Genomic DNA, 57,671 nt, shown 5'->3' with positions numbered 1-57,671 from the left:
CAAGAAGTCGGTATTTCTATGCCAAATGCTCAACGTCAGTTAATTAAAACTCCTGATGATACTTTAATAATGTTGAACCTAGAACGTATAGATTTACTTGATGCTGATGTTTTATTTGTAGCAGTAGATCCTGGTGCTAGAGAGTTATTCCAAAAATATCAAAATACTCGTCTTTGGCAGACGCTGAATGTAGCGCAGAATCAGAGAGTTTATAGTGTGGATTCTAGTTACTGGATTTTTGGTAGCATTCTATCGGCTAATGCCATAGTTGATGATTTATTTAAGTATCTTAAAGGGTGACAAGGCAACTCTAAGGGATGCAGGACAAAACTTTGAGAGGATGGTGAAGACAAAAAAATAGGGAGTACCGTTGTGACTCCCCTAGAAAAATATGTTTCCTGAATCTTACCAAAAAACCCTGCGTGGGCATCTGAATGAAAGGCAGTATATAACCATACAGCTTCTGTTATTATTGCTACAAGTTCATCGACAGGTCAAACTCTCCCCGAATGAATTTGGGGGAGTAGTCAACCTAAACTACTTGTCGTACTCCAGGAATACCGTTGTCAACTACAAATGAAGCTCGATTGCTAATTGTTCCAGATGGAGTCAAGACATTTGACATTACCAGATAGTCTGATCGCCAAGTAGTAGGAGTGACGGTACAACGCACATATCCCCGTTGCCCGTTGTAGAACTTAATGTGGGGATTATCCGGTAAGTATGCTTGTACTGTGGGAGTAATATCGGCACCATCACCACCGGAGCTAATGGAAGTACATACAAACTCACTACCCCATATGTCAGATTCTGGGTTATTGAAATCGGTTTTGAGATCCATTGCCCAGTGAGAATGCACATCACCTGCTAGCGATATAGGGTTAGAAGGTTGACGCTGTGCAATAAAAGTCATCAAGCGATCGCGGGAAGCCACATATCCATCCCATTTATCCATGCTGAAAGATTGTCCCTCTCCCGGTGTAAAGTCTCTCTGAGCAATGGGAACTTGCTGTGCTAACACATTCCACCTAGCAGTAGATTTATCTAGTCCGTCAAATAGCCAATCTTCTTGAGCTTTACCCGTAATAGTGGCATTAGTATTAAGCGCGTCTAAACAACCTGTCCTCGTACCATCGCCACAGGGTTGATCGGTGCGATACTGGCGAGTGTCTAAAACATTGAATGTGGCTAAGTTGCCAAAGTTTAACCGACGGTAAAGCTGCATATCAGAGCCGACTGGTCGGGAGAAGGGACGCAGAGGCATATGTTCATAATAAGCCTGATAAGCAACGGCTCGTCGTTGTGCAAAGATCGCTGGATCTTGGTCTGCTTCAGTATCAATTTCTGAGATCAAGTTGGCGTAGTTGTTTTCCACTTCATGGTCATCCCAAGTTGTAATCCAAGGGAAAGCTGCATGGGTGGCTTGCAAATTGACATCAGTTTTATATAGAGCGTGACGATTGCGATAATCTTCTAAGGTGAAAATTTCAGAACTATTGTGTTGTCTTGGTCGAGTCAGATTGATTCCACCTTCGTAAATGTAATCACCAACATGGACAACCAAATCCAGGTCATCCTCTGCCATATACTTATAAGCTGTGTAATAACCTTGCTCATAATGTTGGCAGGATGCTAACGCAAACTTCAATTGATTGGAGAAACTACCGGATGCGGGTGCAGTGCGAGTCCGGCCAATGGGACTAGCTTCGTTACCAACGTTAAAGCGATACCAATACCAAGTATGAGGTGAGAGTCCTTCTACTACTACTCGTACAGAGTGAGCTAGTTCAGGAGTTGCAAGTACAGTTCCCCTGGAGATAATGCGCTTCATGTTAGAGTCGGTGGCTACTTCCCAGCGAATCGGCACATTCACAGGTGGCATTCCACCGCCATTTAAAGGTTCGGGAGCTAAACGAGTCCAGATGACAACGCTAGTGTCGTAGGGTTCGCCTGATGCCACACCCAGTTTAAAGGGATAATCGGGAAATCTGCTTTTAGCGATCGCTCTTTGAGGAGAAAATTGGCTGGCAATAGCTAAACCAGTAAATGCTCCCGCACCAATGATTAAGTTGCGTCGCTTGATACGACTTTGCAGGAACTTCTGAACATTATGGTAATTTACCATTCTCTACTCCTGACTAACAAATAGTTTGTAGCATTGCGACAGCTAACACAAAAAATACGTTACTTGTCATACCAATTGATAATGTTAAATTCAGCGCGTCAGATTTTATAGTCGTATGCTGACTTGAATTAATAACTAAATTTCAGATAATTGGTATTAGTTACTATCCTAATAAAGGTTTTAGTTACTGTAACTTTTATTAATGTGTTATTTGTTGTATTTGCAAGTCAGAGCTTACTAGATAGAAATTAATTGTTGACTAAGATAAGGTTAATATAAAGATAAAAACTTTCTATAATTAATAATTAAATATCAGATTTATAAAAGGCTACTTAACAGTTCAAAATTAAAAAATGGAAAATGAATTATCAATAGCTCATTTTCCATTATCTACCAGAAGGTTTTATCAAACAGGATTCAGGAGTCATAAGCCAAAATTCAGTATGAATTCTGTGCGACTGGTGGATGAATAAATGGGTTTAAGCACGGAGCCAAATCTCTGATTTGGTGGTCTTCAATCAGTGGCAGGTCTGAATCCACCACTGATTGTATTCTGACGAATGTATTCTTCAAATAAAAATAGCCTTCACTAAAGAGATAATTAGCAAAACTGATGCTTTTATCTGACAATGAGTTTTTTCTTCTTCATAAAGGTAACAGTACCCACTAAAACAACACCTCCTAGCATGGCAGGTTCGGGAATTTGTGTGTAAGAAACTATACCTGATGTGACTTCAAAATTTGGGTCATTTAGAGAGTAAATCGTAAAATCTTCACCAGCGATTTCATATCTGATAAAACTATCAGGATTAGCAAGATTATCAAATTGATAATCTAGAGCGAAAGATATTTTACCTGTAGAAAACCTGTTGAGAAAAACAATAGGGAAATCTGGGTAGTTAGGATCATTTTGTTCGGTATAAATAGTAGATTCACCTGCAAATTGAAAAGAAAGAGACTGAACTCTCGTCTCACCATCAACCAAAATTGAGTTATCAAATCTGAATAGTCCACTACCTGTTTTTGTAGGACTATTAACCGTAAAAGTATAATTAACAATAGCCGCCGATACTGGCTTTATTTCCACACTCGCTAACCCCAAAACTAAGCTAGCAGCAGCAAGGACTAGTTGTGAACCGAATTTCATGTCTGTTTTCCTCAGTATAAACTTTTGATATGATGGACAGTGGAATTTTTGGTCTTACATTTTTAACTCTTTCTGGCTGACAAATAAGAGTTAATCACCGATAAAATCAGTGATGCCAATAGGTAATGATATTCTTTAGAAAATCTGGAAATAACTGCCCAATTATTTGCAACTAAACTATTTTGATGGCATGAGTTTAAGTAAAATTTAATGAAAGGTAAAAATAAAAGGTAATTGGTGAATAGTTAATAAATAATAATATCTTTGTTATGTCAAAAATCTTACTCCAGGGGTGAGGATGTAGAAAACCACTCTCTAAGCGAAAGCGCAGGGTGGGGCAGTTCATGCCTGCATTTCCATCTGTTCCTTTTTAGTATTAGCTAGAGATGCCATAGCTTGATTATTCGCTTGTTCAAAAGCTTGTAATACTTCCTGTGTAACTTAATTGGTTTTCACCTTCCCAGATTCCAGGTTGAAAATTAATTGTCCATCTTTCTGAGCGATCGCTAAATCCTTACTCCTGTTCTCTCACTTCCGGAAAACAATAATCGTAGCGAAACACTGTAACTTTTATCTAATCAAGCTTTGAGCATTTCTTTTCTAATAGAAACTAAAATCTGTAAGTAGAACGAGGTGAAAAAACCAAACTATGTAAAGATAAGTAAATACGTACAATGTGTCTACCAAGGTAACAGCGATATAGGCAATCGTTTAAGGGTATTTCTGACTAGAGAGCAAGATAAAACTCTGTTGAACCTGAGGCAAAAACGCTTGGAGCAAATTAACCGCAGGGGGCGAAGGTTAAGTATTATTGGGTTCCTTCAACCCCTAGTTAGTTTTGTATACGGTTTGGTGATTGGCGGCGTTTCACGCAAATCCTATATCCAAATGATGGAGCTTGAAGCAGCAGAAGCCAAACAATCAGGACGCATCAGAGTTATCGTGCAGGACAACGGCCCGATTCATTGGGTAACTGCGAGTAGTGCCAAAAGACAAGGCTGTTCATGTAGTGGTGGATTCGACAGGGGTAAAAGTGTACGGTGAAGGTGAATGGAAAGTCCGCACACATGGGGTTAGTAAGAGAAAGACTTGGCGGAAGTTGCATCTATTAGAAACTAAAAGTAGTACGGACTACTCCTACATATATATTAGGGTTTTCACTGTTACCTTCAGGACTAAAGATAGTGATTAATCCGGGGGTAATAGCAATATTGTCATTTAGCTTATATCTGTAGAAAGCTTCTAAATGATAGGAGGTGTCATTGTCTTGGCGGCGATTATTACCACTTACGAATTGATTATTAGCAACGTAAGGTGGCGCACCAAACACAATCCCACCAAAATTACCTTCTCTACCCAAATCAGGAAAGCCTAGCTGAACAGCCCAGTTCCAAATATCTGCATTACTCCTAGCAACGGCTGTATTCTCCGCTTGAGCATTAGTGTAGCCACCCCAAGCGGTGATAGTAAACTTAGGACTAAGTTTGTAATTTGCACTGAGGCTATAGTTATTTACAGAAGTTCGCGCACCGTTGAATGGGTTGTTGGCAAAGCCTGTACCAGTGCTGCCTGTAACTCCGCTACCTTCTGTGTAATAGGCATTGACATAAGTAAAAGCCAACCCTAATGTTGTGGTTGGTTGAAAGGTCAGTTGACCTAATGCAGAATAACTACCATTAAAAATGCCTCTCCCGTTACTAGGGTCATTACCAACACCCGATGGGACAACGTAGCCAGCAGTTAAGGTCAAAGCATCATTAAACTTGTGACTAATAATGATACCTGGCCCTTCTGCGGCTCGATAAATTGGGTTATAACGCCCAAAACGGGATACTGCGCCTGAACCACTAGAATCGAAATTGCTACTCAAAGCAGGTACTTCATCAATATATTCCAACCCTTCTGTTGCTATGTTGAAGATTGTAGACTCACCTATAGGGAAACGATAAAACAAAGCCGATACGCTGACATTGTTAGATTCATTACCATCAAATCCTAAACGAGTTTGGTTTGTTCCAGTTACAGAGGTATTGAATGAGGTAATATTTCTCCCCTGTAACCTAACTCTGAGGCGGTCTTTACCAGTGAAGCTAGTATCGAAGTTCAACCGGACGCGATCGCCAAAAATCACATTTTCCTCAAGATTCGGTCTGCTAGCACCACGATTTTGAGCATCGGTGTTGATTGCTCTATCAGAGCCAAATACACTAGCCAATGCAAAAATTGCTTCTCCCCGCAGTTTAGTAGTTGTGGAGAATTGTTGTGATTCTAAAGTGACAGTACGAGCTTCTAGAGCATCTACTTGGCCTCGAATAGTTTGCAACTCAGATACATACTCTTCTTGTAGCTTTTGCAGTGTTGCTAGGTCTTCTTTGTTGACCAGTTCAGATGTGCTAGTAGCTATAAGTTGATTGATCTGATCTAAACAAGCATTCAAACCAGCAGCGAACTCATAACGAGTCAAAGCACGATTACCGCGATAAGTTTCGTTAGGATAGCCTGCTATACAACCGTATCTTTCCACCAGGGATTGTAAAGCCTGAAAAGCCCAGTCTGTCGGTTTGACATCAGAAAGCTGTGAAACCGAAGTTACTTGTCCGATAGTCTCAGCACTACTAAAACTGGAAGGTTGATTTATGGTAGGTGCTTCAGTTACAGGTACTTCAGAACTCATAACTGGTGTTGCAACCATGAATAAGCCCACAATTGCTGGACTAAATAACAAAGTATTTACCCAAAATTTCTGCATGAATGTATCCTCACACCTGGTAGAAAATAGCGAAAATAATTTTTTCACATTGATTTTTTAATTCATTGCCATTCAAAGCTGTTAGGCAAATTGATTGACTAATTAAGCTATGAATTTAATATTTAATTACAAAAAATCAATGTTGGATGGTAAAAAAGTCAATCTTCTGGAAGAAATATTTTTAAAATCAACTTTAACAATATCAAAGCACAATTACTCACTACACACCAGAGATTGTCTTGAAATAAAAACAATTGTCATGTATTTACCTATTCTTAATTAAATGGAGCATTCATTATTAATGATTCTCTGTTTATCCCTAATTTAATCACTAATTAATGGCTGGTATCCGGTTAACAGTCTCTTGCTTTAGTCTTGCAGAGTAATAAAGCGTATTTACTTATGAACAACCCCTTCCGCCTTTATCAAAAATTAGTCTTTTTTTAATTTAAACTTAATTAAAATATGTATAGAAATCATGATATCAGAAAATTTTTATTATAAAGAGGTATATTTCTAATTACCTCTTTCATTGGAGTGATAAGTAAATAATTAACCTATAATTTAGTATTTTCTTAATTTTTTATTAACCGATTAATAGTATTAATTTTTGACAGAGACATATAAATGTCAAAAAAATGGCAACTACAGTGGCTATAGAAGTTAGTAATCTCTCGAAAAGTTTCAAAGGTAAGACAGCGATTAAAAATGTATACTGCTCTATCAATGAGGGAGAAATGGTTGCCCTGATAGGTGCATCTGGCTCAGGCAAATCTACCCTTTTGCGGCACATCAACGGCCTGCATATTGGAGATGCTGGAACAGTTTATATTTTTGGTACAGTCTTACAAAGTAAAGGAAAAGTACACTCTAAAATTACGTCTTTACGAAGCCAGATAGGCTGTATCTTCCAACAGTTTAATTTAGTCAATCGGTTAACAGTCATCGAAAATGTTCTTGTTGGTAAACTAGCAAGATTGTCTATTTTGCGCTCAATCTTACGTTTATTTTCTAAAGAAGAAAAAGCCCAAGCTCTGTCTGCGTTAGAGAGAGTAGGTATTATTGAACACGCTTACAAACGAGCATCTAAGCTGTCTGGAGGACAACAGCAACGGGTGGCGATCGCGCGTTGTTTGGTGCAAGGAGCGAAAATCATCCTCGCTGATGAACCCATTGCGTCTTTAGATCCTGAGTCAGCGCGTAAAGTCATGGAGTTACTTGTGCAGTTAAATCGCCAAAGCGGAATTACTGTAGTTGCTTCCCTACATCAGATTCAGATGGTGCGTAGTTACTTTGATCGGGCGATCGCTCTCAGAGATGGAGAAGTGATGTTTGATGGTGCAACTGTAGAACTAGATGACAAAAAACTCAATGAAATTTACGGTACAGCAGCAGAAGAATTGGTGATGCGAGGACATGGTGAACTGCTCGTATAATACCAATTCAAAATTCAAAAACCAGATGTTGTCTAGATTTTAAGGTTTTATAGCCTAATTTTGCCAAATAAATCTCTAGTTAATGTAGTAATTAATTATGAAAAGAAGATTATTTATTGAACGCTCTGCTTTATTTGGTGCATCTTTAATAGGGACTAAAACTATTTCCACTATTGCCGATAACTGGATAAAACCAGCACAGGCTGCGCCTATTAAAGAACTTAATTTTGGGATTATATCTACAGAATCCCAATCTAATCAAAGACCTTTGTGGGAACCTTTTATTGCTGCTTTATCAAAGTCTCTGGGTATTCCTGTTAGAGCCTTCTATGCTACTCAATACTCAGGCGTAATTGAAGCCATGCGTTTTGGTCAAGTACACATAGCTTGGTATGGTGGTAAATCCTATATTGAAGCCGCCAGAATTGCTAATGCAGAAGCCTTTGCTCAGACCGTTGCTACTGATGGCAAGAAAGGCTACTACTCTCACTTAATTGCTAATAAAAATAATCCAATCACAGCAGCAGCTAAAAGACAAGGAGGAGACAAGTATGTGCTTCAAAATGCGGCAAAGCTGACTTTTGCTTTCAATGAACCTAACTCAACTTCTGGATTTTTAGTCCCAAGTTATTATGTCTTCGCTAAAAACAAAGTTGATCCCAAAAAAGTATTTAAGCGGTTGATTTTCTCCGGTAGTCACGAAGCAACAGCCTTAGCGGTTGCTAATAATCAGGTAGATGTAGCTACAAACAACAATGAGTCATTAGAGAGATTAGAAAAAACTAATCCCTCAGCACGTAAGAAGATTGAAATCATCTGGACATCCCCCATTATTCCTAGTGATCCGATTGCTTATCGCAAGGACTTACCAGAAGATGTCAAGAAAAAGTTACGTAACTTCTTCTACAACTTTAAAGATAGAAAAATTCTCGAACCTTTACAGTGGTCAGCATTAGTTCCGGCTAATGATAAAACCTGGAATCCTATTCGTGAATTAGATATTGCTAAACAGGTTTTAGAATTGCAATCCAAAACTGGTTTGAGCGATGCAGATAAGAAGAAGTTGAACAATCTTAATAGTCAACTACGCGCGCTTCAAGGACGTTAATTATTTTTTGTGTTGACTGTTGACTGTTGACGGTTAACTGTTGACAGTTAACAAACCTCTTTACCTCACAACTAGGTTTATGAACAGAAGGTTATTTATTCAGCAGGCTTCTTTATTTACCCTAACTTTGGCAAGTTCCAAGATACTTTCAGCCTGTAATTCCAACGCTAATGATAGTAGCGCAGCACTTAAAGAAATTAACTTTGGTGTTCTGTCTACAGAATCTCAAGATAATCAAAAACCAATTTGGGAACCTTTTGCTGCTGCTATGTCTCAGGAAGTTGGCATCCCCATTAAACCATTCTATGTTACACAGTATGCCGCAGTTATAGAAGCTATGCGCTTTGGTAAAGTTCAAGCAGCTTGGTTAGGTGGTAAATCTTATATTGAAGCAGCGAGAGTTGCTAATGCAGAAGCTTTTGCTCAGGTTGTCAGTGCAGATGGAACTAGAGGCTACTATTCTCATTTAATTGCTAATAAAGATAATCCTATTACGGCGGAAGCTAAAGCAGTCGGTGGTGATAAATATGTGATTCAGAATGCTGCTAAACTTACCTTTGCTTTTAATGAACCCAATTCTACATCTGGGTTTTTAGTTCCTAGTTACTATATTTTTACAAAAAATAATATTGAACCTAAAAAAGCTTTTAAACGCTTGATTTTTGCAGGTAATCATGAAGCTTGCGCTCTGGCTGTAGCAAATAAACAGGTAGATGTAGCTACTGTCAGCAATGAAGCATTAAGTCGTTTGGAAAGAACCAATCCTACAGCTCGACAGAAGATTGAAATTATTTGGCAATCACCGCTAATTCCTAGTGATCCGATTGTTTATCGTCAGGACTTACCAGCAGATATTAAAAACAGGTTGCAAAAGTTTTTCTATAACTATAAAGATGCAAAAGTTTTAACACCATTTGAAATTTCTGGTTTTGTGCAGGCTGAAGACAAAAATTGGCATACAATTCGAGAATTAGAAATTGCTAAAAAAATTCAAGAGACTCAAGCTAAAGAAAATCTGAGCGCGCAAGAAAAACAGCAAAAAATAGCAGAACTGAATCAGCAACTCAAAGAGATTCAATAAATTTACATTTATAGGTATAAAAAAGTGCAATCGCAACATCAGCTAATTAGTAACTTGTCACCTAGCGTAGTAGCAATGTTAGAGCAAGAAGCAAAACTTGTGAATACCAAAAAAGTTTTGTTTCTTTTAGTGATTGCTGCTATATTGATTTTTGCCTATAACCAAAGCGAGTTAAATTTCCCTGTACTGCTGCAACGGGGAGACAACATGGCGGAATATATGCGTTCATATTTCCCGCCAGACTTTAGCGATTGGAGATATTATTTTTCAGAAACGCTAATCACTATATCGATGGGAATTTGGGGAACTTTAATGGCGGCGATCGCAGCTGTCCCTCTATCTATCTTAGCATCTAATAATATGTGTCCAGTATGGGTTGTACAACCAACACGCCGCCTCTTGGATGCTATGCGTGCTATTAATGAAATCGTTTTTGCATTAATATTTGTAGTTGCTGTAGGGTTAGGGCCGTTTGCTGGCGTATTAGCTTTATTTGTTCATACCACAGGCATTTTGGGTAAGCTATTCTCTGAAGCGGTAGAATCAATTGAATCAGGCCCAGTAGAAGGAATTAGAGCCACTGGTGCAAGTCATATTCAAGAAGTTATTTATGGCGTAATTCCCCAAGTAATGCCTTTGTGGACTTCTTTCACTCTCTATCGATTTGAATCAAATGTGCGTTCTGCTTCTGTATTAGGAATAGTCGGGGCTGGTGGTATCGGAGTTTCCTTATATCAGAGTTTTGGGTCATTTGAATACCAAAAAGTCTGTGCAATTCTCATTATTTTGGTTGTGACTACTGGTGTTATTGATTTACTTTCGGCGAAGGTTAGAGAGTGGTTTATTTAGTGTGATGGTTGACGGTTGATAGTTGACTGTTGACTGTTGACAGGTGACTGTTAAATATTATCTGACTTTTTTTTGCGGGAGTTAAGATAAGCGTTTAATTTAGGTGATAATTCATTAATCATTGGTTTAATCTTATCTATTTGTTCTTGAGTCAAAAGTTTTCGTTTATATAGCGTTTCCTAACCTGCTGAAGTACTGAGTAATCTCCGCGTCCCTCTGCGTTTTCCTTTGCGCCCCTCTGCGTTTAAAAAAATTAGTTATGTACCTCACTTAACTAGGAATTGCTATAAGCAAGTCTTAACCAATGTCTTCTTTCGTTTAAAGAACCTCTAGCAATTTTTATAAATCTTTGATTATCCTGTAAATTATAACGACCATAGTTATCAGTCACCAGTCACCAGTCATCAGTCATCAATCATCAAATAAATTATTTTCAAAAAATAACTCCATACGATCGCCTCGCAGTCGAGTTACGCCATATTCAATCACATTACCTGCTTGATCAACGTTGACTGATTCTGCTAACAAGATGGGTTGATTGAGTGGTATTTGTAGCCATTTTGCATCTTGAGGTTGGACTAGACGAGCCGAAACGCAGGTACTACGGCGGATATGATCACATCCATATACCTGCTGTAAAAACTGAGAAATTGATTGCTGTTCTTGCAAAATCTTGATATTTTCCGGTTCTAAAAAATCAGGGAATCGCTTGAGGGGAAAATATCCACTACCCACACTAATGGGTTCTTCATCTGCTAAACCTAAACGTTCAATTAACGCTACTGGCTCACCAAAAGAAATCTCTAATCCTTTCGCAACAGCATCATCAGCAGGTACTTCTAAAACCCGTAGCAGTTGAAACCTTGCTTGTAACCCTTGCGCTTTCAGGGTTTGGTTATAACGCACACGCTTACCAATAGCATAGCGGATGGTTTTGGCTGCGACAAAAGTCCCCCGTCCTCGGTCAACTCGTAACAATCCTTCAGTTTTCAGGAGAGCGATCGCTTGTCTGAGGGTATGGCGATTGACTGCAAACTGTTCTGCTAACTTGGTTTCCGTTGGTAGTTGTTCCCCTAGTTGATAAATCCCTTGATGAATCTTTTGTCGTAGTTTGTCAGCAATCTGGGCATAAATTGGCATTATTTCGTTCATGTATCGATTATCAATAAATAGGGTTGACTGATGACGGGATCTGGAAAACCCCTCTCCAAACCTCTCCCCTACAAGGAGAGAGGCTTTAACTTTTCCCCCTTCCCTACTAGGGAAGGGGGTTAGGGGGTTAGGTCTCGCGTTAACTTTTCCACATAACGTGAAAAGTCAGGATGACTGTTGACTGATGACTGTTAACTGTGAACGGTTAACTGTTAACGTGAAATCCCCTTTTTAAGAGTGAGATGATCTGATCAATATTAGATTGTCAACTTGTGAGAATTGCGTTATTCTACTTTCATCTAGATGTCTAGACAAGTTAAGAATAGTTTAAAACAAAATACCGCAAACTGACTTATGCCTACTGTGATGCAGCGACAAGCATGGATGGCAACATTAGCTAAAGCTGAGTTAGAGCTATTAGAAAAACTAGTAAACAAATTAGGTACTTTGCCCAAATATAGCTTTTTGCGCTGTCCAGAGATTGGTCTAGCAATGGTGCGAGGACTTGCTGGGGGTACAGGAGAAGCATTTAATTTAGGAGAAATTACCATGACTCGCTGTGTCGTGCAGTTAGAGAGTCAAGGAGAAGACGCATTAGCTGGATTTGGGTATGTCGCAGGGCGATCGCACCGTCATGCAGAACTAGCGGCTGTTTGTGATGCGTTACTACAAACCCCAAATTGGTATGACCAGATTCAGACTGAAGTAATTCAACCCTTGCAAGCAGAATATCAACAGCAGCAAGAACTTAAGCAGCGTCAAGCAGCAGCTACTCAGGTTAATTTCTTCACGATGGTGAGGGGGGAATAGGAAATATCTGATGACTGATGACTGTTGACTGATGACTGTTGACTGATGACTAATGACTAATGACTAATGACTAAAGTGACTTTTTTACCTGGCTTACAAGATCCGATTCATGATGCTCAGAGGACGTTTCGAGGGTTGCTGGATGCTCATGCTCGACCTGGAACACCTTATCAGATGAGTGCTGAGATGTCTGTACCTACGGGTTTAACGCCTGCTTGTGGGGCAGCTTGTTTGACGTTGCTGGATTTGGATGTTGTGGTCTGGCTACAGCCGAGTTTTCATGCTCAAGTCAGAGATTGGCTGTTGTTCCATTCTGGCTGTCGTTTTACTGAGTACCCAGAGGAAGCGAATTTTGCTTTAATTCAAGATTTGGCTATGTTGTCAGAATTATCTATTTTTAACTGGGGGACAGCAGAAAAACCGGAAGCCTCAACAACATTGTTAGTACAGGTGGAAAGTTTTGAGATGGGACAACCTGTGATGTTGACAGGGCCAGGAATTTTAGATAAACGTGCGATCGCCCCTAAGCTTCCCAGCCATTTTTGGGACTTCTGGATGCAGAATCACCAAGCCTATCCACAAGGCGTAGATGTATTTTTATTTACAGAAAATGCAGTCATGGGATTACCCCGCACCGCTAAACCAGAGGTGTACTATGGCTCTTGAGATTCGCATTGCTACTCATGAGGATTGGTCTGTATTAAATCAGCTCTATGCTGACATGGATGGTGAGCCACCTTTACCCAACGATGATTTAGAAAAAATCTTCGCAGAAATCGCACAAGTTCCCAATTACCACACATATATTGCCTATTTAAATCAGCAACCTGTAGGCACTTTTAGTCTCCTCTATGCACCAACAATGATGCACCGGGGATATCACAAATTTGCAGTCCTAGATTCAGTAACAGTAATTTCTTCAATGCGAGGAGAGGGTATTGGTAGCCAAATGGTAAAAGCTGCGCTCAAACTCAGTGCTGATGCTGGGTGCTATAAAGTCATGCTCTCTTCCAATTTAAAACGTAGCCGCGCCCATCAATTCTATCAATCACTAGGCTTCGAGCAGCACGGCTGGAGTTTTAAATGCGTACTCCAACCAACCCAAAATTTTGGATAATCCCCAGTCAGCCGTCAACCATCAACAAAAAATATATGCCATACGTTGCAGTCAAAGGTGGTGAACAGGCAATTCAAAATGCAGAAGCACTCTTGCAAAGCCGACGCAGAGGTGATCCTGCAATTCCCGAATTGACCTTAGACCAGATTGAACAACAACTTACCCTAGCAGTAGAACGGGTAATGTGTGAGGGTAGTTTATATGATAGAGAGTTAGCAGCCCTAGCTATTAAACAATCTTGGGGTGATTTAGTCGAAGCAATTTTCTTATTACGCGCCTATCGTACAACACTGCCCCGTTTTTACTACAGCCAGCCTCTAGACACCAGTAAAATGCAGATTCAGCGCCGCATTTCTGCCATTTTTAAAGATGTGCCAGGAGGACAAAGGTTAGGGACTACCTTCGACTACATCCACCGCCTACTAGACTTTAAGTTAATAGCAGAAGGACAAGTTCCGACAGCACCAGAAGCAGAAGCAATTACAGAACCAGTTCCCCGTGTAATTGACACTTTAGATCGGGAAGGATTGATGCAGGCAGAGGGGTATGGGGGTGTAGGGGTGCAGGGGTGTAGGGGTGCAGGGGAAGAATTTTGCAATAATTCCCAGTCAACCATCAACAGTCAACAGTCAACAGTCAACCATCAACAACCCTTTGACATCACTCGCCAACCGTTGACCTTTCCGGCGGGACGGGATGCGAGACTGCAAAATCTAGCGCGTGCAGATGAGGGTTTTTTACTGTCTCTGGCTTATTCTACACAGCGAGGCTATGGCAGAAACCATCCTTTTGCGGGTGAGATTCGCATGGGGGAAGTAGAGGTGGTGATTTGTCCAGAAGAATTGGGATTTGAAATAGCGATCGCAGATATTACTGTTACCGAGGTGCAAATGGTCAATCAGTTTAAAGGTAGTAAAGAATTACCTGCTCAATTTACACGTGGCTATGGTTTGACCTTTGGTTACAACGAACGTAAAGCCATGTCAATGGCGTTAGTAGATAGAGCGATGCGTGCTGAGGAATTAGGGGAAACAATTCAAGGCCCAGCCCAAAGTGTCGAGTTTGTCCTTTCCCACTCTGACAACGTAGAAGCACAAGGTTTTGTCCAACACCTCAAGCTTCCACACTACATTGACTTTCAATCCGAATTAAATCTAGTGCGGAAGATTAGACAACAACAAGTAAATAATCAATCGCCAGATTCAAATATTACGTTGAAAGAATCTCAGCCTTTAGGAAATCAAAATTTAAATAAAGAAAATTCTCCCGTTGGTAAGGTGTAAGTATTTTCAACCCCTACACCCCTAAACCCTTATACCCCTAAACCCTCTTTCAGAATGATTACAGGAATCAACCACATTACTTTATCTGTCTCCGACTTGGAGAAATCTTTGAAATTTTATACAGAAATTATAGGTTGTCAAGCGATCGCTCAATGGCAAAGAGGTGCTTATCTATTAGCAGGTGACTTGTGGTTGTGCCTATCTTTAGATGCCAACACACGCACAAATCAGATGGACGAATACACTCATATTGCTTTTAGCATCCCTGAAGAGAAGTTTTTAGAATATAGCGATCGCCTCAAAGTTTTAGGAGTAAAACAGTGGAAACAAAATACAAGTGAAGGTGATTCTATATATATTCTTGACCCCGATCACCACAAGCTAGAACTCCATGTGGGTGATTTATCTTCTAGAATTGCCGCTACTAAAAAAGCCCCCTATGAAGAGATGAAATTTTTTAGTGAATCAGTCAACAATCAACAATCAAAAGTCAAAAGTCAACAATCAAAAGTCAAAAGTCAACAATCAACAGTCAAAAGTCAACAATCAACAGTTAACAATCAAAATAATACAAAAATTGCTATTCAAGGAGTAAATGTATTAACTCTTGATGGTTGGCTTAATGATGCCACAGTTTTAATTGAAGATGGAAAATTTATCACTATTGATCAAGCAATTACTCCTGATGGATATCAATTGATCAATGCTCAAGGTCTCCAAATGTTGCCAGGAATTATTGACCTGCATGGCGATGCTTTTGAAAGGATGATTTGTCCACGCCCTGGGGTTAACTTTCCTCTACCAATAGCGATCGCCGATAATGACCGCAACCTCTTAGCATCGGGTATTACCACTTTTTACTGCTCAATCACCGACTCTTACGAACCAGGATTACGCAGCCGAGATTCTGCTCGTGCTTTAATTGACTTCATCTTAGGGACAGGTAAACAAGTTTTAAATAGCAATCATCGGATTCATATTAGACATGAAGAGGCAAATATAGCAGAACATCAAGAGTTATGTGATTGGATGGTATCCGGTCACGTGCATCTTTTGTCTATCAACGATCACCTACCACCACCAGGAAATTACAAGAGATTGAGCCGTTATCTCAACAGTGTGAAGCAAAGATCATCCATGTCCATAGAAGAGATTGAAGAATTAATCACCCAAGTCACAGCAAGGCGACATGAAGGAGATGGACAAATACAAGAACTGGTGGATTTAGCTCATACATATAATATCCCCCTCGCGTCCCATGATGATGATAGCCCAGAGAAGGTAAAACTCAGTCAACAACGCCGAGTAGCGATCGCCGAATTTCCCGCAACTGTAGATTTAGCTGCTCAATCTCGTGAATATGGTGCAGCCGTCCTCATGGGTGCGCCTAACTTAGTGCGCGGTGGCTCGCACTTGGGCTTAATGAGTGTAGCTGAAGCTGTGAAACATAACGTCATCGATTGTCTCTGCTCAGATTATCATTACCCTTCCTTGTTTTACGCCCCCTTCAAGCTCCAAGAATTAGGCTTAATGTCCTTTGAACAAGCATGGTCATTAGTTTCCAGCCGACCAGCAGAAGCGGCGGGAATAAGCGATCGCAAAGGTAAAATCGCCCCAGGTTTAGACGCTGATTTCCTATTGATATCTCCTAATAATTCCTTACCTTCTGCAATTACGGCGATAGCATCCGTATATGTAGCAGGAAAAGAAGTTGCAAGATATCAAACCCAGTAACAATTAAAAATTCAAAATTCAAAATTCAAAATTCAAAAATAAATACCCCAGTCAACCGTCAACCGTCAACTGTCAACTGTCAACTGTCAACCGCCATTTATGAAACCCACCATCGAAAACATTATCAACCTATTCACCGAAAAAGGTTCTCAATTATACGGCGCGGAAGCTATTAGTCAACTAGAACACGCCTTACAATGCGCTAGCCTCGCCGAAGCATCAGGCCAAACCCATGAATTGATTACCGCTTGTCTACTTCATGATTTAGGGCATTTAATCCATGACTTAGGTGATAATCCAGCCAGCCAAGGCATAGATGACCATCATGAACATCGCGCCATACCTTTACTAAGTCAGATGTTCAGTCCAGCAGTCACAGAACCGATTAGGCTTCATGTCGTCGCCAAACGCTATCTTTGCTCAGTTATTCCCGAATATTGGGAAAACCTCTCAGCCGCATCCAAACGCAGCCTAGAACTGCAAGGAGGCATATTTTCCCCAGAACAAGCAGAGCAATTTATTCAACAACCATACGCCGAAGATGCTGTACAGTTAAGGATTTTTGACGACAAAGCCAAAATCACAAATCTCCACACACCCGATTTAAATCACTTCACCCAATTTATAACCGCCTCCTTAAATAAGCTGTCACACATCTAACTTGTCATAGGCTGTCAACAGTCATCAGTCAACAGTCAACAGCCATCAGTCATCAGTCATCAGTCAACAGCCATCAGTCAACCGTCATCAGTCAAATGAATACTTCTCCCTCATCCCCAGAAACAGGCTTTAACTTCGCCTACTTAGATGAACAAACAAAGCGTTCCATTCGCCGCGCCTTGCTGAAAGCCGTAGCTATTCCAGGACATCAAATTCCTTTTTCTTCCAGAGAAATGCCCATGTCTTACGGCTGGGGTACTGGTGGAATCCAGGTTACGGCTGCTGTAATTGGTCAAACTGATGTCTTGAAAGTAATTGACCAAGGTGCAGACGACACCACAAACGCCGTTAATATTCGCCGCTTTTTCCAAAAAGTCTGTGGCGTAAAAACAACAGAAAGTACACAAGCAGCAACTTTACTTCAGACTCGCCACCGCATACCCGAAACACCACTCAACGACGGGCAGATTTTAGTTTACCAAGTACCAATCCCTGAACCCTTGCGCTGGCTAGAACCCTCATCTGTGGAGACAGGCAAAATGCACGCTCTAGAAGAATACGGGGCTATGTACGTAAAACTTTACGAAGACATCACCACACATGGACACATTGCCACATCCTACGACTACCCGGTCATGGTGCATCACCGTTATTTGATGAGTCCCAGCCCCATCCCTCGCTTTGATAATCCCAAAATGAATATGAGTCCAGCATTGCAATTATTTGGTGCAGGCAGAGAAAAACGCATATATGCAATTCCACCATACACCAAAGTCAAAAGCCTGGATTTTGAAGACCATCCCTTCACTGTAGAAAAATGGGATAAAGCCTGTGAGTTATGCGGTTCTACAGAAAGCTATTTGGATGAAGTGGTGATTGATGACCAAGGCGGGCGAATGTGGATTTGTTCAGATACGGATTTTTGTACTGGGAGGAGAGAAGGGGTGACTGATGACGGTTGACTGATGACTGATGACTGATGACTGGTGACGGTTGACGGTTGACTGATGACTGATGACTGATGACTGGTGACGGTTGACTAATGACCAATGACCAATGACCAATGACTAATGACCAATGACCAATGACCAATGACCAATGACTAATGACCAATGACCAATGACTAATGACCAATGACTAATGACTAATGACCAATGACTAATGACTAATGACTAATGACTAAACCTCTTTTACAAGTTCACGAATTGAGTAAATCTTACGGTGGGATTAAGGCTTGCGATCGCATTTCTTTTGACCTCTATCCTGGGCAAGTTCTCGGTATTGTCGGCGAATCTGGTTCTGGTAAGTCTACTTTGCTGGGTGCAATAGCCGATCACATTGCAGTTGATCACGGTAATGTTACTTATATTAGCCGTAGCGGTGAAGACTTAGAAATATTTCAACTTGCGGAAGCTAAACGGCGTTTATTGATGCGAACGGAGTGGGGTTTTGTCCAGCAAAATCCCCGTGATGGTTTGCGAATGCGGGTGAGTGCGGGGGCGAATATAGGGGAACGCTTGCTAGATATTGGGGTGCGCCACTATGGCAATATTCGGGATGAGGCTGCCCACTGGTTACGAGAAGTTGAAATTGACCCGACACGGATAGATGATTTGCCAGCCCAATTTTCGGGAGGAATGCAGCAAAGATTACAACTTGCACGTGTGTTGGTAACGCGTCCTCGATTGATTTTGATGGACGAACCGACGGGAGGTTTAGATGTGTCAGTGCAAGCGCGGTTATTGGATTTGTTGCGATCGCTTGTCCGCAATTTTCACCTGAGTGTGATTATAGTCACCCACGATATCGGCGTAGTCAGGCTACTGGCGCACAGATTACTAGTCATGCAGCAAGGACAAGTAGTGGAATCAGGTTTAACTGACCAAGTACTTGATGATCCACAACATCCATACACTCAACTATTAGTCAGTGCTGCACTAACGCCCTAATTAGTTGACTGTTGACTGATGACTGTTGACTGATGACTGTTAACCGTTAACCGTCAACCGTTAACACCCCCATGAACTGATTCTTCGTCATCTGTGTCCTATTGCTATTGATACTTCTTAACCATGCAATCATTAACTCTTAATCATCATTCAGTAAGCTTTCCTCGCCAAGCACTTTTACAAGTCGAGAATTTGCGAAAAAGTTTTATTTTGCATCAGCAAGGAGGTATGAATTTATCAGTACTAGAAGATGTATCTTTGAGCGTTAATGCTGGGGAATGTGTCGCTCTTTCTGGCGCTTCCGGTAGTGGTAAATCTACATTTATGCGCTGCTTATACGCTAATTATCGCGTTGATAGTGGTTCTGTGTGGGTTAGGCATGAGGAATCTTGGCTTGATTTGTGTCAACTTGCACCCCACGAAATTTTAGCAGTACGACAGAAAACTATTGGATATGTCAGCCAATTTTTAAGAGTAATTCCTAGAGTACCAGCCTTAGAAGTTGCCGCAGAACCATTGTTGGAATTAGGAATAAATATAGATGTTGCATATAACAAAGTTAAAGACTTATTTCGTCGCCTTAACCTCTCAGAACGACTATGGCATCTTTCCCCCACGACTTTTTCTGGAGGCGAAAAGCAACGGGTAAATATTACTCGTGCTTTAGCCGTTGACTATCCAATTTTGCTGCTAGATGAACCAACTTCAGCCCTAGACACAACCAATCGCCAAGTAGTAATCGAACTGCTACAAGAGAAAAAAGCTCAAGGTTGTGCGTTAATTGGCATTTTTCACGACGAAGAAGTAAAAGCGCAACTTTGTAACCGGGAATTAATTTTTAAGAGTTGATGGTTAACTGTTAACTGTTGACGGTTGACGGTTGACGGTTAACTGTTGATTGTTCTTCAAATGATCCAACAAAGTGTCACCAGTCATCAGTCACCAGTCATCAGTCAACAGCCATCAGTCATCAGTCAACAGTCATCAGTCAACAGTCATCAATCCCCAGTCCCCAGTATTTATGAATGAGCAAATATACACTAACTACCGTCTACAACTACCAGATCAAGAACTGCTGGGTACTTTGGTAGTCCGAGATGGATTAATTGCTGATATTCAGCCAGGAATTCTTACTCATGGTCAAAATGGTGAAGGAGATTATCTTTTACCAGGATTGATTGAATTACACACCGATAATCTTGAACGCTGTATGTCTCCGCGTCCTGGTATTCGCTGGCCTTTAGAAGCCGCAGCCGTTTATCATGACCGAGATTTAGCCAGTGCGGGAGTAACAACAGTATGTGATGCGATCGCTATCGGTGATGTAGCGGTTGGTTCTCCTCGCTTAACTAACTATGCACCGATGATTGATGTTATCTCCCAAGGACAAGCCGCCGGACGCTTTTGTGTGGAACATCGGATTCATCTACGCTGTGAACTGGCTTATGAGGAGGTGTATGAGATTACAGCAGAGTATACAAATCATCCTCTGTTATCCATGATTTCACTGATGGATCATACCCCTGGACAACGCCAGTTTATTCACTTAGATAAATTTAAAGAATATTACATGGGTAAACATGGTGTGACTCCTGACCAAATGGACGAGTTTATTTTGATTCGTCAGCAAAAACAAGCAATATATGCAGAAAAAAACCGTATAGCTTTAGTAGAACTGGCAAAAACTCAAGGTATTTCCTTAGCGAGTCATGATGATGCTACAGTCGAACACGTCCAAGAAGCGGTGGAAGATGGCGTAGTGTTAGCTGAGTTCCCCACGACCTTAGAAGCCGCCAAAGCAGCGCACAGCTTAGGACTACAAGTTTTGATGGGTGCGCCGAATTTAGTGCTTGGTGGTTCTCACTCTGGGAATGTTTCCGCAATGGAACTTGTCTTACACAATTTAGTGGATGTGATTTCTTCTGATTACGTGCCTCAAAGCTTATTGCAATCGATTTTTATTATTGCCCATAAGACAGACAAGCCTATTTACCAAGCAATGCAATTATTTACCAGCAACCCAGCCAAAGCCATTAATTTATTTGGCGATCGCGGTAGTCTAGAGGTAGGCAAAAGAGCCGATTTCATCACCGTTCATGATGATGGTATCGTTCCCCGATTGAAAACAACTATTTGCCGAGGCGATCGCGTTTCTTAATTAAACCTTGGCTTGATGTACTCCTTGAAAGTAAGGTTTTTACCCAAGTTCAAGGTCTTTCCCGTGATGAACAATATCAAAAATTACTGAAGCAAACAGACCCTAATTCTGATTTTGAGCGAGTGGTGTTACAGGAGATTTACCAGACTAAATATAAACTACCAGATGCTATACAGGAATTGACTCCAGAGGCTAACTGTAAACCAGATTTTATTTACAAGAAGGAGGTGATCCTCAGATCTTGCACCTGGAAATATAAATGGATTTTTGCTAGCGTTCTATCCGCTAATGCCATAATCGATGATTTATGTAAGTATCTATTGCAGGTGACGTGAATCAAATTTATCATCTCAACTGGCTATACTCTGTATCATAGTCGGGGAGAATCTCTTCTAAATTCCGCAGCACAGGTATAGAAAAGCCTAACCAACCGACCAGTAACATACACAGCGCACAAATTACATATAACAGCGCGATTCCTGCACCAGTACCAGTCCCAAATAATCCGCCGAGAATGCCAACTAGAACACCGCCTGATTGCAAAGCAGGTGTAAAAACTTGATCTGCCAAAGGCCCTGCTATTAAATAGCCTACAGCAGAAGCGATCTGTAAAAGTAGCGATCGCGCTGCAAAAACTCTTCCTTGCACATCGGGGGGTACTTTCGCTAACCAAATAGCACTATCCGCACTGCCATTCAAAGGGAAATTGAAAGAAGAACAAAATTGTGCTGGAATCCAAACCCAAGGTGTTCTCCCCAAACCAAACACAATTTTACTAATACCAGCACCCATCATCCCCCATAAAACACCTTTAATTTTTCGTCTGAAACCGCCCCAAGTGCTAACAACTATCGCCCCTGTGACACCACCAAAACCAGCCGCAGCAGCCAAGCTACCTAGCACTAAAGTATTATTATTAGTGCGCGATAAAATCATGGGCGAGTAAAGGGAATCTCCAATGTCATGGGGTAGCCAAAATAATACATTAACTATTAACAGTGCCAGCAAACTTTTGTGAGTAGTAATATAACGCCAACCCAACCCCAAATCTTGCCAAATGTTGGCTATATTTTCGTTTTTTGTGGTTGGTGGTATTGGTTGAGGAATACTCACAAATAATAAGCTTCCAATTGCTATAAGAAACGTCGAAATATCAATCAACCAAATTCCTAAAAAACCGATAACTGTGTAAAGATAACCCGCCAAAGCAGGTGCAATAATATTACTACCATAACCAGATAAAAATTCTAAACTACTAGCACGGGTATAGTGCTGCTTAGGAATCATCAGTGATACTGATGCTGAATACGCCAAAGATTGAAATTGATTGAAAGTTCCGACAATCGCGCCTGTTAAATAAAAGTGCCAGATTTGTAGATTATTTGTGAGATGCAACAACAAAATTACAATTGTGCTGAGAACTGCAACTGTATCACCCACCATCATTAAAAATTTGCGGTTAAATCTGTCTACAATTACACCACTAATCGGGGTAATAATAATACTTGGTAGCAAACTAAAAAAACTTACCAGCGTCAGAGTTGTAGCTTTACCCGTAATTTCCCATGCCCAAATTTCAATCGCAAACCCGGTCATATTACTACCAATGGTAGACACTAATTGACCAAGCCAAACAATAAGAAAATTACGCATACTAGCTGGATTTGGTTGTTGTAGCATAAAAATTTTCTTACTCTCTGCGCCTCTGCGAAATAAAAATCACTCATAAGTATGCAACACCAAAAAATATACTTTCACTCGGATTCTTTCATATATTCTCTTATTTGAGAAATTCGTTCCTGTGGTTTTAATAGAGGACAGTTTGTACACTTTTCATCAAATGGAGGAATAAAAGCATATAAACAACAGGTAAGACGGACTGTGGTTGTAGCTGGTAAACCGGGTTCGTTGAGTTGTTCAGTGCGTACTAAGTTGTAAAGGGAATTGCGTCCCGGCATAACTGAACTGTATGGTTGTTCATACAAGACGGAATAATCTGTTTGTATTGCTTCTAAATTTGTACATTTATTAATTTCAGCAAACAGTCCTTCTGAGGCGTTCACCGCATTACCCCACATAGTTTTTTTGGAGAGTTTGGTTAAGCGATGAACATGGTCTATCATTGGGGCTACATTACGCTGGAATAAGCCTGTAAATACAGCTTGATGTAAGCCTTCTAGACTATTTACTATTTTTCCAGGGTAGTCTTGAGGAATGGGGATAGGTAATCTCTGAGGATAAATTACAGTACCACTCAAATCATTAAACCATAAAGCTTTGGGTTCACCGTCTTCTAATACAAAACTCACATTATCTAACCCAGCATCTAAACCGACACCAGCCCAAGTCATCAAGGCTAAAACACCCGGTAATGTTGTCCAGCTATAAACTTTGTTCCAGATAGATGCAGCAATGCGAATATCTTGAGTTTTTTGGTATATATCGCTGGCTTGCCATTGAGATAAAAGTCTATCTGGTTGTAAATAATTATTTAATGAAATTACCTCAACACCATCAGGTGGCTGAGGTAAAATTATGCAGTCCGTATAGAAACTATCTAAAGTATTTTGAGCAAGAGTAAATACTTCCTGTAAGAAATTTTGTACACTATTGTTAGTTATTTGTTGCAACATTATTTTCCTACTAAGTATTTAAATAGGTCATCTAAAATGGCATTAGCTGATAGAATATTGCCAAATATCCAGTAACCAGAATCAACCGCATACACGCGCTGATTTTTCACGACATCTAGCTTTTGCCATAAAGGAGTGTTTTGATATTTTTGAAATGACTCTTCTGCACCAGGGTCTAAAGCTACAAATAAAACATCTGCATCTAATAACTCTAAACGCTCTAAACTAACTGAAACTAAAGGCTGATTTTCATTAGTAGTCAGTTGATTTTGCATCTCTGGTACAGGTATTCTCACTTCTGTAAGTAAACTTCCAGGAAATGAATATTTAGTACGAAACTCTGGAACTTGATTACCAGCATAAAAGCGACTCACCGAAACAGTTTTTTCTTTGAGATTATAATTTATAAAGGTGCGTAATTCTTTAACTCTTTGCTGATATTGCTCAAGTAATATTTTTGCTTGTTCACTTTTATCTATGATTTCAGCAATACGTGATAAAGCATCTTTCCAAGCAAATTGAATATAATCAAGTGTAACTGTCGGTGCTATTTGGGAAAATAATTTGTATTGTTCTGCGCTCACAGAAAAACCCAAAATTAAATCTGGATTTAATTGCACCATTTTTTCTATATTTGGCTGACCATCTTTCCCTAAAGAAACTATACCTTCAGCTTTTTTACCCAACTTTTGTATTATGCTACCTGCAATATTAGGCTGTGCTGTAGCTATTGGTTTTAAGTCCAGTGCTAACAATGCTTCCATAGAGGTTTCATCTAAAGCAATAACGCGCTGAGGTTTTACAGGAACGCAGCTTTCACCTAAAGGATGTTTGATTAGTCTACACTCAGATGTTTTTATTCTTGTCGTTATCAAGCCGGAATTTTCAGGATAATTAATATAACAACTATTAACCAAAACTAAAGTTAGGGGTATGAGAATAAATAACTTGATATAACGATGTAAAAACTGTTTCATTATTAGATATTAAATTAATTATTCCACTAAATATTTAACGATGTCATCTAAAATAGCATTAGCTGACAAAATATTTCCAAAAATCCAGTAACCAGAATCAACGGTATATACATGGTTATTTTTTACTACATTTAGTGTTTGCCATAGAGGACTATTCTGATATGTTTGAAAATTTTCTTCTGCACCTGGATCTAATGCGATAAACATCGCGTCTGATTCTAGTAAATCTACACGTTCTAAACTAACATTGTTATAACTGACATTTGCACCTCTACTAACTTGCCGTTGTGCCAGAGGGATAGATAATTTCAATTCCTCTAAAATGCTGACAGGAAACGATAACTCATTCAAAAATTGTGTAAATTGAATAGTTGTATAAAATCGCATTACAGAAATTTTTGTGTTTTTATTTTTTTGAGTAAATTTTAATTTTAAATCTTCAATTCTGTGTTGATATTCTTCTAATAATTTTTCCGCCTTTTTTGTTTTATTAACTACTTCTGCAACTTCTAGTAAAGTTTTTTTCCAGTCTGTTTCTGTATAATTAAAATAAGCTGTAGGAGCTATTTGTGAAAGTAATTTATAATCTTGAGAACTGTATGAAAAACCTAGAATTAAATCTGGGTTTAGCTGGATAATCCTTTCAAGATTTATTTGGCTTTCTTTTCCTAAATTAATAATCCCATCAACTTTATCCTTATCTAATATGTTGACTTTATTACCTACTGCATTTGCTCTTGCTGATGCTATTGGCTTTATACCTAATGCTAATAATATCTCTAAATTTTCTGGGTCAGTCACAATAATGCGTTGCGGATTAAGAGGAATACAAATTTCGCCTAATTTATGTTTAATTATTCGACATTCTGTTGATTTTACATATTCATTTGATGAATATATATTTTGTGTTAAAAAGCTATGACACCCTTTAAAAAATACTATGGTTAAAGTAATTACTAAGAGTAGTTTTATATACTTGTATCGATATTTAGGTTTCATTTTCTGCTGTCATAAGAAGTTTGGATATGAAACAGCCCTAATTTAATTTAAGGGCTGTGTATGTTTCATGAACTAGATCAAAACTCAAAAGAAATTGTTCCTAATACAGTCAACGGTGCAGCCGGCACTAAATAAAAACTCTGAGACTCATAATATTCTGTATCGAACAAATTTTTGATATTTATGGCTGCTCGCCAGTTATCTCGGCGGTAAAAAATACTAGCGTCAGTTCTGACATAAGAGGGGATTTTGATCGTATTTGGCAGAGTAGCTTCCCGTTCGTCTACATAAACAAGCCCTAAACCAAATCCTAACCCTGCCAAACTACCTTTTTGAAATTCATAAGTTGTCCACAAACTAGCACTATTAAATGGTACTCCGGATAACCGATCATTTAACCGTTCTAAATCATTGTCTTTGCTGACAGAAGAATCTATATAAGCATAGGTAGCGATGATTTTCCATCCTGGTAAAATTTCACCTGCAATATCTAATTCCAAACCACGGCTTTTTTGCTCACCAATTTGAACACTGAAATTATTGTCTACAGGATCAGGAGTGAGTACATTGTTTTTAGTGATGTCAAAATATGCCAAAGTGGCTGATAGTCGCTTGTCAAAAAATTCTTGTTTGATGCCAACCTCAAATTGTTCCGATGTTTCTGGCTTAAACGACTCACCTGTACGGCTACGTCCAAAAAATTGCGGGTTAAAAGAATTTGTCCAACTCGCATAGAGTGAAGTGGAGTTAGTAGGTTGGTAGACAATACCTACTCGCGGCGAAAAATTGGATTCTGAAACTTCATTATTCACAGTATTGCTTACTGGATCTCTGTCAAAAGAATCTATCCAATCAAAGCGTCCACCAGCCAATAATTTTAGATTAGGTGTAAATTCAATCAAATTCTGGAAATACACTGCCAAATTATCACCGCCATATTCTCCAGCAAAAGACCTATCAAATGTTCCTGGTTGCGCGCCATACACTGGATTAAATATGTCTATACTGGCAATTGGTGCGCTGAAAAAATCGTAAGTAAATTTGTATTTTGCTAGTTCTACTCCTAACAAAACATTATGACGGATAGAACCTGTATTAAACTTACCGCTAACTTCGGTTTGCAGCGAAATGTTTTCCTGTTCTTCATCTGATGTCTCAGATGTACGTGGAAGTGTCTGTCCATCGTCTTCTAAAAAAGGTTCAGAAAAATTGGTGTTACGTGCTATGCGAGTATTACCACGGATACTAGTGACATTAAATCCTTGACGGAATTTCCAATCATCGCTGAATTGGTGTTCTAAATTGTAGGTAAATACATTGGATATAAACTCAGCGTTATTGAAACCAGGTTCACCTAAAAATCTGCTGATAGGAATTTGGAAAAACGTGTTTCCAGGTAACAAGCCCCTATCAAATGTATAGTTATACTTTTGATATTCGTACTCAAAAGTCATGCTGGTTTTTGGACTAATATTGACTGTAACTACAGGAGATATAAAGAAACTTTCGTTTTCAATAAAATCTCGAAAGCTACCAGAGTTTTCATAGGCAACATTCAGGCGGTATAATACCGATTTATCGTCTGTTAAGGGCCCAGTAAAATCAATTGTGGGGCGATAAAAGTCATAACTGCCAATAGTCATACCTACCCTGTAAGAAGGGTCTGGTAAAGGTTTCTTGGTGATTGTATTCACGACACCACCAGGGTTATTAGCACTGCCATACAGGACTGATGCAGGGCCTTTGAGAAACTCAACTCGTTCAATGTTAGCGACATCACGAGGACTGGTAAAACCAAAATCTTTAAATCCGTTACGCAGCCCTTCAAAACCTGACTCAAAACCGCGAATAAAGTAACCTGAAGACGATAGTCCACCGTAACCCGATTGCTGTTGTACGCCACTGACGTTATTAGCTAACTCATTCAGCCTCACCACTTGGCGATCTTGGATAATTTCTTTGGGAATTACCTGAACAGATGCGGGAATGTCACGTAGGGGAGCATCAATTTTAGTTGCAGTTGATGACTCTTCTACACGATACTGGTCTTGGTTTCCTGTAACAACCAATTCAATAGGTTCATTATTTTCTGCTGTTGGTTGTGCTGGTGGTGTTTCACTTGTCGGCTGTTCTGGTTGTTCTGGTGCTGGTATCGTTGAAGCTATAGGAGCAAGTGCAAAGATTAAACCTTCTTCACTATCAAATAATTCTGCTGTTGGTAAACCCGTCTCACCTGTTACCGTTACCCGTACAGTATTAGCATCAGCTTGAGTAACAATCACAGATACAATCCCGCTTACTGGATTAGCAATGCTAAATTCTTTACCTTCCGGTAGTGCTAAGACTGCATTAGGGACATCTGCAATATAATTATTCTCTGCACTTTTAATCACAGGTCGCAGTGCTTCTGGTTTAGAACTTTCTAAAGTCACTTCGATACCTTTATCTGTATTAGTGACTTTTACGCCTGTCACTTGCACAGATGAAACATCACTTTGTTGTGCCAGTAGTAACTTCGCCGTACTGATAGAATGATGTGATTTGGTTTCCGCAACAGCTGGTTGTAAAAGCAATGATACAAGTGCCAAGACAATCCCGGCTGAAATAATTTCTTTCGATGGTCGAGACTCCATACCCCTCACTCCACAAAGTCAAACTCAATACTGCAAGTAATTTGCAACTTTCTGTGGAAAGAGTTTATGTAATTTACGAAGCGTAAGTCTACATAGTAGACGGAGAGTTTTGAACCATAGACGGAGAGTGTGATTAATTTTTGACATAACCCTGCAAGTAAGTAGCAAATATCTGGCAATAGGTTGTAATTCCAAGATATTAGGGGCGGGTTAAATAGTAATGGACTAGGCCCAGCCTTGGGCGCGTTAACTTTTCGCATCTACTAAATAATTAAATAAATCATCAATGACTTTGTGAGCAGCAAGAATATTTGAACCTCGCCAAAAGTGACGATTAACAACATATACTTGGTTCTGTTCTACGGCTTTGAGTTTGCGCCAAAGAGGGTTATTTTGATTTCTTTTCAAAGCTTTTGCACCATCTTCATCCATCCAATGGCTAGTAAAAATTACATCTCCGTCTGCATCCATTGGCATGGTTTCTAAACCAAATGTAATGTATCCACCTTTAGTCACAACTTCTTGAGCAGAAGGATGCTGTAAACCTGCATCTGCTAGAATCGTCCCTGCAAAGGAATTTTTCACATCACACCAGATATAACCTACCAATATATCGATGTAGGAAATTTGAAGATTTTTCAGGCGATCGCCCATTTTTATTTTAAATTCTTCCAGCCGTTGGTGGTAATTTCGCATTAAGGATTTGGCTTGATCTGTTTTATTTAAAACCTGGGCAACATCTTCTAAATGCTGTTTCCAAGAAGGTGTGCCGTTCCATTCCAAGAGTACCGTTGGAGCAATCTGTGATAATGTATTATATTGTGTGCGATGGTACTCTTTGCCAAGAATCAGATCGGGTTTAAGCAGCAAAATTTTTTCAACATCAGGTTCCCATCCCTCACCAACTACTTGAATATCCCTGGCTTGTTGGAGATAGGTAGGTAAATCAGCACCTAGTATACCAATTGGTTTCACACCTAAAGCTAGAACATTTGCCAAAGTAGTTTGAGCTAAAACAACAATACGTTGAGGATTCTGGGGAACACAGGTTTCTCCCATTTTGTGCTTCACTACGTAACAGGGTGTGAAATGTGATTTAACAGTCTTTACTTTGCCATTCTCATCCTTGCTTACGTTATAGCTGCAAGCTGAAATTATGATGGCGGTAAAAATAGATATTAATAACCATCTAAAAGCAGACTTTCTCCAAATTAAAGCCCAAATCTTCTTTTTTTTCATCAACCTTGAATTTTATTTTGCTGCGAAGATATACATAATTATACAGTGAGCAAATAATGTGTACCTTCACAGCAATTGGTGATAATTAACTGCTAGGGACTTCCAGAGAAAAATATTACAAATATAGGGTGCATCAGTGCGAGGAATCCCAACAAGTATATCAAGAAATTATTTATACTGATACACCCTACTAAACTGTCAATTTGGAATATTTTTTTGGTTTTCTCTGCTTACCAACTCCAACGATAATTTAAGGTGAAAGTTCGCCCTCTTGAAGCGACAGCATAGGAATCGTCATAACCTCCATTAATTTGGCTAACGACATTTAAGTATTGGTTATTCAACAAATTCCTGACACCCAAACTCAGCGTCCCATTACCAAGTTTCAAACTACTAATTAAATCCATGACCAAATAACTGTCTATACCAATTGGGTCAATTCCTGCATCAAAAGCACGGTCTCTATTACCAATATATAATGCTTGCAGTCGGTTATTCCAACCAGGTAAAGTTTCATTTTCCAAATATGCTGTGAGTTTCAGAGGTGAAATTTCATAGCCAGTAATTGCTACAAATTCACCTGTTTCTGAGTCCTCCCTTTCCCCTTCGCTCCAAGTTAATGTACTTCCCAACTTCCATTTATCACTCGGTTGCCAATCTACTGCTAATTCAATACCATAATTGCGTTGAGGAGCGCGTAAAATTCTAAAATCGCTACCAAAATCTTCAAATTGTACTGTAGTTCCTAAACTGGAATAACTATAAAATCCAGCTAGAGAAGCTTGAAAATTTCTCCACTGTCCGCGAATTCCTAATTCGTAGCTATCAACTTTTTGTGGTGCGGATAGTTCCACATCTTCCGCAAAATTGAAACCTGGTTGGGGACGCTGTACTATCCGGGAAATATTAGGAAGTGAAAAGCCTTGAGCAAAATTAGCAAATAGACTAATTGTTGGTGTAGCTTTGTAAACTACTCCAGCATTAAATACCACATCATCTAAAGTTTTCTCCCCACCTCGATAAGATAATGCAGTTTGTCCATCCACCCAATTATCAATCACAGACACATTGATATTTTCATAGCGTACTCCACCACTCAGGGATACATTTTCACTGGCTTCCCATTTTACTTGCGAAAATAAACCCAAGTTTTGAATAGTAAAAGGAGCGATACGAATTGATGAACCGATTTTTCGTGCTATTCTTCTACCACTATTGTCAAATTCGTCAACATCGAATAAATCGTAATCTCCTTTGCTATCTTCACTTGAATAATCTGCACCCCACAGTAAGTTCAAGTTACTGGATAAAGGTGTATCCAACTGCAAACGTCCCCCAAATCTTTCTGAGGTAACTACCGAACGACCAATATCTAAAATGCTATCTGGATCAAATATGCGGTTATCAAACAGGGTTGCGGCTGTTTTAGTTTGACGATAATAAGCCTGGGCTTGTAGTTGACTATTCAGGATATTATTGTGGGTGTAATCAAGTTGAATTACTGTTCCTCGGTTAAAAGGATTTGTAGAATTGATAAATTCAACTGGTTGATCTAAAGCTCGTGCTTTTTGTATTCCTGGTATTTGTCCTACAGTTAAATCATAATCTACATCATTACTTTGATCATCATTAAAGTAATTGGCTGTAATTTGCAATCTCTGTTCCGAACCCAATTGAAAACCCAATTTTCCTAAAACGTTAATTGAAGCACTATTTGCTTCTGCGTCACCAAATAATGGAATGCGATCGCCTTCTGCATCAAAGGGTGTTCCAAAGCTATCGCGGGTAAAGGATGCGATAAAATCTACCCCTCCTTGCTGACCAGAAATACCGTAATTAACAAAGTTACCAAAACTACCAGATTTGAAGTTACCAACGGAACGTATACCAATCTCTGCGTTGGAAACTACTCTGTCTTGGTCAGGTCTTCGGGTAATAATATTAATCACCCCACCCGCAGCACCATCACCATAAACAGCACTCGGCCCTCTCACCACTTCGATCCGTTCAATCGCCCCAACATCAATCCGACGTAAGTTAGCAACCGATGTATCATTATCGATATTGGAACTAATGGGTACTCCATCCACTAAGATCAAAGGTGGTCTTCCCCGCAAAGTCTGAGCAAAACTTTGTTGTGATTCCGCACTAGCACCCAAACCAGGAACTGTATTACCAAGTATCGAGGTTAAATCACGATTAACAGTAGTTTGCTGTTCGAGTTGCTCACGGGTAATCACCGTCACCGATCGCGGTACATTTTGTATATCCTCCTCCCTTCTTGTCGCTGTCACCACCAACTCGATCGGGTCATCACTATCTGCTGTTGGCTGTTCCGATGGGGTTTCACTCGTTGGGGGTGTGGGAGTAGGAGAGATGTTTGTTCGCGTAGAGTCTGGGAGAAACACAGCAAAAATTAGACTCTCATCATTATCAAATAATTCCACCTTGGGTAAACTCGTCTCACCCGTTACCGTCACCCGGATAGTATTTGCATCAATATTGGTGACTGTCACCAAACTAATACCACTACCGGGATTTTCTTGCCGAAATTCCCTACCAGATGGCAAATTTAACTGAGCATTAGGAATATCAGCAATAAAACTATTCCCTTCACTCCGATTCACAGTTTCTAACTTATCTGCATTTTTTGTTTGTAAAATTATTTCTAGTTCTTGATTTGTTAAATTGAGTTCGACTCCAGTGATAACTCCCGTTGCTGGTGTTTGTGCTAACTTATTCGACTGAACTATACTACTGTGGGTGACTTTTTGCTGATCCTCTGCCCTTGCCGATTGATGTGCTATTAAGATGGATAATACAGCACCTAAACATAAACAACTTAATAATTCGTTGCCAGTCCTCATCCTACCCCACACTCCATGCTTTCAGACGCAAAACAATCTGCAACACTAACCAAGACTAAATCTATCCAGCAGTGCCGCACACTATTATTAATAATAATTGTCAAATATCTTACAGTAATTACATAGACGGCGAAAGCTAGGAGTGTGTCCCAAACGGAACTTTTTGTTGCTCAGACGGAACTTCTGGGAATGTAAGCACTAGGGCTAACACCAAACTGTTTAGAAAAAGCCCTAACAAATGAACTACGTGATTCGTAACCTACAGCTTGAGCAACTTGGTTAACATTCATTTGATATTCCCGCAATAGTTCTTTTGCTCTTTCCATACGGTATTTGTGCAAATAGCCAAAAGCTGTAGTTCCAAATATCTCTTGAAATCCTTTTTTTAAAATACAGTCGTTCAAGCCGACTTGACGAGCTAAAGATAATAAAGAGGGTGGTTGATTAATGTTACTAATTAAAATACCTCTAGCTTGATAAATACTATCTACTTGATAGGGTTTAAGTTGTTTAGCTGCTCGTTGCTGGGATTTTTCCGTGAAATTTTCTAACCGCAACGCTAGTAATTCTAATATTTTCCCTTCTAAATATAATTGCTTAGTTAAACCTTGATAGGGGCAGTGTAAAACTTCACGTATAATACCCTGCATTTTTGGTGTTGTCATATCTATATGTAGATAATCTAACTCATCATCTTCTATTTTTATGACATCTTTTAATGGTGAAGGTAATAAATCAATTTGATTGGTAATGAGGTTTTTAAATATAGACCATTCAATATGAATATCAAATTTTAAAATTCTATTTTGATTTTTCCATTCAATCAAATATTCCTGACCCGAATCTGTATAGCAAGATAAAAAATTTTGCCCAGAACACACTCTTTCATTATAATTATTACCTAAAAGACTAAAACTCAGTTCTAAATATTTCATTGGTTGAGTAGAAGATGTCTTGATCACCAAGTCATCATGCAGAGTATAGTCATCTACCAAAAGAGAAATTCCCGGACGCAGATGATACCAACGTCTATAGCCATGACTCATTCCCTTGGGGTCATTTATCGGAAATTCGTAAGTTTTTGGTTGAAAAGAGGTGCAATTGTTCACCAGATTTGTAGACCATAAATGATGACAATCTGCTGATTCTTGTAAAACAAAGGTCATGAAACTTGGGATTTTGGATTTGTTTATTAAATAGATAGATGAGAAATAATATCATTAATTTAACTATAAAATGAGTATCAAGAGTCACAAATTTCGTTCTTAACCGCTTCATTAGTAGATGAACTCACAAGACGCCCCTAGTGATAAAAACCAATAAGCCAAAGGACAAGGTATTGCAAACATAGTTACTACCTTCTTTGGGGGTATGGCCGGGTGTGGCATGATGGGTCAGCAAAATAAAGTCAATAGCAGAGAGCATATCTGATATGGGTGGACTACCAAAAGGTGCGCTATTTACGGCAGCATAGAAAAGTGTGCCGTCTGGCTTAACTAAGAAAAACCCAGGTTCACAAAATAAAGGAGATTCTTTTTCAAATGCACCTTTGGCAATATAAAGTCCCCAACTACGAAATAAGTCTTTGATTAACTAATTCAGGTTGATTTGTTTATTTTCATCATCGTTTGTGGACTCTAAAACTTCATCTTCTAAAGCCTTGCGAGCAACTTTAGTCACATAAATTGTCACAGCAACCGTAGCGATAAAGCCGATAATCCGAATTGCCCACTGTACGCCAGGATTCCCAGGTTGAGATTCAGTACCAATAGTGGCAATACTACCAGCTAAAGAACCGATATAAACATACATAATTGTACCGGGAATCATGCCAATGGAAGCAAGAACATAATCTTTGAGGGAAACTCCTGTTACGCCATAGGCATAGTTCAACAAATTGAAAGGGAATATAGGAGAAAGTCGCGTTAATAGTACAATTTTCAGCCCTTCTCTACCTACCGCTTCATCAATCGCCCGAAATTTCTGATTCCCGACAATCTTCTTAGCAACCCATCCCCTAGCCAAATAACGTCCGACCAAGAAAGCGGCGGTAGCACCTATAGTTGCACCAATGAAGACATAAAGCGAACCCCAAACCACGCCAAAGACCACACCTGCACCGAGAGTAAGGATTGATCCTGGTAAAAAGGCAACAGTGGCAATGATATAAAGGAGGATAAATGCTAATGCTCCCACAGCACCAAGACCATCAATCCACTGCAAAGCATTTTTTAACCATGCTTGGGGATTAAACCCTGGAGCGTTTTGAGCCGATTCTTGTCCAAAAGCTGGTTCTGTAGCCAATATTAAGGTAACACCAAATGCCAGCAGCATCAGGAAAACAAGCCTAATCAACTTTTGCCAGTTCCTGGTTGGCATATCTGCGATAGTTCTCTTGTGACTTTGGAGAATTATCAAATTAATACTTGTAGGTTGTAACATGGGTGATTTCTCCCGATTAAACAGTTGTGTTTAAAGCTTTCTGAGTCACACCAAAGGCGTAATTTAACAGCTTGAAGGGCAAGACAGGAGGACAATTTTGAATCCTTCCTGTGCTACTGCTTTATCAATCGCTTTGAACTTAACATTACCCTGAATCATCCTGCAAATTACATCCCGATACAAGTAAAGTCCAATGAGAAAAGCCCAAGTTGCTCCCAAATTTGCGGCGATCGCTACATAGATTGACCCCCAAACTACGCCGAACAGCACACCTCCACTCATTGTCAATTCAAAACTCAAAATACCCTACGGGAAGCTAAAGCTACAAAATTAAGAATCTAGACGGGATAAGGCTATAGACATTTATCCACCTGTCTTAGAGCGCAGATTGAATCATTTCGGTGTACTGTTTCTTAGGTTTCAAGCCTGCAATTTGTGCCAATGTTTGCTGGTGTTTAAGTAATACTACTGTTGGTGCGCTTCTGACACCAAAGTTAATCGCTAATTCAGGTTCTTCGCTCATGTCAAGTTCAACCAAATGCAATTTACCTGTGTTTTCCTCAGCTATTTGATGTAGGACAGGTTTAAGCGTTTCGCAGGAAGGACAGTAGGGAGCTACAAATTTGACAATGATTAGCTGATCGGATTCCTGCATCAACCAGTCAAAAGCTTCTTTTCCTGTGAAGAAAGTTTGATCAATAGTAAAAGTTTTCTGCATATTTATCTCCTTGTAATTGTGATAAAAAATACTATTTACGCAGCGAAAGAAACAAGGGTTGGTGTTCCGTCCGCCGGAGACAATTGCCTTTCTGACAACCACCTCTCAGCCTCCAGCGCTGCCATGCAACCCGTACCAGCTGCGGTAATTGCTTGACGATAAACGTGATCTTGAACATCTCCAGCCGCCCAAATGCCCGGAATATTAGTAGCTGTACTCTTACCCTGAGTTTTGATGTAGCCGGCTTCATCCAGTTCTAATTGATCCTGAAACAGTTGCGTATTGGGAGTGTGACCAATGGCGTAGAATAATCCACTCACGGTTAAATCGGCAACTCCACCTGTTTGTGTATCTCGAATTTGGACACTACGTAGTACCTCATCTCCATCTACACTGATGGGTAAGCTATGCCAGTGAATATGAAATTGGCTGTGATTAAATATACGCTCCTGCATCGTCTTAGAAGCCCGCAGGCGATCGCTCCTTACCAATAAATGAACCTTACTGGCATATTTAGTTAGATAAAGTGCTTCTTCCACAGCCGAATCTCCGCCACCAACCACAGCAATGTCTGCATTCGCAAACAAAGGATTTGCCCCATCGCAGATTGCACAGGCAGAAATGCCGTTATTCCAAAACTTCTCCTCACCCGGCAAATGTAATCTTTTAGCAGTTGCTCCCGTGCAAATAATCACAGCCCGCGCTTTCACTTCTAATAAATCCGCAGAAGCTATCAGGAATGGGTATTGGGTAAAATCCACAGCAATTACATCATCAGTAATCAACCTAGCACCCCAGCGTAATGCTTGTTGGCGCATTTGCTGCATTAACTTTGGCCCTTGAACTCCTTCAGCAAAACCAGGATAATTCTCTACCTCAGTGGTGGTCATCAATTGGCCGCCGGGGATTCCCCCAGCACTGAACCCTTCAAATACCACAGGTTTGAGTTGAGCGCGTCCTGCATAGATGGCGGCGGTATAACCAGCCGGGCCAGAACCAATAATCACCAGATCCTCGACCATGATTAACCTCCCACAAACCATTGAGTACCAGTAAATAGGTAATATGCCCCAGTTAGAATCAGTGCCACACTACCAAAGCGAATAATTCCCTCGGAATGTTTCAACAACTTGTTACTTTGTTTCGCCATTCCCGTAAACAAACTCGCCAGGAAAATCAGGAGAGTATAACCCAGAGCATAGCTAACCATCGTCAGCGTCCCCAAAACTTGCGAACCTGTAGCCGCAGCAGCCGCCAGCACCGCAAACAGCACCGGACTAGCACAGGGGGAACTCACCAGAGCAAAAGTCAAACCCACTCCATAAGGGCCAGCCTGGGGGAGATTCACATTCATCTGCGGTAGGGGTATTTTTACCACCCCCATCAACCACAAACCCATTACAGCCATAATTAATCCGACAACTATATTGATATAGCCTCGATACTCCACCATCACTGCGCCAGCAAAGGATGAGACTAAACCAAACAGACTTAAAATTGTTACTGCTCCCAAGACAAACAAGCCAGCCTTACTAAAAGCATCCCAACGGGATTTAATTTTTAGTGTGCCGATGTAACTCAGGTTGACTGGTAAAAGTGCCAAAATACAGGGAGATACACTAGCAAGTAACCCACCAACAAACGCCAAAGGTAACAACACCAAAGGATTTGCTGTGTCCTGTTGATTAAACCACTGCTGATAACGGTTTTCCACAATGGAAATTACCCGTTCAATGGGATGACTGATTACAGGCCCCAAAGTCAAAACTATAACGAGGGAGAGCAATCCCAATCCACCGTAAACTAGCCATTTCTTGGAGATTTTAGAATGGCGGGAGGGGGGTTGCTCAGTTGACAACTGAGATATTGGTTTCATGAAATTAGCCTTAAGCTATGAAGAGATGCAGACTAACTTTTTGCTAGAGCAGTATCGAGTATTTTGGTGTAGTCATCCTTGTTAGGATTATTTTTGAAGATTGTTAAAATATTGCCAGTAGCCGGATCAACGATCGCCACAGTACTTGTTTGACTTTTATTAGCTTCTAGGAATTTCCCCAAGCCCAATTTTTCGGCTTGCGCTTGTGTCTCTTGGAGTTTGGCTTTATCTGTTACATCCAAAACCACAAAATTCACCTTACCAGAATATTCTTGTTTTAATTGGGACAGAGTAGGAGCAATATTCTTGCAGCCAGCGCACCAAGTAGCAAACACATCTACCAATACAGGTTTACCTTGAAGTTCTTGAGCTAGAGGGTTTCCTACAGAGGTTAATTTAGCAGCATCTTTACCAGCACCAGGATCTGTTTGAGCAACCTTTGCAGTTGATGGAGCTTGATTTTGAGCAATATTATCTGATTTTGGTGGGCTGCATGATACAGTCAGAAGCAGGCCACTCAAACACAGTAGGCTCAGAAAAAATTTGTTTTTGTACATTGGGTATTCTCCTCACGCTTTAATTGTGTAATCCTGCCACAATCAGTCTTGGCGTTCATTTTTCACCTGTTTTCTGGAGATGAGAAATTGGAACTGTACATTGTGGAGCATCTATTGATAAGACGATTGAGCATCAAAGTTGGATTTACTGAAAATAAAAAGCTAGCTTTGCCCCTAAAGATGAGGCAAAGGCATAATTGAACTACTTTTTCGCCAAAGCGGTTTCGAGGATTTTGGTGTAGTCAGCTTTATTAGAATTGTTTTGGTACAGGGCTAAAATGTCACCAGTAGCAGGATCAACGATCGCAACTGTGCTGGTTTTACTTTTATTAGCTGCTAGGAATTTACCCAAACCTAATCTTTGCGCCATTGCTTCTGTCTGTTTGAGTTTGGCTCTATCAGTGACATCCAAAACCACGAAATTCACCTTACCAGAATATTGCTGTTTCAACTGTGACAAAGTAGGAGCAATATTCTTACAGCCAGCACACCAAGTAGCAAACACGTCTACTACAACTGGTTTTCCTTGAAGTTCTTTAGCTAACGGCCCGCCTACAGAGTTGCTAGTAGCAGTAGATGGATTTACCTGAGCAACTTTTGTAATTGATGATTTAGCTTCGGTTGCAGAAATACTGGCTGTGGTTGTTGCTAATATTGATGCAGTAAAAACCAGGCTGCTCAAACAAATTTTGAGCAAGAAGTTTGCGCGTTTGTGCATAAAATTCTTCCTATTCTCAGACTAAAACTGTTTAATTTGCAATATGCTGCCACAATGCTGACCTGAGATGGGTACTGGAGTGGTCAATTGTGACGCATCTGTTTACTAAGACGACTGATGATCGAGATTGGATTTAATTAAATTCAAACTTTTTTCTTCGTGTTAAAGTTTTGATATTTAAGTATCTTTCGGGAACTCCTCATTCAAGGTCAGGAGACTTATTTTCAAACATTGATATCGGTATCTGGAGAGTCATTGAGTTACAATAGCGATCGCTGTTCTTGAATTAGCAAAAAAACGTTGACGAATTCCCAACATCCCAATTAATTATTAAGTTTATAGGACTTACGCAACTGGCATATTTTTCACGTAGGGTGTGTGACGCTGCAAAAGTATTTGAACGTAGTCATGAGATTTATAGCGTCACGCACCAAATATCGATTGTGACACTTGCGTAAGTCCTGGTTTATTTAAAATCAAATATCCCCATCTAAAATACGGAATAGTTCTTTTGAATAACCCTGTATGAAGATTTATATGGAATATTTTCCGTATAAACCACTTAAAAAGGTTGTTTATAAGGAAAGATTCGGTATAATACTGGAATTTAGGGTATTATACAGAACAGTTCAGTATAAACACTTATGGAAGGGGATTAGATGGAACATTGGGTATAATAAGTAGTTAGCCGAGCCTTAATTTAAGCATCATTGTTCATTGACAAAGGCAGTATTGAGGAAAGAATGTCATACAAAAACGGAAATTACTGTGCTTTCTACGTTGCTGAACCATTTAATGAAAGTGCTTTAGGCGCATACGCAACCAAGGACTTTGTTTACTACAATTTGCTGAGAACTTGGAAAGGAAGTGACTCATCCTTTCCCTTCAACGACTCTCATAGTAAAACTTACAGCGTTCGAGATGGCAGTGACTGGGAGTTAACCTTGAAGCCAAGGCTCCGAGAACGTCTTAGAAACTCAAAGAACGTGATCCTATTCCTCAGCGAAAGGACAGTAAATTCTCGCGCCCTAAAAGAGGAAATAGATTACGGAATAAATTCACTTGGACTTCCGGTAATTGTGATCTACCCCGACTACGATACCAAGGAAAGCCTCTTGCATAACGGCTCTTTAAAAGACGAGATTAAGAATTTATGGAATAAGCTACCGATACTAAGGGAATCAATGAATAAAGTTCCAACTTTACATGTCCCGATGAATAAATATCTTATTACTGAGTCGCTGAAAAATAATGACTTCATGACAAACACGAAAACAACACCAGATGTGTATCTTTATCGATAACAATGTCTTAACCGTTGGTATGACAGCCTTTGGTAAAAAACAAGAAAATTGAAGTTTAGGAGGAGGCTTTGGTCAAAGTTAATTTGCTTGATAATAGAATTATCAAACAATTCCTAGAATTTACATCATGGATAAGTGTAGGGCTTTCTCTTCTACTGATATTTGTTGAGATACCTAAAGAGGTAAAACTAACACTTGGCATCATTTTTGCAGCAATACTACTTATTATATATGCTTTTCTGTGGCTTAAATCCAATTACTTAGAAGAAGTCAATCTAGATGTTGAGGGAAGCATTGTATCCGTAAAGAAAGGTAACATTTTTAAGCAGCCTGGATTCAAAGTCATTGCATTTAATGAGTATTTTGATACTCAGGTCGATGACAAGATAATTTCTCAACAGTCGCTCAATGGAATTTTCATTGCCAAGCATCTTGACATTCCTGTATCCGAATTAGACAAATACATAGAGAACTATTCGTTCGATGATGATGAAACTTTAGATGAAAATACAGCTAGAAGATTTGGTAAGAAGAAACGATATAGTATTGGCACTGTCTGTGTTTACAACGAATATCTTTTGACTGCATTCTCAAAGTTTGATGAGCAAAATAGAGCTTGGTTGACAATGCCAGATTATCTCGGTTTTTTAATTAGATTTTGGGATAAGGTTAATAGGGTGTACGCACAAAAGAGCGTCTCAGTTCCTATATTTGGTTCAGGAATAACACGCATCAAAGAACACAAAAACATCAGTGATGAAGACTTGTTGAAGATAATGCTTTGGACGTTTAGAATTAGTGAGATGCGGTTTAAATATCCAGCAAAATTGCACATTATTATACATGAAAGCAAGATAGACAGAATTAACCTGTTGGATATTAAATCGGCTAAGAATGGTTTGTAAGTTGTAGCAAAGATTATGAAACACCGTCCTAACTTTTGTGAAGTCCCCTAATGGAATAGTGAATGTAATTAGAGGATTCATTGTTTTGTATGAAGAAGTTGCAATTAAGTGCGAAGGAGTATTTTTAATGGAAATCGATCAATCTCAGAAGCATAGCAATAATGACTCAGCGTGGGCTAACAAAACAGTGGAGCGGATAGTATAGAGTCATCGTCTTCGTTTCGGTCACATCTACTGCCGCTCACTTTAGCCGTTAGCTGGAAATTTATGTTCACGTGATGAGGAGTAATGCAATAGATGAATTGGTATGAGAACCCTACGATTGCTGCAATTATTGGTGGAGTTGTTGGAGCAGCAATAACAGCAGCAGCGTCCATATTCATCTGGCAAAAAACAAGCCGAGTTAGACGAATTGATTGTGTCATCAATGACGCATCTTCGCTGTTAACATTTTCAGATACGATTCGGAGTAAATTAGAAGTGAAATATGCAGGAGAACAAACAACATCTGTTTTTCTGTTCAATCTCGAAGTTTTCAATTCTGGAAACCAAGCAGTTGGAAATCAACCAGTTTTGGTACGACTTGATAATAATGCCAAGATCGTTGGCTACAGCATAAAGACTGAACCTGAAGTCGGCTTTGGAAAAATTAGTGAGTTACAGCGTCAGAATAGCGAACTTGATTTGAGCATTGAGCTATTGAATCCAGGTGACCGTGTTTACCTTGAGCTAATTTCTGTAAATAATACATCCGATCTAATTGAGGTGTATATGAAAAATGCGAATGTTATCTGTCGCTCATATACTCGTAAAGCCGCCGAAAGTGCAATTTTAGGAGTTCTTAGCAAGTCTGTTGATCCAACGCTTGTCTCGTTAGCTATGATGCGTTCAATTCCATTCTTTGGAGGATTTATGGAGCCATTTATGACTGTTGTCTTAGCAGAGCGATTTGAAAGGGCTTTGCGTCAAAGAAAGTAGCTTAAAACTACGGTAAAAAGCCAGTTAACCAATACGTGAATTGAGGTAGGTTGTCCATAAGGTTAAGATGTAAAAAGAATAATTGTGCTTACTTCGCATTCCCATTCCATGCAAATCATTCTTAACCTTGACGAGTCTCTGCTTAACGAAGCCAGCCAACTGACCAACCTTGCCAGCCAAGAGGAACTGGTGAACTTTGCTCTGCAAGAACTCGTGCGATCGCGCCGCAAAAAAAATCTCCTCGACCTCGCGGGGCAAATTCAGTTCGCTCCTGACTTTGACCATAAAGCCCTGCGTGAAACTCGTCATGCTGCTGATTGATACATCGGTCTGGATTGGCGTGTTTCGCGATCGCAGTGATCAAGTTCGCCAACAACTTGAAACTCTGATCGCCGAGCGTGAAGTTTTACTCACCCGATTCACTCAGCTTGAATTACTTCAAGGCAGCCTAAACGAGCAAGAATGGACTCTCCTTTCTACTTACCTCGAAACACAAAATTACGTTGAACTCACAGTTCAGTCTTGGCAAGCAGCAGCCCGCATCTATTTTGACTTGCGCCGCCAAGGGCTTATCGTTCGTAGTCCAATCGATTGCTGTATTGCTCAAGTAGCACTGGAAAATAATTTGCTTTTGATCCATAATGATCGTGACTTTGAAACCATTGCTCAGGTGCGCGCTCTTCAACACCTTCGTTTTCAGCCTTGAATCCTCTAATCGTACTTGAAGGCTATCTGTGGGGTAAGCCAGCTAACAATACGTTGGTGCGGACGGTACAAAGTTTGTCGGTTGGTGTTCGAGTTTATCTGCTGCCGCACAACTTTGTCGTTAAACATCTTTGAGAAAAGCGATCGCTCCCACCGGACGTAACCTTGATAAATAAAAGTGTGTGTGATGAAAGGCGATCGCTTATGATGATGACATGGAATTTGAGTGGGATGAGTCAAAAGCAGCTACTAACCTCAAGAAGCACAGTGTCAGCTTTGAAGAAGCCAAGACTGTCTTCGATAATGTGCTAGCAGTGATTTTTGATGATGAAGCTCACTCAGTGGGTGAGAAGCGAGAGATTATTATTGGGCATTCTCAAAACAATCGCTTGCTAATAATTTCGTTCACAGAACGCCCTAACGCCATTCGTATTATCAGCGCCCGTTTAGCCACTCGAAGAGAGCGTGAAGACTATGAGCAAAACGCCTTTTGAAGAGTCACAAAATGCAAATGATGAGCTTCTAGGTGAGTACCACTTTGATTATAAAAAGGCAAAGCCAAATCGTTTTGCAACTCATGGTGGAAAGCAACTATTAAAAGTTGTGGTTTTAGATGAAGATGTTGCTGAAGTTTTTACAACGCCAGAATCTGTTAATAAGGTACTCAGGGCATTAATTAAGTCGATGCCAAAATCTGCAAATGGTGACGACACCGCCTGACGAATTATAACCTACATCCCCCTCCCCATCCAAATATCCCCATCTAACACTAAATCCGATCGCCTCCCTCAGTCGTCATATTATATAGACGGCTTTTTTAAGCAAACATATCTCTATGTACGTTGTGGAGCGAGGTGATGACAGAAAAAGTATGCAAAACTGGCGACTGTATTAGTTTAGATATGGGTTAAAAATCGCATGGAGCCTAAACAATCCCAGTCGACTTTAACAGGGCTTACCGATGTGACGGATGAAGCTTTATTTGTGGGACTCAAAAATGGCGATTCGGCGGCATTAAGTGTTTTATTCAATCGTCATGGTCGCTTAGTTTATGGATTGGCTTTGAAAATTCTGGCTGATTCCCAAGAAGCAGAAGACTTAACCCAGGAAATTTTTCTCACACTGTGGCGCAAAGCATCCAGTAATCCTGATTGTCGCTTTTTTGTGCGCTATTTGGTGACAATAACGCGATCGCGTGCCATCGACAAAATTCGCGCTCGCACTAGACAACTCAAACTTGTGGAAAAGTGGGGACAAACCATGACAAATGAAGCCGCACCAGAGCCAACACCTGTTGAACAGGCGAGTTTTGCCGAGCGATCGGGGCGCATTCACAACGCTTTAGCCCAACTACCCGAAAAACAACGCCAAGTAATCGAACTAGCTTATCACCAAGGATTAAGTCAGTCAGAAATTGCCAAACAAATTGATATCCCTCTAGGTACAGTCAAAACCTCTACCCGCCAAGGATTACTCAAACTTAAGCGCATCTTACTAGATTCTGATTTGTCAATCTATGAATAAATCTTTTGATCCCGAACATATCAAAAACTTAGCTGCGGGGTTTGTCGTCGATGATCTCACCCCTGAAGAAGCCCAAGAATTTCGGCTGTTACTTGATGAACATCCAGAACTGATTGCCGAAGTTGATGATTTGCAGGAAGTTCTGCGACAAGTGCTAGATGGCTTCACTGAGGTAGAAGCACCAGCCCATTTACTCCCCAAAATTCTAGAACAAGCTGAAAACTCAACTACACGGGCTACTGTAGTTAAGCAAATGCCACTGCGATGGAGAAGAATTGCTGGTAGTATTGCTGCACTATTTGTGTTACTTTTGGGGGTCGATTACTATCGGCTACGACAAAATCTAAGTATTGTCACAGCAGAAAACCAGCGTTTACAGCAGGATTTTGCCCAAGCCCAAGCGGTTAAAAGCCTACTCCAGAATTCCCAAACGCGATTGTATACCTTTGAATCAGTCAGCTCTACCAGTAACAGTTCAGGAAGTATAGTAATCAATCCTGAACAACAAAAAGCGGTAATGGTGTTCCAAAATCTTCCCGCCCCACCTCCTGGTTATGTCTACTTTTTATGGACAATAGTGAAGAATGAGAAGTTACCCTGTGGTGAAGTCAAGCCCTATTCTTGGGGAAATGCTTCCCTTGAATTACCATTCACTCCTCAAATGTACCAAGAGTTTTCTCACCCACAATTTTCTGGGTTAATTGTCACACTGGAGGCCAACCCCAATGTCTCTCGTCCCACTGGAACTGTAGTCATGCAAAGTTCGCAGATTTAAGTTGCAACAACTAGCGCTCTGATTGCGAATTGCATTGGCGTTAGCCTACTCTGCGAGTTCTCCGCAGGAGTAGCCGCAGGCTATTGCAAATTGGTTTAATAATTGCTATATGAAAGTGCATTTCAAGCAGGCTCTCTGGCAACCAATCCATTGCGGGTATCTATACCTGATTTATGCCCCAAATAACTCTGAATTGTTCGGGTATCAATCCCTCGTCGATTCGCCAGATAATAACCTGTTCCATGCCGCAGCATCTGGGCATGGACTTGAGAAAGTGAATCGACACCAAAAAACGACTACCTAATAAATCTGTGGTACAAAGAACTGTTCATTTAGAGGTGGTCTGACATAGCTATCGGCAGACTTCCGGGGAGACAGTTCCAGGGGTTGTGGAGTCATATCCACATAGGGAATCTTGCTGAGGATGTGGTGAACACAATTCAGGCGAGCGCGTTTTTTGTCGTCTGCTTCGACGGTGAACCAGGGTGCTTCGGGAATATTGGTATGGGCAAACATGAGATCCTTGGCTTTAGAGTATTCCACCCAGCGATCGCGCGATTCGAGATCCATCGGACTGAGTTTCCACCGCCGAGCTGGATCAGTGGTTCTCGATTGAAAGCGCCGTTCTTGCTCATCATCGCTAACAGAAAACCAATACTTCAATAAAATGATGCCCTCACGCACCAACATCCGTTCAAATTCTGGACAATCTTGCATGAAATGCTTGTACTGTTCTTCTGTGCAAAAGCCCATCACATTTTCTACCCCAGCACGATTATACCAACTGCGGTCAAACAAAACAATTTCACCCGCAGCTGGCAGATGGGTTACATAGCGTTGGAAGTACCATTGGGTCTTTTCACGATCGCTGGGCGTGCCTAAAGCGACGATACGGCAGCCACGCGGATTTAACGGCTCGGCAATGCGTTTAATCGTACCCCCCTTACCTGCGGCATCCCGTCCTTCAAAAATAATGACGATGCGCGCACCTGTAAACTTTACCCAATATTGCATTTTGACCAGTTCTAATTGCAGTTTGGCTATTTCTTTTTCGTAGAACCGATTGGATATTTTAGAACTTCCTTCACCTTCAGTCGTGTGTTTTTTTAGCTTGAGTTTTTTGATCTTTTTCGCGCTCTTTTTCTTAGTTTTTAGTTTTATGAGCGGGGATTCTATAGCTTCTTTAATCGGATTTCCATTGTCTTGCTCAGTGTTCATAAACTTTTTTGGAGTTAATCTTTAGAGAAGATGAGGCAATAGTGGATTTACCACAAGTGTTTAAAATGGGTGCGACCGCATAGCAGCATTGCGAGGTTGGGGTTCTAAATATTTTACGCTTGCACCCAAACAGATACTGAACCGCCTAGACAACGAAATTCACCCCAGCCCCATTCATTGGTATATACAGCTTCTTTGATATGTTCAGTTAAGTCAATAAACTTAGTATTGGGTTTACCAACTTCCATCCATTTAATACCTTCTGAACCATCACTCATAATCACAGCCATTCCTTGAGGATGATCTGCATCACCTAAGCGTGTCCAACCAATAGTATTCCAATGGTCTAAATAATTGTATTGTGGCCCATAAGCATAATGTTTACGTGCATAAAGTAACTTATCAATTATCCAACGGTGGGACGGCATAAAAATATTGTAACGATTGCCATCTTTCCCCCAGTCTTCATACTCTGCACCGTAGTAGTCAGCATGAAAGACACAAGGATAGCCTTCTTGTCGTAACAAAATAATGGCGTAAGCTAAGGGTTTAAACCAAGGTTCAACGACAGATTCCAAAGCTTGCAAAGGCTGAGAATCATGATTTTCGACAAATGTCACAGCATGGGTAGGACGTTGTTGCATCATTGTGCCATCCAAAATCCGGCGCATATCATAATTGCCTCCAGATTTGCTGGCTTGATGGAAGTTGTAATGTAGTGGTACGTCAAAAACTGACATTTTGCCACGAACAGCATCAACATACCAAAGCAGAGTATTAATATCGTTATACCAATACTCTCCTACCATAAATAAATCTTTACCAGCATGGCGTTCTAGTGCATCTATCCATTCAGGAAAGAACCATGTGGAAATATGTTTAATAGCATCGATGCGGAAACCATCTACTTTTGTAGTGTCAAGACACCACTTACCCCAGTAAGTAACTTCACCGCGCACCCACTCATTTTGAAAATCCAGATCACAACCCATCAAATAGGCAAAGTTGCCTTTTTCTAAGGCTACGTAGTCGTCAAAGTTTTTACCTTCTAATAAGTAAACTGTGCTGCGATCGCCACTGTTATATTCGTTATAATCAACAGCATCAAAATGCCACCAATGCCACTCAAAGTTAGAATATTTGCCTTGCCGTCCAGGGAAATTATAATGAGTGTAGGTCTTAATATCTTGTAACCCACCTTTAGGATTCAGGCGATCGTCTTGAGGAAAAGGAGTGGCTTTTGGTGTTTCTACTGCATCACCACCCATCTTATGATTTAGTACCGCATCAGCATAAACTTGTAGACCATGGGTTTGCAGAGATTTAACCGCATCAAGATACTGCTGACGTGTACCATATTTCGTCCGCACCGAGCCTTTTTGATCAAACTCACCTAAATCAAATAAGTCGTAAACACCATATCCCACATCAAACGACCCAGCAAAGCCCTTGTAGGCTGGTGGTAGCCACATGGCTGTAAAACCTGCATCTGCTAATTCTGGTGCTGAAGCCTCAACTTTACTCCACAAGTTCCCATCGTTAGGGATGTACCAGTGGAAGTATTGCATCATTGTGCCATTCATCTGTGCCATGTCTCTTTGTGTCTGTAAATATCACCTTTGACGAGAGATACAGTCGAGATTGGTGGTAATTCGGAATTTTTCATGCGATTTAATTTTGAAACTCTCGAAGAAATACTTAAGAAAACGTGAATTCGACGGAACCTAACCCCAACCCCTTCCCTACAAGGGAAGGGGCTGAAAATCTATCAGTGAGTACCAAATAATCAGGGTTTTAAGCCTCTCCCCGCGTCGGGGAGAGGTTTGGAGAGGGGGTTCTTCCAAATTTATCGAACTCACGTTAAGAAAATGGGGAGCAGGGAGCAAGGGAGAAAACTGAGACAGAGCTTGTACTCAGCCCCAGTAAAAACGCCCGCTTATGGGCGGGGCCTACGAGACGCTACGCGTAGCTTGCTTCCACGAAGTGGTACGCTCCGCGCAGAGGAGAAGGGCTTGTTCCCCCTGCTCCCTGCCCCCTTCCCCTCTGCCTCTTCGGTGATTTTTCCTTAACCACTTTTCAAACAACCTCTAACACTTTTCTAAAAATCGACCTAACCGACAATCTTGGGGAGTAATACCAAACTTACGCTTAAATGCGGCGGCGAAGTGGCTTTGATTGGCATAACCAACTGTGTTGACTACAGTCCTCACATTCTGCTTTTGTTCTTGTAGCAACTTTCGCGCTATGTCTAGGCGATAGTCACGCAAATATCCAAATACTGTAGTTCCGAATACTTCACGAAAACCGTACTTTAGTTTGTTGTCATTAATACCAACTTTTTTCGCTAAGTCAATTAATGAGGGAGGATGATCATAGTTTTTGGTTAAAATATCCTTGGCATGATAAATTTTCTCAACATCACCCGTTTTGAGATTAATGAGGGGTTGTTTATCTCCCTCGGTTTCTATCAGTTGAGCAAACTGCAAAGCTAGCAATTCTAATACCTTGCCTTCAAGATACATTTTTTGTATCATCCCTTGATAGGGTACATTGAGCATTTGCTGTAATGCTGTCTGCATAGGTAGGGTAATCTTACCGACTGGAAGGTGAAATAGCGATGGAAAGTCACTTTCTAAAAAAGGCTGTAACAGTTTTGGTAGATGCTCTAGTCCATCGATGAAGGATTTAAAGAAATCTATGTCTATACAAATTTTAATTAGATAGATGCGATCGCCTGCAAAATATTGTTCTATTTCTTCAATATCAGGTAAGTAGAATAGGTAATTATTCCCTACTGTTTCTTGATAATTTTCTGTAACTCCTGGAATCCCTGGACAAATTACATGATGATTACCTGATAAATAAAATTTAGCTGTTAGTACGTAACCACCATAGTGATCAACTTTACTACTAACTTGCTGGTAGTAATAATCATCAAAAATTTCTAGAATTAATCCTGGACGGAATTCAACTACTTGGCAACAAGTATCACATAAGCTGTTGCGGACTCTCTGAATTTGGTCAAAACCTTTAGTATTATAAGATACCTCTAAATTTTCTAAAGTTTCCTGTTCAATTTGATTGATTTGCTCTTCCGTCAGGATATTTGTCATGCTTTAACGGCAATTTTAGTAAGAAATTGCGAGTTATTCTTAACTATGAAAGTGTTAATAGTTAATTTACAACAATCATGAGGATATCAGCAATAAGGAATCTATATCATTTAGGACTTACGCATGAAAACGAAAAATCAAGGGTTTGGAGAGGGGTGTAAGAGTTTTAAACATTGACACCCCTATACCCTTACCCCCTTACACCCAGTCTCAACAGATAACCGGGATGCGTAAGTCCTATCATTAATTAAGTGTATGGATGATGCGATCGCTCCATCATCCTTTGATATAGCTTGTGATATAGCTTGTTAATCACCTTTATTAATCGCCACATCATGGTCAGGTAAGATATCTTCCACATTTCGCAGAGTTGGGAAGGCATAGCCACTTATACCAACTAATACAATAAAAATAGCGGTAATTACATATAAAAGAGCCATACCACTACCAGCACCAATCCCAAAGACAGGGCTAAAAATAAATGCTAAAAGTTCTCCTGGTTTCATGGCTGGTTCAAACACTCTGTCAGCTAGTGGCCCAGCAGTTAAACTGGCAATTGTACCAATAATCATGCCAATTGTATGGTCAGCCGCAAAAACCCGCCCTTGGATATTTGGCTCTACTTTGGCATACCAGATGGCACTATTGGAACTAAATAATAGGGGTAGGTTGAAAGCAGAACAAAAGCTAGTACCAATCAAAATTAAGGGTATTTGACCTATGCCTAAGGCAATTTTACTCAAACCAGTACCAATAAAACCAAGCAGCATTCCGTGAGTTCGCCGCTTAAATCCGCCCCAAATACTTAAAAATGAACCGCCAACCACGCCACCCACACCAGCCGCCGTCATCACCACACCTAGAATCTCGGTGTTACCACCTGTACGGGCGAGAATCATCGGCTGAAATATAGTCTCTGCTATTTGGTGGGCAAACCAAAAACAGGAAAAGGCGATCGCCATAGCCAGTAAACTAGGTCGTGAGAGGATGTATTTAAACCCAAAAGCTAACTTTTGCCATAAGGTTTCACTTGCTTGGTTAGTAGTTTCTGTCTGTTGCGGTTGGGGGATGGATACGAGAAAAGCCGTAACTGCGGCAACAGTAAAGGTAACAATATCAATAAAAGTAATCCCCAATAAACCAATTAGTGGATAGAGAATACCCGCTAAGGCTGGGGCAATAATTGCTGAAGCGTGTTCAATCAAGGAAGCCATACTACTAGCGCGAGTATAATGCTGTTTCGGCACGATGAGGGGAATAGAGGCAGAATAGGCAAGATTTTGGATATGTCCAAAACAACCGGAAATGGCAATTAAAGCGTAAAGATGCCAAATTTGTAAAGAGTTAGTGCCATAGAGTAGTCCAATAATGATGGTACATAAAATGGCGCTGGTATCACCCAAAATTATTAGATACTTGCGGTTATAACGGTCTACGATAACGCCAGCAAATAGGGAAACAAAGATAAGTGGAAGTTGGTAAAAGAAACTGAATAAGGCTATGGTTGTTACCTCTCCAGTTAATTGCCAAACCCAAATAGTCAGAGCAAAGCGAGTCATGGCACTACCGATCGCAGAGACGATCTGACCGCACCAGAGAATCATGAAAATACGCACGGTAAATATGGGTAATTGGGGCTATATATTAATGAGTTGCTGAGTCAATTGACTGACGCGATACTGTTTTACAGTTTCCAAAGGTTGCTCTTTACCAGAATTAAAAACAGTCATTACCTGAGAGCAAGCTTCAACTCTTGCTAAATAACTACCTTGGATGCTGTTATCTGGAGAGGTGAAATCAATACGAACTTCTGCCCAATCTGCATTCCATTCATCATTAGTTGTATCTTTTGCTAATACTTGACCGGATTTTTGGTATTGAAGCCATTCCCAGCCATGTTGCATCCAAATCTCGCGCTCAACTATTTGCTCAAATTTTGTCATTCCCGACCAACCCCGATAAAATTGACGCAGTTGTTTGACTGGACTGTTACGCCAAACTAAGACATCTAAAATCTCTGGTTCAATATGTCCCCAAAACTGTCCTGTGGGTAGATCAAACAAAGTCGGTGCGAATTGATGACCGCCAATGTGAGAACATCGCCAAACTCTTAACTGTCCAGCAGATTTTGCTGCATAGTTCTGGCGTAAATTTTGATAGATAGGATAGCCAAACCGAGAACAAGCAACATCGACATTTCCGTGGGTACAAACCATGATTTCACGGATGTGATTTTTAGGCTGTTGGTATGTTTGAAATTGATCTAGGTCATTGGGGTATTCTAAGAAACCCGACGTAAACTGACCGATTTGGCTTTCAGGAATCAGAAATTCCTGCTTTTCAAACTCAGCAAAGCTTTTTGTAGGGCGTTTGTAGTGTAAGGCGCGGACATATCCTGGTACAGAATATTCCCGATCAGGTGCGATCGCAATTGGTATAACTGGGATGTGGCGATTTTCTAATTCATGAAATAAATCGTGAATCTGGCTGAGAATGCGATCGCTGTGCAAGTGTTCTTCTGTCCAGGGTAGTGCGGCTTCTAAAACTAACCAATTATCGCTGGTATTCGCTGTACCAATAGGGTCTTCACCGTTATTTTTGGAAACAACAGAGCAAAATTGACAATCGGATAAGAGTTTTTGAGTTGTCATTTTCCTTGTGGGGAGAGTAGTTGTTTTTGCAGTTCCTGAAGGTAAAGTTCTGTACCAATAGGCCCAGGTAATCCTAGACAGAGATAGGCCGGGATGAAATATACTCGACCCTCCTTACTCGCTGTCAGAGATTGAGCGATCGCATTTTCTGACCACTGCTGCTTGAGTTTTTGCATCTGAGGTTCAAAGTATTTATCATCACTGAGTTGAACCTGGCTAAAGTTTGCTCCCAGTAAGATGATTGAATCTGCACTATTGAATTGGGGTAATGTTTCTATAGAAAGTGGTGGTGGAACACTCTTATCTGCGGGAACTAAACTTGAAGGAGACATCAATTTAAATCCCAAATTTGTCACCAGAGAATCACAGAAACTATCACGGCGGGGAAAACGCAATTGTTCGGAAATTGACTGACCAAGAGACACTAGCATTAATACTTGAGGATGATTTGCCACAATATCAGATAATGCTTTCTGAGCAATAGCTAATCGCTGATCGCTGTCAGCTAATATTTTTTTGGCTTTTTCAGAGCGTCCCAATATTTTAGAAATTGCTAGTAAATTAGGTTGAGCATCAAATCTTGGAAATAGCAGTGTCGGAGCAATTTTTGAGAGCATTTCATACTGACTTCTATTCAATTCATTCCCGATAATTAAGTCGGGTTTGATTTTGAGTAACGCCTCAATAGAAGGAGTATAAGCAAGACCTAAATTAATTAACTCACCAGTTACCCTCTCTCCCAAATAAGGAATTTGCTGACTAGGATTGTCGTAATTGCCTTGATGTAATGGCACATGATCTGCAAAACCAACTGGTTGTACATCAAGAGCAAGTAAAATTTCTAATACATTCGGGCCCAGTGCCACAATTTTTTGAGGTTGACCACATACCTGAGTTTCCCCCACTTGATGTTGAATAACTTGGCATTCAGTGGAGGGGGAGATTTTTTGGCTGACAGTATATTGAGTCAGGCGATCGCCACAGGCTATAATCATGAAACTGCTGAAAATAGCCAGCAACAAAAGCTTTAATATGCGGTTAACCCTCAAGCTTTTAAGCATCATCAACACTGCCCTAAAATTCCAACGAAATTGAGCCAACTACAGTAAATGGTTGCCCTGGTTCAATAGAGCGAGTTCTGGTCAATGTGGCAGCACTACTAATATAATTAATGTCAAAAATGTTGTTGAAATTCAGTCCAACTCGCCAGTTATTTTGGCGATAAAATAGAGCAGCATTGGTGAGAAAATAACTATCCACCTCAAAATCATTTTGAAAGTTGCCGAACCGTTTACCAACATAATTAACGCCAAGTCCAAAACCTAAGCCTTGTAAACTACCCTTTTGAATTTCGTAGGTTGTCCAAAGATTCGCACTGTGTTTGGGAGTTCCTGGTAAGCGATTGCCCACAGCTATAGTGTTATCTTTGCTAATTTCAGCATCAGTGTAAGCGTAGCCAGCAATAATATTCCATCCTGGTGCAATTGTGCCAACTGCGCTGAGTTCAATACCACGACTGCGCTGTTCACCAGTGGCTACGGATGCTCCCAAAACGTCAGGATCAGCTGTGGATACATTCTGTTTGGTAATATCGAAGTAAGCTAATGTCGCAAAAAGATTGCCTTGAAGTAATTCTGCTTTGATACCTACTTCGTATCCTGCGCCACGTTCCGGTTGCAGAAAATCGCCGTTAGCATCTCTGGAAAAACTTGGTACAAATGACCGGGAATAGCTGGTGTAAATAGAAAGATTTTCCACTGGTTTATAAACCAAACCAATTACTGGACTCCAGGCACTATCGTATTTACTTTCATCTGTGAAAGTATCTTTAAAATCAACAGTATCGTAGCGTAAACCAGCCAATACAGTAAATTGGTTATTCAATGCAATTTGGTCTTGCAGATAAAATCCTAGCCTAGTTGTTTCGTTCTTAAATGGAGTAGCTGGCGGTAATGTGGAAAAATCTGTTCTAGGAGGGACTCCATAAACTGGATTGAATATATTTAATGTCGTTCGTGTACCTCTGAAGACTAAATCATCGAGAAGACCCCGATTAAAATCAACGCCAGCTAGCAGTGTATGTTTGATAGAACCTGTAGTAAACTTACCGACAACATTTGTTTGCAGTGAGTAATCATCTGATTTATACTCGCGTTGGGCATAGGTGCGAGTGAGAATCCCTGTAGTTTCATTGAGGGAACCAGCCAGGGTGGCTTGGGTAAATAAATCTTGTTGCAGATATCGGAAACTATTGCGTAGAGTCCAGTTATCGCTGAAGCGATGTTCTAAGTTGTAGGCGATACTGAAAGATTTTGTATCAATAAAGTCATCAGGGTCATTAAAAACGCGACTATAAGGAACATCAGCCACACTCCTACCAAAAGCTACTAAACTTGTATCAAATGGTCGTGTACTATCGAGATATTCTAGGGAAAAGTCTACGTTAGTGCGATCGCTAATCTTCCATGTCAAGCTAGGGGCAATAAAAAACCTTTCTGTTTCTGTATTAAAGTCCCGAAACCCTTCCTCCCGTTGATAAGTTGCGTTCAGTCGATAAAGCAATTTACCATCGTCAGTCAACGGCCCGGAAACATCAAAACTGGGTCTTATCAGTCCATAACTACCAAATTGAGCCTGAATTTCGTAAAACGGTTCTGATAGTGGTTTTTTAGTAACTAGGTTAATTACCCCACCTGGGTCTAGTTGACCATACTGCACCGAAGCTGGGCCTTTTAAAACTTCAATACGCTCTAAATTTGATGTTTCTTGAAACGAGAAGTTTTCGTATATCCTAAAGCCATCTCTTAAAATCGGCAGGTTAGAAGTGCTAAAACCACGAATTGTGATTTGATTACCGATAAAAGCGTTGGTACTACCAAGTACACCAGGAACATTGCGGAGTGCATCATCAACGCGGGTAATTTGTTGGTCTTCGAGTACCTGACGGGGAACAACTTGAATAGACTGGGGTATATCGATAATGGGCGTATTCGTTCGTGTAACGGTTGCAGTATTAGGAACTTGATAGCCATCTTTTTCCCCTGTCACCACCAATTCAATTGGCTCTTCTGCTGCTGGTGATGGCTGTTCTGACTGAGTTTCTGGCTGTTGGGGTGGTAATGAAGCTGTCACAGATGTCAGACCAAAAATTAATCCCTCATCACTATCAAACAACTCGGCAGTTGGTAAGATGGTTTCCCCAACTATGCTGACTCGGATAGTATTAGCATCTTGATTTGTGACGGTAATCTCAGTAATACCTGCAATTGGTTTATCGGAGCGGAATGTGAAGGATTCTCCACTCGGTAAACGTAGTTGTGCATTAGAAATATCAGTGATATAGCTATTACCTGCACTACGATTTGTAATTTGTAGTTTTTCTCCTTGGGAAGTTTCTAGAAGTATCTCTACACCTTTGTCAGTAGGATTGGCTTTCACGCCAGTTACCTGGATAACTGCTGTATTTGCCTGCGCCAGCCATTCTTTCTCTTTAACAGTCCTCAGCCTTTTCTTAACAGAGGCGGTAAGTGATTTTTGTTCCTCCACTTCCATCTGGTTGATACTTTCTGCCCAGACAGGTTGAATAGCGACCAGAGCTAACGCCCCAGCCAGGAAAATAGCGATTTTCATACTCATTTACCAATACATCCTTGCTACGCAACCATGATCAGGTTAGTTAGCTGATAGTTAATAATTTTTTGCAAAAGTGAGTAAAAAAAATTATACGGATTTAATATCTAAGATTTCTTTGTGAAACGAACTTTTTTCTTTGTGAAACGGACTTTATCGATTTTTACCCAATTGATAGGCTTTGGGACTGACTGCAAATTTACGCCGAAATGCCACACTGAAGGCTTCTGGATTGGTATAACCTATAGCTGTGGCAACGCTAGCAATTGACATCTCCCGTTTTTTGAGCAATTTTTGGGCTTGCTGCAACCGATAGTCCTGTAGGTAGCCGAAAACTGTTGTACCAAAGACTTGGCGAAATCCCTGTTTTAGTTTACGCTCGTTGATTCCTACCTGTCGGGCTAACCCCAGCAGGGATGGGGGATTGTTCATCGTCCGAATCAAAATCTCTTGCGCTGCATATAGCCGCTCGATATCATCTTTGCGTAACTTTAGCGAAACGGAGTGATGAGAAGTTTCTTTCCAATTGGTAAATTGTAAGGTCAGTATTTCCAGAGCTTTGCCTTCAAGATACATTTGTCGAGTGATTCCCTGATAGGGGCAATGGAGGATTTGCTGAAGAATCTGTTGGATGGCTGGAGTGTTTTTGCCTAAAGATTGATGAAACTGCGCGGATGAATCTAATTCAATCAATCGCCGCAGGGGTTCTGGCAGAAATTCATTATCAGAGGTGAAGGATTGAAAATAATTGATGTCTGCACAGATCATCACCATTTGAATTTTTTCTTTTGCCCGCCATTCCTCGTATTCTAAGATGTTGGGCAGGTGGTAAATGTAGTTACAACCAGTAGTTTCTTCATAGTCATCTGGGATATGCACAGCACCAGGGGTAATTACCCTAGAACCACTAGATAGATAAAACTTTGCCGTAAGCGGAAATGAAGACTGATGTTGTTGTTTTAATCTTAAAGGTTGCCACAGTTGAGCTTCCCTAATGCAAACAACCAATCCGTTGCGTAGCTGAGTAACGCGATCGCCTCCTGTTCCCATATACTCTGGTAATCTAGATACTGTTTCAGACCCAGATTGTTGATACATCATTTCAAAGCCACGATAAGCTTTCTGATCCACGTCCCAGTAAACTGGCTCTGAAAATGTCATGGCGATCGCACTCCGTAATTAATAATATTATTTCTCAATAATTTACCGTGCAATCGATCAAGAAGAAAATAAATTTTCCAGGCGATCGCTCTAAAAAAACCGCTACGCAAACATCTATCACTGCTAAAATTCTTCCCAGGGTTTAAGCAAATATTCCATGCGTCGAGATTCTATATTTTATAAATTATTTCAACAATCCCCTAGTTTGTTATTTGAGCTATTGACAAACCCGCCAACTAATGCGGATGAATATATTTTTGATTCGGTAGCTGTTAAAGAACCAAAATTTGAAATTGACGGTGTATTTCTGCCTCCACAAAATCAAAGTCCGGGTGTGGTGTATTTCTGTGAGGTGCAGTTTCAAAAGGACGAAAGACTATATGAAAGAGTATTTGCAGAATCTTGGTTATATTTCTATCGTAACCGGGATAGATTTAGTAATTTGCAAATTGTGATCATTTACCCATCCCGCAGCTTAGAACAAAGTGATATCACTCCTTACATCAGTCAACTTAATAGCCCACAGGTGCATCGAATATATTTAGATGAATTGGGAGAGATTCGCCAATTACCTGTGTGGGTTGCGTTGATGGTGTTAACTACAATTGATGAGGAACAAGCAACTGAAGAAGCTAGGTATTTACTAGAGAGGAGTCAGCAGGAAGTACCTCAACCAGAGAATCGTGCCAT

General features: G+C 40.3%; 55 protein-coding genes and 3 pseudogenes (2 of these 58 running past the window's edge). 29 read left to right on the top strand and 29 right to left on the bottom strand.

Annotated elements, in window-relative coordinates:
- Positions 1–300, top strand: the end of a protein-coding gene (locus tag ACN222_RS11170; protein WP_010996393.1) for an iron-siderophore ABC transporter substrate-binding protein. It extends 660 nt beyond the left edge of the window; the window shows 300 of its 960 coding nt (coding positions 661–960); its start codon lies beyond the left edge, outside the window; its stop codon occupies positions 298–300.
- 232 nt (positions 301–532) lie between these two features.
- On the opposite strand, the gene ACN222_RS11165 is transcribed toward ACN222_RS11170, so the two are convergent.
- Both ACN222_RS11165 and ACN222_RS11160 read right to left on the bottom strand, forming a co-directional pair.
- Positions 533–2,125, bottom strand: coding sequence for an alkaline phosphatase D family protein (locus ACN222_RS11165; RefSeq protein WP_010996392.1), 1,593 nt, complete (start codon positions 2,123–2,125; stop codon positions 533–535).
- Between the two features lie 619 nt (positions 2,126–2,744).
- A complete protein-coding gene (locus tag ACN222_RS11160; protein ID WP_096637139.1) occupies positions 2,745–3,272 on the bottom strand; it encodes a PEP-CTERM sorting domain-containing protein in 528 nt (175 codons plus the stop codon).
- A 633-nt stretch (positions 3,273–3,905) separates the two neighbouring features.
- On the opposite strand from ACN222_RS11160, the gene ACN222_RS11155 reads away from it, so the two are divergent.
- A complete protein-coding gene (locus tag ACN222_RS11155) occupies positions 3,906–4,316 on the top strand; it encodes a hypothetical protein (RefSeq protein WP_010996390.1) in 411 nt (136 codons plus the stop codon).
- Positions 4,273–4,380 (top strand): annotated as a pseudogene (locus ACN222_RS11150) (transposase); the annotation flags it as partial. The gene ACN222_RS11155 and the pseudogene ACN222_RS11150, both read left to right, overlap by 44 nt.
- On the opposite strand, the gene ACN222_RS11145 reads toward ACN222_RS11150, so the two are convergent.
- Positions 4,381–6,021 carry an iron uptake porin gene (locus ACN222_RS11145; RefSeq protein ID WP_044521288.1) on the bottom strand — a complete coding sequence of 547 codons (1,641 nt, stop codon included), beginning with the start codon at positions 6,019–6,021 and terminating at the stop codon, positions 4,381–4,383.
- A gap of 638 nt (positions 6,022–6,659) precedes the next feature.
- On the opposite strand from ACN222_RS11145, the gene phnC reads away from it, so the two are divergent.
- The 4 genes from phnC to phnE all read left to right on the top strand — a co-directional run bounded on the left by phnC (position 6,660) and on the right by phnE (position 10,495).
- Positions 6,660–7,457, top strand: coding sequence for a phosphonate ABC transporter ATP-binding protein (gene phnC / locus ACN222_RS11140; protein ID WP_010996388.1), 798 nt, complete (start codon positions 6,660–6,662; stop codon positions 7,455–7,457).
- Positions 7,458–7,554: 97 nt separating this feature from the next.
- Positions 7,555–8,565: a phosphonate ABC transporter substrate-binding protein gene (gene phnD / locus ACN222_RS11135; protein ID WP_010996387.1), complete on the top strand. Its 1,011-nt coding sequence runs from the start codon at positions 7,555–7,557 to the stop codon at positions 8,563–8,565.
- Between the two features lie 79 nt (positions 8,566–8,644).
- Positions 8,645–9,646, top strand: coding sequence for a phosphonate ABC transporter substrate-binding protein (gene phnD, locus ACN222_RS11130; RefSeq protein ID WP_010996386.1), 1,002 nt, complete (start codon positions 8,645–8,647; stop codon positions 9,644–9,646).
- Positions 9,647–9,721: 75 nt separating this feature from the next.
- On the top strand, positions 9,722–10,495 hold the full coding sequence (gene phnE / locus ACN222_RS11125) for a phosphonate ABC transporter, permease protein PhnE (RefSeq protein ID WP_044521287.1): 774 nt from the start codon (positions 9,722–9,724) through the stop codon (positions 10,493–10,495).
- Positions 10,496–10,769: 274 nt separating this feature from the next.
- On the opposite strand, the gene ACN222_RS11120 is transcribed toward phnE, so the two are convergent.
- Positions 10,770–10,886, bottom strand: coding sequence for a four helix bundle protein (locus ACN222_RS11120; protein WP_231865536.1), 117 nt, complete (start codon positions 10,884–10,886; stop codon positions 10,770–10,772).
- A 20-nt stretch (positions 10,887–10,906) separates the two neighbouring features.
- Positions 10,907–11,647, bottom strand: coding sequence for a phosphonate metabolism transcriptional regulator PhnF (gene phnF, locus ACN222_RS11115; protein WP_010996384.1), 741 nt, complete (start codon positions 11,645–11,647; stop codon positions 10,907–10,909).
- A gap of 354 nt (positions 11,648–12,001) precedes the next feature.
- Between phnF and phnG the strand changes: the two genes are divergently transcribed.
- The 12 genes and pseudogenes from phnG (at position 12,002) to ACN222_RS11055 (ending at position 21,693) form a co-directional block, all read left to right on the top strand.
- Positions 12,002–12,457, top strand: a complete 456-nt coding sequence (phnG, locus tag ACN222_RS11110; protein WP_010996383.1) for a phosphonate C-P lyase system protein PhnG — start codon at positions 12,002–12,004, stop codon at positions 12,455–12,457.
- A 66-nt stretch (positions 12,458–12,523) separates the two neighbouring features.
- Positions 12,524–13,123 carry a phosphonate C-P lyase system protein PhnH gene (gene phnH / locus ACN222_RS11105; RefSeq protein WP_010996382.1) on the top strand — a complete coding sequence of 200 codons (600 nt, stop codon included), beginning with the start codon at positions 12,524–12,526 and terminating at the stop codon, positions 13,121–13,123.
- On the top strand, positions 13,113–13,574 hold the full coding sequence (locus ACN222_RS11100; protein WP_010996381.1) for a GNAT family N-acetyltransferase: 462 nt from the start codon (positions 13,113–13,115) through the stop codon (positions 13,572–13,574). Before phnH ends, ACN222_RS11100 begins: the two co-directional genes overlap by 11 nt.
- A gap of 35 nt (positions 13,575–13,609) precedes the next feature.
- Positions 13,610–14,857 (top strand): carbon-phosphorus lyase complex subunit PhnI, encoded by a 1,248-nt coding sequence (locus tag ACN222_RS11095; RefSeq protein ID WP_010996380.1) that lies wholly within the window; start codon positions 13,610–13,612, stop codon positions 14,855–14,857.
- 54 nt (positions 14,858–14,911) lie between these two features.
- Positions 14,912–15,316, top strand: a pseudogene (locus tag ACN222_RS11090) (fosfomycin resistance glutathione transferase); the annotation flags it as partial.
- Positions 15,305–16,591 carry an alpha-D-ribose 1-methylphosphonate 5-triphosphate diphosphatase gene (locus tag ACN222_RS11085; RefSeq protein WP_190449603.1) on the top strand — a complete coding sequence of 429 codons (1,287 nt, stop codon included), beginning with the start codon at positions 15,305–15,307 and terminating at the stop codon, positions 16,589–16,591. The pseudogene ACN222_RS11090 and the gene ACN222_RS11085, both read left to right, overlap by 12 nt.
- Before the next feature lie 99 nt (positions 16,592–16,690).
- The gene (locus ACN222_RS11080; RefSeq protein ID WP_010996378.1) at positions 16,691–17,251 is read left to right on the top strand and encodes a phosphonate degradation HD-domain oxygenase; all 561 of its coding nucleotides are present in this window, start codon (positions 16,691–16,693) and stop codon (positions 17,249–17,251) included.
- 95 nt (positions 17,252–17,346) lie between these two features.
- Positions 17,347–18,213, top strand: coding sequence for an alpha-D-ribose 1-methylphosphonate 5-phosphate C-P-lyase PhnJ (locus ACN222_RS11075; protein ID WP_010996377.1), 867 nt, complete (start codon positions 17,347–17,349; stop codon positions 18,211–18,213).
- A gap of 213 nt (positions 18,214–18,426) precedes the next feature.
- A complete protein-coding gene (gene phnK / locus ACN222_RS11070) occupies positions 18,427–19,200 on the top strand; it encodes a phosphonate C-P lyase system protein PhnK (protein WP_010996376.1) in 774 nt (257 codons plus the stop codon).
- 123 nt (positions 19,201–19,323) lie between these two features.
- Entirely contained in the window at positions 19,324–20,049 is a 726-nt protein-coding gene (gene phnL, locus ACN222_RS11065) for a phosphonate C-P lyase system protein PhnL (RefSeq protein ID WP_010996375.1), read from the top strand.
- 172 nt (positions 20,050–20,221) lie between these two features.
- Positions 20,222–21,358: a phosphonate metabolism protein PhnM gene (gene phnM, locus ACN222_RS11060; protein ID WP_010996374.1), complete on the top strand. Its 1,137-nt coding sequence runs from the start codon at positions 20,222–20,224 to the stop codon at positions 21,356–21,358.
- Positions 21,334–21,693, top strand: coding sequence for a hypothetical protein (locus ACN222_RS11055; protein WP_044521283.1), 360 nt, complete (start codon positions 21,334–21,336; stop codon positions 21,691–21,693). Before phnM ends, ACN222_RS11055 begins: the two co-directional genes overlap by 25 nt.
- A gap of 10 nt (positions 21,694–21,703) precedes the next feature.
- Here the strand turns inward: ACN222_RS11055 and ACN222_RS11050 are convergent, their stop codons facing one another.
- The 15 genes and pseudogenes from ACN222_RS11050 to ACN222_RS10980 form a co-directional block, all read right to left on the bottom strand.
- A complete protein-coding gene (locus tag ACN222_RS11050; protein ID WP_044521282.1) occupies positions 21,704–23,038 on the bottom strand; it encodes an MFS transporter in 1,335 nt (444 codons plus the stop codon).
- A 74-nt stretch (positions 23,039–23,112) separates the two neighbouring features.
- Positions 23,113–23,991: a ferric iron reductase gene (locus ACN222_RS11045; RefSeq protein ID WP_010996372.1), complete on the bottom strand. Its 879-nt coding sequence runs from the start codon at positions 23,989–23,991 to the stop codon at positions 23,113–23,115.
- Complete coding sequence (locus ACN222_RS11040) at positions 23,991–24,968, bottom strand: iron-siderophore ABC transporter substrate-binding protein (RefSeq protein WP_010996371.1); 978 nt, start codon at positions 24,966–24,968, stop codon at positions 23,991–23,993. Before ACN222_RS11040 ends, ACN222_RS11045 begins: the two co-directional genes overlap by 1 nt.
- Positions 24,969–24,986: 18 nt before the next feature.
- Positions 24,987–25,967 (bottom strand): iron-siderophore ABC transporter substrate-binding protein, encoded by a 981-nt coding sequence (locus tag ACN222_RS11035; RefSeq protein WP_010996370.1) that lies wholly within the window; start codon positions 25,965–25,967, stop codon positions 24,987–24,989.
- A 77-nt stretch (positions 25,968–26,044) separates the two neighbouring features.
- Positions 26,045–28,600 carry a TonB-dependent siderophore receptor gene (locus ACN222_RS11030; RefSeq protein ID WP_044521280.1) on the bottom strand — a complete coding sequence of 852 codons (2,556 nt, stop codon included), beginning with the start codon at positions 28,598–28,600 and terminating at the stop codon, positions 26,045–26,047.
- Between the two features lie 246 nt (positions 28,601–28,846).
- Positions 28,847–29,659 carry an iron-siderophore ABC transporter substrate-binding protein gene (locus tag ACN222_RS11025; protein WP_044521276.1) on the bottom strand — a complete coding sequence of 271 codons (813 nt, stop codon included), beginning with the start codon at positions 29,657–29,659 and terminating at the stop codon, positions 28,847–28,849.
- Positions 29,660–30,069: 410 nt separating this feature from the next.
- The gene (locus tag ACN222_RS11020) at positions 30,070–32,706 is read right to left on the bottom strand and encodes a TonB-dependent receptor domain-containing protein (protein ID WP_044521275.1); all 2,637 of its coding nucleotides are present in this window, start codon (positions 32,704–32,706) and stop codon (positions 30,070–30,072) included.
- 170 nt (positions 32,707–32,876) lie between these two features.
- Complete coding sequence (locus ACN222_RS11015; protein ID WP_419756900.1) at positions 32,877–33,872, bottom strand: helix-turn-helix transcriptional regulator; 996 nt, start codon at positions 33,870–33,872, stop codon at positions 32,877–32,879.
- A gap of 427 nt (positions 33,873–34,299) precedes the next feature.
- On the bottom strand, positions 34,300–35,085 hold the full coding sequence (locus tag ACN222_RS11010; RefSeq protein ID WP_126987094.1) for a TVP38/TMEM64 family protein: 786 nt from the start codon (positions 35,083–35,085) through the stop codon (positions 34,300–34,302).
- Positions 35,086–35,179: 94 nt separating this feature from the next.
- Positions 35,180–35,436 (bottom strand): annotated as a pseudogene (locus tag ACN222_RS11005) (TVP38/TMEM64 family protein); the annotation flags it as partial.
- A gap of 88 nt (positions 35,437–35,524) precedes the next feature.
- On the bottom strand, positions 35,525–35,866 hold the full coding sequence (locus ACN222_RS11000; protein WP_010996363.1) for a thioredoxin family protein: 342 nt from the start codon (positions 35,864–35,866) through the stop codon (positions 35,525–35,527).
- 35 nt (positions 35,867–35,901) lie between these two features.
- Positions 35,902–36,888 carry a thioredoxin-disulfide reductase gene (gene trxB / locus ACN222_RS10995; protein ID WP_010996362.1) on the bottom strand — a complete coding sequence of 329 codons (987 nt, stop codon included), beginning with the start codon at positions 36,886–36,888 and terminating at the stop codon, positions 35,902–35,904.
- Positions 36,889–36,890: 2 nt separating this feature from the next.
- On the bottom strand, positions 36,891–37,742 hold the full coding sequence (locus ACN222_RS10990; protein WP_010996361.1) for a cytochrome c biogenesis CcdA family protein: 852 nt from the start codon (positions 37,740–37,742) through the stop codon (positions 36,891–36,893).
- A gap of 32 nt (positions 37,743–37,774) precedes the next feature.
- The gene (locus ACN222_RS10985) at positions 37,775–38,299 is read right to left on the bottom strand and encodes a TlpA family protein disulfide reductase (RefSeq protein WP_010996360.1); all 525 of its coding nucleotides are present in this window, start codon (positions 38,297–38,299) and stop codon (positions 37,775–37,777) included.
- 202 nt (positions 38,300–38,501) lie between these two features.
- The gene (locus tag ACN222_RS10980; RefSeq protein ID WP_010996359.1) at positions 38,502–39,017 is read right to left on the bottom strand and encodes a TlpA family protein disulfide reductase; all 516 of its coding nucleotides are present in this window, start codon (positions 39,015–39,017) and stop codon (positions 38,502–38,504) included.
- 743 nt (positions 39,018–39,760) lie between these two features.
- Between ACN222_RS10980 and ACN222_RS10975 the strand changes: the two genes are divergently transcribed.
- From ACN222_RS10975 to ACN222_RS10955, 5 genes are all read left to right on the top strand, one after another.
- A complete protein-coding gene (locus ACN222_RS10975) occupies positions 39,761–40,321 on the top strand; it encodes a TIR domain-containing protein (protein ID WP_010996358.1) in 561 nt (186 codons plus the stop codon).
- 68 nt (positions 40,322–40,389) lie between these two features.
- Positions 40,390–41,226 (top strand): macro domain-containing protein, encoded by an 837-nt coding sequence (locus tag ACN222_RS10970; RefSeq protein WP_096637138.1) that lies wholly within the window; start codon positions 40,390–40,392, stop codon positions 41,224–41,226.
- A 297-nt stretch (positions 41,227–41,523) separates the two neighbouring features.
- Positions 41,524–42,204, top strand: coding sequence for a hypothetical protein (locus ACN222_RS10965; protein WP_010996356.1), 681 nt, complete (start codon positions 41,524–41,526; stop codon positions 42,202–42,204).
- Between the two features lie 108 nt (positions 42,205–42,312).
- On the top strand, positions 42,313–42,525 hold the full coding sequence (locus ACN222_RS10960) for a type II toxin-antitoxin system VapB family antitoxin (RefSeq protein WP_044521272.1): 213 nt from the start codon (positions 42,313–42,315) through the stop codon (positions 42,523–42,525).
- Positions 42,512–42,910: a PIN domain nuclease gene (locus ACN222_RS10955; RefSeq protein WP_010996354.1), complete on the top strand. Its 399-nt coding sequence runs from the start codon at positions 42,512–42,514 to the stop codon at positions 42,908–42,910. The genes ACN222_RS10960 and ACN222_RS10955 overlap by 14 nt, the downstream gene beginning before the upstream one ends.
- A gap of 5 nt (positions 42,911–42,915) precedes the next feature.
- Here the strand turns inward: ACN222_RS10955 and ACN222_RS10950 are convergent, their stop codons facing one another.
- Positions 42,916–43,149 (bottom strand): hypothetical protein, encoded by a 234-nt coding sequence (locus ACN222_RS10950; RefSeq protein ID WP_126987080.1) that lies wholly within the window; start codon positions 43,147–43,149, stop codon positions 42,916–42,918.
- Between ACN222_RS10950 and ACN222_RS10945 the strand changes: the two genes are divergently transcribed.
- The 4 genes from ACN222_RS10945 to ACN222_RS10930 all read left to right on the top strand — a co-directional run bounded on the left by ACN222_RS10945 (position 43,125) and on the right by ACN222_RS10930 (position 45,208).
- On the top strand, positions 43,125–43,403 hold the full coding sequence (locus ACN222_RS10945) for a BrnT family toxin (protein ID WP_010996353.1): 279 nt from the start codon (positions 43,125–43,127) through the stop codon (positions 43,401–43,403). The genes ACN222_RS10950 and ACN222_RS10945 overlap by 25 nt on opposite strands.
- Positions 43,384–43,629, top strand: coding sequence for a hypothetical protein (locus ACN222_RS10940; protein WP_010996352.1), 246 nt, complete (start codon positions 43,384–43,386; stop codon positions 43,627–43,629). Before ACN222_RS10945 ends, ACN222_RS10940 begins: the two co-directional genes overlap by 20 nt.
- A 198-nt stretch (positions 43,630–43,827) precedes the next feature.
- Complete coding sequence (locus ACN222_RS10935; protein WP_010996351.1) at positions 43,828–44,433, top strand: sigma-70 family RNA polymerase sigma factor; 606 nt, start codon at positions 43,828–43,830, stop codon at positions 44,431–44,433.
- Positions 44,426–45,208 (top strand): anti-sigma factor, encoded by a 783-nt coding sequence (locus ACN222_RS10930; protein ID WP_010996350.1) that lies wholly within the window; start codon positions 44,426–44,428, stop codon positions 45,206–45,208. The genes ACN222_RS10935 and ACN222_RS10930 overlap by 8 nt, the downstream gene beginning before the upstream one ends.
- A gap of 300 nt (positions 45,209–45,508) precedes the next feature.
- On the opposite strand, the gene ppk2 is transcribed toward ACN222_RS10930, so the two are convergent.
- The 8 genes from ppk2 to ACN222_RS10890 all read right to left on the bottom strand — a co-directional run bounded on the left by ppk2 (position 45,509) and on the right by ACN222_RS10890 (position 56,981).
- Entirely contained in the window at positions 45,509–46,426 is a 918-nt protein-coding gene (gene ppk2, locus ACN222_RS10925; protein WP_010996349.1) for a polyphosphate kinase 2, read from the bottom strand.
- Between the two features lie 113 nt (positions 46,427–46,539).
- Positions 46,540–48,018: an alpha-amylase gene (locus ACN222_RS10920; protein WP_010996348.1), complete on the bottom strand. Its 1,479-nt coding sequence runs from the start codon at positions 48,016–48,018 to the stop codon at positions 46,540–46,542.
- A gap of 495 nt (positions 48,019–48,513) precedes the next feature.
- The gene (locus ACN222_RS10915) at positions 48,514–49,539 is read right to left on the bottom strand and encodes a helix-turn-helix transcriptional regulator (protein ID WP_010996347.1); all 1,026 of its coding nucleotides are present in this window, start codon (positions 49,537–49,539) and stop codon (positions 48,514–48,516) included.
- A 308-nt stretch (positions 49,540–49,847) separates the two neighbouring features.
- Positions 49,848–51,155: an MFS transporter gene (locus tag ACN222_RS10910; protein ID WP_010996346.1), complete on the bottom strand. Its 1,308-nt coding sequence runs from the start codon at positions 51,153–51,155 to the stop codon at positions 49,848–49,850.
- A 21-nt stretch (positions 51,156–51,176) separates the two neighbouring features.
- Entirely contained in the window at positions 51,177–52,190 is a 1,014-nt protein-coding gene (locus ACN222_RS10905; RefSeq protein ID WP_010996345.1) for a sucrase ferredoxin, read from the bottom strand.
- The gene (locus tag ACN222_RS10900; RefSeq protein ID WP_199315701.1) at positions 52,187–53,254 is read right to left on the bottom strand and encodes an iron-siderophore ABC transporter substrate-binding protein; all 1,068 of its coding nucleotides are present in this window, start codon (positions 53,252–53,254) and stop codon (positions 52,187–52,189) included. The genes ACN222_RS10905 and ACN222_RS10900 overlap by 4 nt, the downstream gene beginning before the upstream one ends.
- A gap of 10 nt (positions 53,255–53,264) precedes the next feature.
- Positions 53,265–55,826, bottom strand: a complete 2,562-nt coding sequence (locus ACN222_RS10895; RefSeq protein ID WP_010996343.1) for a TonB-dependent receptor — start codon at positions 55,824–55,826, stop codon at positions 53,265–53,267.
- A 147-nt stretch (positions 55,827–55,973) separates the two neighbouring features.
- Positions 55,974–56,981 carry a helix-turn-helix transcriptional regulator gene (locus ACN222_RS10890; protein WP_010996342.1) on the bottom strand — a complete coding sequence of 336 codons (1,008 nt, stop codon included), beginning with the start codon at positions 56,979–56,981 and terminating at the stop codon, positions 55,974–55,976.
- 157 nt (positions 56,982–57,138) lie between these two features.
- On the opposite strand from ACN222_RS10890, the gene ACN222_RS10885 reads away from it, so the two are divergent.
- Positions 57,139–57,671 carry the 5' portion of a DUF2887 domain-containing protein gene (locus tag ACN222_RS10885; protein WP_010996341.1) on the top strand. 313 nt of this gene lie beyond the right edge of the window, so only the first 533 of its 846 coding nucleotides appear in the window; the start codon lies at positions 57,139–57,141; its stop codon lies off the right edge, out of view.

Source organism: Anabaena sp. FACHB-595 (genome assembly GCF_048568275.1).
Lineage (GTDB): Bacteria > Cyanobacteriota > Cyanobacteriia > Cyanobacteriales > Nostocaceae > Trichormus.
This window is presented reverse-complemented; position numbering and strand designations above follow the sequence as displayed.

Coding starts and splice junctions, on each gene's coding strand:
- ACN222_RS11025 (WP_044521276.1), bottom strand. CDS start 29,659: ATGGGAGAAACCTGTGTTCCCCAGAATCCTCAACGTATTGTTGTTTTA.
- phnM (WP_010996374.1), top strand. CDS start 20,222: ATGAATGAGCAAATATACACTAACTACCGTCTACAACTACCAGATCAA.
- phnL (WP_010996375.1), top strand. CDS start 19,324: ATGCAATCATTAACTCTTAATCATCATTCAGTAAGCTTTCCTCGCCAA.
- ACN222_RS10965 (WP_010996356.1), top strand. CDS start 41,524: ATGAATTGGTATGAGAACCCTACGATTGCTGCAATTATTGGTGGAGTT.
- ACN222_RS10935 (WP_010996351.1), top strand. CDS start 43,828: ATGGAGCCTAAACAATCCCAGTCGACTTTAACAGGGCTTACCGATGTG.
- phnC (WP_010996388.1), top strand. CDS start 6,660: ATGGCAACTACAGTGGCTATAGAAGTTAGTAATCTCTCGAAAAGTTTC.
- ACN222_RS11030 (WP_044521280.1), bottom strand. CDS start 28,600: ATGGAGTCTCGACCATCGAAAGAAATTATTTCAGCCGGGATTGTCTTG.
- ACN222_RS10890 (WP_010996342.1), bottom strand. CDS start 56,981: ATGACATTTTCAGAGCCAGTTTACTGGGACGTGGATCAGAAAGCTTAT.
- ACN222_RS10980 (WP_010996359.1), bottom strand. CDS start 39,017: ATGCACAAACGCGCAAACTTCTTGCTCAAAATTTGTTTGAGCAGCCTG.
- phnK (WP_010996376.1), top strand. CDS start 18,427: ATGACTAAACCTCTTTTACAAGTTCACGAATTGAGTAAATCTTACGGT.
- ACN222_RS11020 (WP_044521275.1), bottom strand. CDS start 32,706: ATGAGGACTGGCAACGAATTATTAAGTTGTTTATGTTTAGGTGCTGTA.
- phnG (WP_010996383.1), top strand. CDS start 12,002: ATGCCTACTGTGATGCAGCGACAAGCATGGATGGCAACATTAGCTAAA.
- phnF (WP_010996384.1), bottom strand. CDS start 11,647: ATGAACGAAATAATGCCAATTTATGCCCAGATTGCTGACAAACTACGA.
- ACN222_RS10900 (WP_199315701.1), bottom strand. CDS start 53,254: ATGATGCTTAAAAGCTTGAGGGTTAACCGCATATTAAAGCTTTTGTTG.
- ACN222_RS11000 (WP_010996363.1), bottom strand. CDS start 35,866: ATGCAGAAAACTTTTACTATTGATCAAACTTTCTTCACAGGAAAAGAA.
- ACN222_RS10920 (WP_010996348.1), bottom strand. CDS start 48,018: ATGGCACAGATGAATGGCACAATGATGCAATACTTCCACTGGTACATC.
- ACN222_RS11080 (WP_010996378.1), top strand. CDS start 16,691: ATGAAACCCACCATCGAAAACATTATCAACCTATTCACCGAAAAAGGT.
- ppk2 (WP_010996349.1), bottom strand. CDS start 46,426: ATGAACACTGAGCAAGACAATGGAAATCCGATTAAAGAAGCTATAGAA.
- ACN222_RS10975 (WP_010996358.1), top strand. CDS start 39,761: ATGTCATACAAAAACGGAAATTACTGTGCTTTCTACGTTGCTGAACCA.
- phnH (WP_010996382.1), top strand. CDS start 12,524: ATGACTAAAGTGACTTTTTTACCTGGCTTACAAGATCCGATTCATGAT.
- ACN222_RS10915 (WP_010996347.1), bottom strand. CDS start 49,539: ATGACAAATATCCTGACGGAAGAGCAAATCAATCAAATTGAACAGGAA.
- ACN222_RS11085 (WP_190449603.1), top strand. CDS start 15,305: ATGAAATTTTTTAGTGAATCAGTCAACAATCAACAATCAAAAGTCAAA.
- phnD (WP_010996387.1), top strand. CDS start 7,555: ATGAAAAGAAGATTATTTATTGAACGCTCTGCTTTATTTGGTGCATCT.
- ACN222_RS10945 (WP_010996353.1), top strand. CDS start 43,125: ATGGAATTTGAGTGGGATGAGTCAAAAGCAGCTACTAACCTCAAGAAG.
- ACN222_RS10955 (WP_010996354.1), top strand. CDS start 42,512: ATGCTGCTGATTGATACATCGGTCTGGATTGGCGTGTTTCGCGATCGC.
- ACN222_RS11165 (WP_010996392.1), bottom strand. CDS start 2,125: ATGGTAAATTACCATAATGTTCAGAAGTTCCTGCAAAGTCGTATCAAG.
- ACN222_RS11160 (WP_096637139.1), bottom strand. CDS start 3,272: ATGAAATTCGGTTCACAACTAGTCCTTGCTGCTGCTAGCTTAGTTTTG.
- ACN222_RS11035 (WP_010996370.1), bottom strand. CDS start 25,967: ATGAAACCTAAATATCGATACAAGTATATAAAACTACTCTTAGTAATT.
- ACN222_RS10985 (WP_010996360.1), bottom strand. CDS start 38,299: ATGTACAAAAACAAATTTTTTCTGAGCCTACTGTGTTTGAGTGGCCTG.
- ACN222_RS11095 (WP_010996380.1), top strand. CDS start 13,610: ATGCCATACGTTGCAGTCAAAGGTGGTGAACAGGCAATTCAAAATGCA.
- ACN222_RS11050 (WP_044521282.1), bottom strand. CDS start 23,038: ATGCTACAACAACCAAATCCAGCTAGTATGCGTAATTTTCTTATTGTT.
- phnD (WP_010996386.1), top strand. CDS start 8,645: ATGAACAGAAGGTTATTTATTCAGCAGGCTTCTTTATTTACCCTAACT.
- ACN222_RS11045 (WP_010996372.1), bottom strand. CDS start 23,991: ATGTTGCAACAAATAACTAACAATAGTGTACAAAATTTCTTACAGGAA.
- trxB (WP_010996362.1), bottom strand. CDS start 36,888: ATGGTCGAGGATCTGGTGATTATTGGTTCTGGCCCGGCTGGTTATACC.
- ACN222_RS10960 (WP_044521272.1), top strand. CDS start 42,313: ATGCAAATCATTCTTAACCTTGACGAGTCTCTGCTTAACGAAGCCAGC.
- ACN222_RS11010 (WP_126987094.1), bottom strand. CDS start 35,085: ATGCCAACCAGGAACTGGCAAAAGTTGATTAGGCTTGTTTTCCTGATG.
- ACN222_RS10905 (WP_010996345.1), bottom strand. CDS start 52,190: ATGACAACTCAAAAACTCTTATCCGATTGTCAATTTTGCTCTGTTGTT.
- ACN222_RS10895 (WP_010996343.1), bottom strand. CDS start 55,826: ATGAGTATGAAAATCGCTATTTTCCTGGCTGGGGCGTTAGCTCTGGTC.
- ACN222_RS11100 (WP_010996381.1), top strand. CDS start 13,113: ATGGCTCTTGAGATTCGCATTGCTACTCATGAGGATTGGTCTGTATTA.
- ACN222_RS11145 (WP_044521288.1), bottom strand. CDS start 6,021: ATGCAGAAATTTTGGGTAAATACTTTGTTATTTAGTCCAGCAATTGTG.
- ACN222_RS10930 (WP_010996350.1), top strand. CDS start 44,426: ATGAATAAATCTTTTGATCCCGAACATATCAAAAACTTAGCTGCGGGG.
- phnE (WP_044521287.1), top strand. CDS start 9,722: ATGTTAGAGCAAGAAGCAAAACTTGTGAATACCAAAAAAGTTTTGTTT.
- ACN222_RS10990 (WP_010996361.1), bottom strand. CDS start 37,742: ATGAAACCAATATCTCAGTTGTCAACTGAGCAACCCCCCTCCCGCCAT.
- ACN222_RS11040 (WP_010996371.1), bottom strand. CDS start 24,968: ATGAAACAGTTTTTACATCGTTATATCAAGTTATTTATTCTCATACCC.
- ACN222_RS10940 (WP_010996352.1), top strand. CDS start 43,384: ATGAGCAAAACGCCTTTTGAAGAGTCACAAAATGCAAATGATGAGCTT.
- ACN222_RS11015 (WP_419756900.1), bottom strand. CDS start 33,872: ATGACCTTTGTTTTACAAGAATCAGCAGATTGTCATCATTTATGGTCT.
- ACN222_RS11075 (WP_010996377.1), top strand. CDS start 17,347: ATGAATACTTCTCCCTCATCCCCAGAAACAGGCTTTAACTTCGCCTAC.